We start from the raw sequence: 56,520 nt of genomic DNA on the forward strand, positions 1-56,520 counted from the left end.
AATCTGATATCTTTCTGTCTCGGTCAGTTGTGTATAGGCCATAGCGCATTCTCCTGTGGCGGGAAAGATGCCTACTATAGCAACTGACCGCCTTTCTGAAAAATTGCGCTTATTAGTCGAATCCGCCTTGAGTAATTATATTTAATGAAATAAAAATATAATAAATGTTTAAAATGATAATTTGTTTGATTTGTTTGATTTGTTTGATTTGTTTGATTTGTTTGATTTGTTTGATTTGTTTGTAATAAAAATAGATTGCGAATGAAATATTGAAAATTATAATTCTTTGTCTGGTAATTTTATTATTATACGCTTTTAATTAAATGATAAATATTCAAGGTAAAGTATTTCCATAAGTTAGACAAATAATCTTCGGCTCTATCTTGGCTTATGTTTGATAATTGTCAATTTGATGGTAAAAAATCATCCATTCCACAAAAAGCTTGATATAATTAAAAAATATAGGGTAAAGTAGTTTATTGGCTTTTAAATGTTTTACTAAAATTATGATTTAAATCAATCATATAAAAGATATTTTGTAAATATGGAGTAGAAAAATGTGGTTAATAGAGTTAATAAAATTTTATTAGATATATTCATAAAAACCATAAATTCTCTTAATGTAATAAGGGCATTTCTACTTAATATAAATAAAAGAGGGTGATTATGTATACTGGAATAGTGCAAGGAAAAGAAAGCGTATTATCTGTTGATAAAAAAGACGGATTTAGTACATTAACCGTCAGTAATAATAACCATTTCTTTGATGATGTTTCTGTGGGGGCCAGTGTAGCGATTAATGGTACATGCTTGACTGTCACCCAATTTAATAACGATATCGTCTGGTTTGATATATCAGATTTTACGGCTGATGTTACCACATTAAAGTTTTTAAATGTGGGGGATGAAGTTAATATTGAAAGATCACATCAAATGAATAAAGAGAATGGTGGTCATAGCTTATATGGACATATTGAAGGTGTAGCAGAAGTCGTTAATTTTATTAAAACGGGTGAAACTTATCGATTAGTGATTAATATTCCTGGCGATAATATCAAATATTTTTTCCATAAAGGTTTTATTGGGTTGCATGGTTGTAGCTTGACAATAAATGGTATAAATGAAGAAGATAAAACCATAGAATTGAATTTAATTCCAGAGACTTTAAGGATGACTAATCTTGGTAATATTAAAGTTGGCGATTTACTTAATTATGAAATAGATCAAACAACCAGAACGATTGTAGATACGATATCCAGATCGATGAATGCTAATAGATCAATATGATAATTGAAGCAATATTAAATAAGCTAGGATGAGTTGAAATGTGAAGCGGTAAGTCACTTTACTTCCGCTTCCACAATTAATCTAAGGTTATTAAATGACAAACGTCTGACTATTTTGATGGACGATTGTCATCTATTATTTTGTCCCAAAATTCATCTATGGTATCTACACTTGTACTGCCACCACTTTCCAGCTCATGGATCGCTGCCTGTGTTGTAGCATTAGGAACATGGTGTTCTTTTGTCGCTCTAGTTAATACCAGACGGATAAAGCTAAACATATTCAAACTATTATCTTGGGCGGCTTGTGCTACCGCATTTTTCAGTTTTTCAGAAACACAAACTTTCATCATAACCGTATTCATATGTGCCTCTCTGTCTCTTAATTTACATCCTTACTGTGGGACTATTGTGGACACAAATCAAGATAACAAGATCAATTAAATAGACAACGTTAGTGTTAGACTTAACTTCAGCTTTGCTCAAGAAGGGGCTAAAGTATGAGCAGAGTTCACCTATGTACCTTTGGGCTGATGATTCTTAAACAGAACTGAGGTTTAGTTAAATTAATTTTTCCTGCGCCCATTCAAGGCCACTCTGATATTCAGGAGGCAGCATAGGAACAAGTTTCTGCAATGTATCTTTTAATTCATTTTTATCAAAGTGAGAAAGATTAAGATGACCAACTTTACGTGCAGGGCGAACTTCTTTTTCATACCAATGTAAATGTACTAATGGCAAGCTTAACCATTGGGTATTGATATCGGTGCCAATCAAATTGATCATAACTGACGGCGCAGTGACTTCTGGTCGAGGCATGGGCAAATCCAGAATAGCGCGAAGATGTAATTCAAACTGGCTGATAGACGCGCCGTTCTGAGTCCAATGACCGCTGTTGTGAACGCGTGGCGCGAGTTCGTTAATTAATAAATTATCACCGACAATAAAACATTCCATCGCCATCACGCCGATATATTTCAACTCGTGCATAATCGCTGACAGCATACTCTCAGCCTGCTGTTGTAAATGGTAATGCTGTAAATGGTTATTTTCCTGAGGAGAAACAATACTGGCGCGGAGAATGCCATCTTGATGCAAATTATGCGCTAAGGGATAGAACACACAATCGCCATTTTTATTGCGGGCGCCGACCAGTGAAACTTCGCCAGAGAAAGGAATGGCTTGCTCAGCAATACATTCACCATAAATATCAGCGGGTAATGCTGTTTCATCTCCGGGACGAATACGCCATTGCCCTCGGCCATCATAACCACCAGTACGGCGCTTAACGATAATGAAATTACCGAGTTCAGAGAATAATTGCGGCCATTGGTTGGCATCAGAGAGTAATTGCCACGGAGCCGTTGCCAGCCCAAGGCTATCCATTAACTGTTTTTGCGGCAGACGATCGGCCAGACGGGGAAAGATATCTCGATTAGCGAAAGCCTTATGACGGGCAAGTTCCTGAGTAAGAGCCGTTTCCGGCCAGCGCTCAATTTCAGCGGTAATTACGCTATTCTGATAAGGAACCGCTTCGGGTTCTGCATCCAGGCCAACAGGATAAACCGTGATACCTAAAGGCTCACCAGCTTGACGTAACATGCGACCGAGCTGACCATTGCCTAATACACAAACTGGCTTCATGCTTCCTCCCGCGGATCGGGATTATCGAGTACATCCTGAGTTTGTGTTTCACGCCAGTGGCTGAGGCGTTGCAGTAAATCTTTATCATGACGAGCCAGAATCTGTGCGGCCAATAGGGCTGCGTTTGCCGCTCCGGCTTTCCCAATCGCAAGTGTGCCGACAGGAATCCCTTTTGGCATCTGTACGATAGAGTAAAGACTATCTACTCCATTCAGTGTAGCGCTTTGTACGGGGACGCCAAGAACCGGCACTAGCGTTTTAGCTGCTAGCATGCCGGGTAAATGAGCGGCGCCGCCGGCACCGGCGATAATGACATCAAAACCATTTTGTTCAGCTTGCTCGGCAAAACTGAATAGTTTATCGGGTGTACGATGAGCAGAAACAATTTCAACATGAAAAGGTACATTAAGAGAAGTGAGAATATCAGCCGCGTGCTGCATAGTCGTCCAATCGCTTTTAGAACCCATGACAATGGCGATTTTGGCATTGTGTTGAGTTGTTCCTGCTAAATCAGGCTGGGCAGTCATAAATCAAATGCTCCTGTGTTTTAACGTCCACCAGAATGAAAATAACGCTTTGAGGCTGCGGATCATATCATGCTCACAAGCTAAGGAAAACGATTGCGTTACTTTATACTTCCATTGTGATACCTGAATGTGTGGGTGTTTCTGATTAATTCAGAATGGGAAAGAGATAAGATCGATTGATTTATCCGTTACTTTGAACATTGATCCCTGATGATGCCATGCGCCAAGTACACCGCGGTAAACGGTTTTATCATGCAGAGGAACTTCATGTACAAAAGGGCGGTGGGTATGTCCGTGAATCATCCAGTCAGCTTGATACCGCTCAAAAGTGTCAATAACAGCTTGCTGGTTTACATCCATAATGGCTTCGGATTTTCTGCTGTTGACCGATTGGCTGTTGGCTCGCATTTTTACGGCAATTTTTTGACGGATAGACAGAGGTAGTAGTAGAAACAGACGTTGGACCCACGGGGTATGAACCCGTTTACGATATCGTTGATAACCTTCGTCATCAGTACACAAGGTATCGCCGTGCAGAATAAGTATTCGCTTACCGTACAGTTCCAGTACTTTTTCCTGTGGAAGCAATATGATGCCACTCTCTTTAGCAAAGCGTGAACCGAGCAGAAAATCACGGTTGCCATGAATAAAGTAACAGCTAACACCTTGTTGTTGCACAGTTTTTAATGCGCTAGCGATTTCACGGTGGAGAGGGTTGTTATCATCATCACCAATCCAGTAATCGAACAGATCGCCGAGAATATAGAGGCTATCTGCCTGAATGGCATCTTCACGCAAGAAACGAAGAAAACCGGCAGTGATTGCCGGTTCATGTTCGCTGAGATGTAAATCCGCGATAAAAAGTGTACACATAAGCAGAGAATTATTCGCTGACAGTCACTTTTTCGATGATAACATCTTCGAGTGGTACATCTTGGTGCATACCGCTGCGACCGGTAGAAACGCCTTTGATTTTATCAACAACATCCATACCTTCGATCACTTCGGCAAAGACGCAGTAACCCCAGCCATCAGGGCGCTCAGAGCGGAAGTTCAGGAAATCATTATCAACAACGTTAATAAAGAACTGCGCAGTTGCTGAATGTGGATCGTTGGTGCGGGCCATTGCCAAAGTACCACGGTTGTTTTTCAGACCGTTATTGGCTTCGTTTTTGATAGCAGAATCAGTCGGCTTTTGTTTCATACCAGGTTCAAATCCACCACCCTGAATCATGAAACCGTTAATAACACGGTGGAAAATAGTATTATCGTAGAAGCTATTGCGGCAGTAGTTCAAGAAATTCTCAACAGTTACAGGAGCTTTGTCGGCGAAAGTATTAATTACGATATCGCCAAAATTGGTATGGAAAGTCACCATAATTGAAATCCTAATAATAGTTTTGACTAACCCAGTTAGGGCATTCGGACCAGGCGGCTTTTATATCACATATACCATATTGAGTCAGTACCTATTAGTTTAGTAGGCTATATTGATCGCTAACCTTGCAAAGCGCTTAATATCGGGTTTCAATATCCTATTGGACTATGCCATATCAAGCCGTTATTGATGAGATAGGGCCATAAATCCAGAATTATCAATTCGTTATTTTTAACACACGTACAGTGAATTTACGGAAAATCCCGATGCTAAAAATTTTCAATACCCTCAGCCGTCAGAAAGAAGAATTTAAGCCAATCCATCCAGGGAAAGTAGGGATGTACGTGTGTGGTATCACGGTTTATGACCTGTGCCATATTGGTCATGGCAGAACCTTTGTTTCTTTTGATGTGGTTGCTCGTTATCTGCGTTATCTGGGGTATGATTTAACTTATGTACGCAATGTAACCGATGTTGATGACAAAATCATCAAACGGGCGACAGAAAACAGCGAAAGTTGTGATGATTTGACCGGTCGTATGTTGGCGGAAATGTATCAAGATTTTGATGCGCTGAATATCTTACGCCCTGATCTGGAACCACGTGCGACTCGGCATATCCCGGAGATTATTGCGCTGACCGAATCGTTGATAAAACGTGGTCATGCTTATGTTGCAGATAATGGCGATGTCATGTTTTCCGTTGAAAGTGATCAGGATTACGGATTGCTTTCCCGCCAAGATCTCAGCCAGTTACAAGCAGGGGCGCGAGTGGAAGTGGCTGATGTTAAGCGTAACCCGATGGATTTCGTGTTGTGGAAAATGTCCAAGCCTGGGGAACCAAGTTGGGAATCGCCGTGGGGAGCGGGCCGTCCCGGTTGGCATATTGAATGTTCTGCCATGAACAGTAAACAGCTAGGTAATCATTTTGATATTCATGGTGGTGGCGCTGATCTGATGTTTCCCCATCATGAAAACGAAATTGCACAATCTACTTGCGCCCATGATGGCCCGTATGTGAATTACTGGATGCATTCAGGGATGGTGATGGTAGATAAAGAGAAGATGTCCAAATCGCTGAACAACTTCTTTACTATCCGTGACGTATTGGCATATTACGATGCAGAAACAGTGCGTTATTTCTTGTTGTCAGGCCATTACCGCAGTCAACTTAACTATACAGAAGATAACCTAAAGCAGGCCCGTACCGCACTTGAACGATTTTATACTGCTCTGCGAGGTACAGATGCTTCTGTACAGCCGACCGGCGGTGAAGTATTTGAGGAGCGTTTTATTGAAGCGATGAATGATGACTTCAATACGCCAGAGGCTTATTCGGTACTGTTTGATATGGCACGTGAAATCAACCGCCTGAAATCAGAAGATATGGATGCAGCGAATGGCTTAGCGGCTGAATTACGCAAGTTGGCGGGTATTTTAGGTTTATTGCAACAAGAACCGCAGCAATTCCTGCACCGAGGTGTTCAGGCTGACGATGAAGAGACTGCGAAAATTGAAGCGCTGATTAAGCAGCGTAATGATGCCCGTAAAAATAAAGATTGGCCGCTGGCAGATTCTGCTCGTAATCAATTAAATGAGATGGGTATTGAACTGGAAGATGGGCCGCAAGGAACAAGCTGGCGTCGTAAGTAAGTTCGATGTGTTTTTGATGTTAATTTATCATTTAGGCTCCCTGCTGAGGGAGTCTAATATTGAGGGTTAATCTCTATTGTTCCATTTGTTGCTTGGTGAGATCTTTTGATTAACAGATAAGGCAAGTCTGAAAAAATGTTTATAATTTTTTGAATAAATTCAAAAAAACTCTCTGGCTTATAAAGTTTCTATTTAAACAGATTGGAATCTTTTAATTTCTCCGGGCTGGATATCTATAAAAATATATTGATTGTAATTTCTGCATGGATACACCCAATAATTTATAGTCATAATATTCCAAGCGACTATTTTCTTTAATAATAATCTTGGTAATACCCGTTTGGGTAATGAATTGATAATAATGAGGTTATTGATAAAGCCTTTTCACTTTTATTGATTAACCTATAATTTGCAAAATTATAATAATGTACCATCTAATTAATAAATGATAAGGTAGTGGATATAATTCTTATTGTTTTTGCGCCAGACTGTGATTATTATGAATTGCAATGAGTTATTGACACAATAATTTAATATATTAATTGTAAGGTGATATTATTTAATCTAAGGAAAATATATGAGCCAAGAAAATGATTTTAAAGCTTTTTCTATTAGTAATAATGCAAATGTAGTAAGCCAAGAAGGATATGAAGAAAGCCGGAGTTTGAATACTGGATTTCCACCTGAGAATATTACCACTCACTTATTAAATAAGGTATTACGTCAATCGTCAACAATAGCATCCGTGGTTGCTAATTTTATCGCGACACAATCTGGCGATAATGTTTTAGATGATGGTAATATCGCCAAGCTCTCTGCTCAATTAAATAGAGCGTTGGAGCAAAAAATCACAACAGCAGTATCGGATGCTTCGTTAACACAAAAAGGCGTTGTTCAGCTTACCGATGTAATTGGTAATAGTGATTCATTGGCCGTAACGCAAAAGCTTGCTCAGGAAATAATAAATTCATTGCGTGAAAATATTAATAGTAGAGTACTTAATACCCGAAAAGTGAATGGGAAGGCGTTGTCGAGTGACATCAATCTGAATGCCGGGGATGTAGGAAGTTACGATAAATCTGAGTCTGACTCTCGTTATGGTAATAAAAATACATCCTTAAAAGCGGTAAATGGTTGGTGGAAATGTGGCAATACTGGGATGATATTTCAATGGGGAATTTCAGATGTTACCACGCATGATAATCCTGATAGACATGTTAATTTCCCAATTCCGTTCCCAGAAAGGGTTATTGTAGTTGGTGAACACGATAACGGAGGTAGTGTTAATAAAGCAGTTTGGCAAATAAATAATATTCAATTGTCAGGTTTCACTGCGTCGAATCTTGGCATGTTAAGCCGAGGTGTTAAAGAATTTGGGCCGATACCTCAATCAAGATGTGTTTGGTTTGCTTGGGGGTTCTAATCTGGAAATGAGTGATAATAGTTCTTTGCGTTAATAATCGTTAGTCATTAAAATTGGATTGATTTATTTAAGTCATTTGTTATTAAATGTATTTAATCGGTTATCTTTCCTATATCAGAATGTTTTATAGATGAAAAAAACAAACCTCGCTATTTTAAACGAGGTTTGTTAGCTGATTTTCTGTGTTTCAATGAATTGTAATAATGCAGGAGAGCTAAATAGCTCTGATTACATTATTATGATTTATCAATTAGTTGCACACGAATATTAATTACTCTTCCGTCTGGAATATCGCATGGTTCAGCATCATGGTAATAGACGACTTCTCCTGTTGCAGTTACGCTTTTGACACGCTTATTTTGAGCAAATTCTGGAGCGTCTTTATTTTGACGATGGTAACATTCGATGGTTATATCGCCATTGGTTGTGTCTACCGATTCACGCACCCAAATGAGATTTAACCCGTTGCTGTCTGCCGGAATGATAGTACCGCCGTGAATTCCCCACGCGCCATCTTTGGCAAAACCGTTGCAGCCGCTGATACGATATTTCCCTGTATCTATACGCTTAACCGTCACTCCCTCAGCTTCGCTGGTTAACTCGTAAGTTCCGTCTGGATGAATATCTACAACTGGGCTGGATGCTCTGAGAATGCCGTTAGTGTCGAAGTGTGTGTTTTTATCCGTCCGAAGTCGGCTAACTCTTGTATTTCCACCCCCATCATATCCGTGAATAAAGCTAATACCGGCATGGTCATAATGCGCGACAAATCCTGCCCATATGTCATGCATTCTTGTTATATAGCCGCCTGACCACGGATATCCAATACCACTATCATTCCCTGAAAATCTAAATGCATGACCACCCTGCGGCAATGATTTTATCCATGCGGTAAGATCACTTATATTTGCTTGATTAATATACTTTGGCTGGATAAATTCAGAACCCTCGGATTTTGCATATGCCCCGATATCCGCCGGAGTCGGTTTATTTTTCGTTGTATAAATATCAGTCCAATCTTCCTCAAAACCATAATTATCACGGGCAGAGCGATAAGCAATTCCCCGGTTTTTGTACAGTACTTTCAATTGAAAAGCTGGGCAGCTTCCAGCGCCGTTATTGAAATGAGCAATATGCGAAGAATCTATTCCAGGGTTCAGTAAATCATATAACCCGGTGTCTGCGTTCCAGGGGACTTGATTATTAACAGAGTATCCGCCTGCTAATCCGAGCTTAAATGCCCCAACATCCGCTGCTGTTGGTTTATTTTTTGTTGTATAAATATCAGTCCAATCTTCCTCAAAACCATAGTTATCACGGGCGGAGCGATAAGCAATCCCGCTGTTTCTGTACTGCACTTTCAATTGAAAAGCTGGGCAGCTTCCTGTGCCATTATTGAAATGAGCGATATGCTGAGAATCTATTCCAGGTCTCAGCAAATCATATAACCCGGTATTTGCATTCCAGGGGACTTGATTACTAACAGTGTTGTTTCCTGTTAATCCGAGCTTAAATGCCCCCACATCCCCAGCGTTCAGACTGATATCCCCGGTTAACGCTTTCCCATTAATTTTTCTACTATTCGGCACTGCGTTTTTAGCTAAATTGCCGGTTTCGGCTAAGCCGAGATTTTTCACAAACGCATTTTTATCAGGAATGTCTGCGCCGTTTTGGTTTTTTGCTAATCTGTTGTTAGCATTATCATTTACATCAGAAACAAGTTTTTGAGTTACCGCAAGTGAATTGCTGTTGCCTGTTTTATCTGTGAGTTGAACAACTCCTTTTTGAGTTAATGAAGCAGTTAGAACTTCTGTTGCGATTTTTTGTTTTAAGGCTTTATTTAATTGGGTGGTGAGTTTTGCTATGTCCCCATCATCCAGAATGTCATCGCCAGATTGTGTAGCGATAAAATTAGCTATTACAGATGATATTACTGAAGATTGACGTAATACTTTGTTGAGTAAATGAGTGGTAATATTTTCTGGTGGAAATCCAGTCTTTAAAGCCGGACTTGTTTCATACCCTTCTTGGCTGACTACGTTAGCATTATTACTAATAGAAAAAGCTTTAAAATCATTCTTCGGACTCATATACTTTCCTCAAATTAAATAATACTATTTTATAATTAACATATTGAATTATTGTAAAAACAATCCCCGCCAACTCCCGCTGATCATAGTCTAGTTAGGAATGAGAATAATGGAATGTTCTTATATCTTATAAGGTTAATTATTTTTGTATGGTTGGTGGCAGTAAATAACTATAAATTTTGCAATCAGAAATATATCAAAGCTATTTGTATTTAATATATTAAATTCCCACTTATATTTCTTCCTGTTGTGGCTGTCAGATGTACGGTATATTTTTTGTTTTTAGCGATTGACCAGATTGTTCAAAACGGATTGAGTTATATTAAATGGTCTACTATTTGACGGGGTTATTTAGTAATAGAAAACATATTACATTTGTTCTGAATAATATGTTTTCTATATCATGACGCTCTGTTTTATGCCTGTTTCTATAACTTCATATTACCAAGAATTAAAGTCACAGTAATAATGGATAATAACGTTGTCCATGTAATAATAGATGCCATTGCCTCATGATCACCACCCATTTGTTTAGCTAATATATAAGCATTGCCTGCACAAGGCACTGCGGAATATAGAATAGCAATGTTTGCGGGAACGCCTGATACACCTAAATATTTTATTATCAATATGGTGATAAGTGGCATTAAAACCAACTTAAGTATAGTCGCATAGGAAATCGAAAGTATCTTTTTTATATGCATGCTGATTATCAACCCAGCTCCTACGGACATTAAGCTTAATGGTGTAGCTGCGTTCGATAAGTAAATAAAAAATTGCCTGATTGGGCCGGTAATATGAATGTTAAAGTAGTTTAGCAATACTCCAATAATTGCACCAATGATTAGCGGGTTTTTAGCTAAAGCAAGGATAGCGCCACCGAGACTTTTCTTACTTCCGTGACCATAATGATTCATTACGAGTACGCTCATAATATTGGTAATAATTATCATATAGGCCACAAAAAATCCGGATAATGCGACTCCTTCACTACCGAATAGTGATTGTGAAAGTGCTATAAAAACATATGAATTATATCTAACTCCTCCTTGGAAAATGGATGTAAATAGATCTGGTGTAGTGTTAAATAAAAATCTACCGATGAAAATAATAATAGCGATTATTATTGTTGAACTTATGGTTGATACGATTGGATAGAAGTTGTCAGAACCAGAGAAATTAGCCTCACTAATATCTAATACTAATAAGCAAGGAAAGAAAAGATAGTAAACAAACTTATCTGAAAAATTCCAGAAACTAGAAACGTCCTTTATATATATTTTAGATAGGAAGCCAAGAGTAATTAGCAAGAATATAGGTAAAATTGAAAAGAAAACATTTAACATCTGATAGCCCTTTTAGATAGAGAACACTCTATGTTCTATTTGGTTTAACGCTCCCGGGGATTCTCTCCCTTGCCGTCGCGAGGCATCTTGAAATCCGTAGGGTATATATTGATGTTTTATGATTTTTCTAAGAGGGTATATTTCCTTGGGGTTTATAGATGTTCGTTGTTTATTTAGGGCTGATATTACTCTGATAAGTAGAAAAGACATCATGGCGGATTTAACTAAATGAATATATAAATCACTACCGGTATGATCGTAATCAATTTTATTTAATGCTAAAAAGAGATCCTGTTTTTCTTGCATGGTTAATTGAAATATATTTTGGTAATCCATTTATATTCTCTTTGAAAAATAATAATGTTAGTTAACCCCAAAAGTAGGAGTATATTACATATATTATTTTTATTTAAAACCAAAATTAACAGATAGTGTGATTTTAATCACCAAAAATAAAATGATTATATTTGATTTTTTTAAATCTTAAGGTGTGATAAAAATCATTTTTTTAATAGGTAATGATCACTGTAGCTAGATAGTCTAAAGATTAAGTGCAATGTATTAATGGAAAAATAAATTAATTTATCTCTAGCTCTATAATTGACAAAAAACTATAAGAATTATGTGGTTGCATGAATACGCCTATATTAAATTGGCTGACATGACTACAATTATATGTTAACTGCTTCGTTAAATAATAATGCTAAGATTCTTCTTATAAAAACACTTATATAATTTTATGAGAATTTAATGAGTATTTATCATAATTATTCTATATTTCATCTAAAATAAAAATACAGCTCTTGAAGGATTATTATTTCATTTTGTTAATACTTTATTGGTTATTTATTTTAATTACAGTAATTCCAATATCTTAAAATTTCTTTATGTGATTATTGATAATGATGATGAGTTATCGGGATTATGAGCAGTGATAATAATGATCAGACTCCAGCCGCCATTGTCTCACATCTGAACTGTCTAGATTGGTGGGACGGTAGGATAGTACTGATAAAACCAGCTAATGATACTGCTAATTATGCTTATTTCGCCTGTATCGGAATAGGCATGATTTTGAAATCATGTGCGATACTAAATTCTGCTTCCGTTTTTTCTCGCAGAGTCTCTAATGTGACATTTGGGGAATGTTCTTTCAGGATTAACTGGCCCTGTTCAAAGCAGAAGACCGCTAATTCAGTGATAATCATGCTGACTTTATTGATGGCGGTGAGTGGCAGAGTACACTGCTTGAGGATTTTTGCTGAACCGTCTTTGGTGCAATGTTCCATTGCAATGATGACTTTACGTGCGCCAGTGACAAGATCCATTGCTCCTCCCATACCAAGGACCATTTTCCCCGGTATCATCCAACTGGCTAGATTGGCGTGCTGATCAACTTGCAGACCTCCCAGAATGCAGGTATCTATGTGACCACCGCGGATTAAGGCAAAGGAGAGGGCGCTGTCAAATATAGCAGCACCGGGCAAGATGCCACAGGGTTTTCCGCCAGCGTTGACCAAATTGGGATGTACTTCTGTAATAGGTCCAAGGCCCAGTATGCCGTTTTCTGATTGGAGAGTAATATGAATGTGATCAGGCAGATAGTTCGGGACTTGTGTAGGAATGCCGATGCCAAGATTAACAACGTCGCCGTCTTGTAGTTCGAGAGCTGCACGGTGGGCAATAACTTGTTGAGCATTCATGATTAATTTTCTCCAGGATAAACGATGTAGTCGATCAATGCGCCGGGTGTTATCACGGAGTCCGGTGCGATTTCACCGACTTCAACCAGCTTATCCGGCTCGGCAAGTGTAATATCTGCCGCTAAGGCGATTACTGGGTTAAAATTTCGGGCACTGAGTTGGTAGGTGAGGTTGCCATGATGATCGGCAAGATGAGCCTGAATTAGCGCCAGATCAGCACGTAGAGGGAGTTCTAACAAATAGTCTGTTCCATTGACGGTGATTTTTTGTTTCCCCTCTTCTACAACAGTACCTACCCCGGTTGGGGTCAGGAATCCGCCCAGACCGGCTCCGCCGCAGCGAATACGTTCGATCAACGTTCCCAAAGGAACCAGTTCCACTTCTATTTCTCCAGCAAGCATTTTGCGTCCGGTTTCCGGATTAGTGCCAATATGTGAGGTGATGACTTTTTTCACTCGGTTATTAACTACGAGGGGACCGATACCAACGTCAATCCCGGCGGTATCGTTAGCAATGATTGTCAAATCTTTGACGCCGGAGTTCAGCAATGCAGTGATTAAGTGAGGAGGTGTGCCTACGCCCATAAAACCGCCAGCCATAATGGTCATGCCGTCATAAAAATGCTCCATAGCTTGTTGTATGCTAATGAGTTTATTTTTCATATTGATTCCCTATATAGGATTTTATAGATATAGGTGTGTATCAGTATAGCAATGGGTATGCCAGCGACGGGATTTAAATGGGAATATTTTATAATTAACTGAAATTTAATTAATTCTAATTTATCTGGTTGAGAAAAGTGTGTGCGGATTTATACCAATAATAAATATGAGGTGTGCAAAATCTTGCACAAGTGTGCACGTTTTGTTTCGCTATTTTTTGCATAATGAGCAAGTTATTGCCCGAGAATAAAGTCTTGCCAGTTATTAGTGCATAGAAATTGAATTTTGTATTATACCCGTCATCTTTCAAGTTGCCTCTTTGTTGGCTGCGCTCGTTCACCCCGGTAACAGAGTTATCTATGCTTCCGGGGATTCGCTCCCTTGCCGCCGCGATGTATCTTGAAATCTATAAGGTATATCACTCATGAGATTATCTTTCACTTTATTGGTAAATGAATAAGTTATGATTTTTACAATTATAATGGCAATTGAAAATTAAAAACTAGCCAGAAATATTCAATCGTGTATTAATAGATTAGTAAATATTAGAGAAAAAAGTGTAAGTTAAAAACATGTAAGTTAGAAATGTAGTTTTTGGATGATCTTTTTTATAGAAAGCAGATAACCCTGCATCAATACTCTGTTTTGCCGATGTAGGGTTGTCTATTCCGCCAAATTTAGTGGATTAATACGATATTCTTGAAGTTTATACATCAGCGCCCGGCGACTAATTCCCAGAGTTCGAGCGGTTTGTGACCGATTACCTTGATTATTTTCTAAAGCCGCGCTAATCAATTTACGTTCATAGGCTTTAATGCTTTCTTTCAGACTGTGGCCGTGTTCCAGTGTATGTTGAGGTTCAGAAATTGCCGGTGAAGGTGGTTTGAATAACAGATGTGCTGGCAAGTCATGGGGGAAAATAACCCGCCCCGTACTCATGATAACTGCACGCTCAAGGGCATTAGAGAGTTCGCGAACATTACCCGGCCAGTGATATTCCGCCAGAATTGACAATGTACTGGCATCCAATTCGATGATCTCTTTATTATTTTCTGCGCTGAATTTTTGCAAGAAATGATAGGCCAGCAAAATAATATCTTCAGGGCGTTCCCGGAGCGGAGGAGGAGAAAGATGAATAACGTTAAGGCGGTAAAAGAGGTCCCGACGAAACTCCCCTTGTTCCACCATAATAGCCAGATCACGGTTGGTTGCTGCGATTAAACGAATATCGGTTTTAATGGTTTGGCTGCCGCCAAGACGTTCGAACTCTTTTTCTTGCAAAATTCGCAACAGTTTGGCTTGTAGGTTAAGGGGCATTTCGCCAACTTCATCAAGTAACAAGGTGCCTTGATTTGCACGTTCAAATAGCCCCTGACGTTGTATCTGCGCGCCAGTAAAAGCCCCTTTTTCATGGCCGAATAATTCGCTTTCGAGCAAAGACTCTGGTAAAGCGCTACAGTTAATTTTAATGAACGGCCCTTTAGCCCGCGGACTATTATAATGAATGGCTTTAGCGATTAGCTCTTTACCGGTACCACTTTCACCAGTAATTAATACTCTGGCGTGGCTACGGGCAATTTTCGCGGTATCACAGCACAATGCCATCATTTTGGGGCTGTTAGTCAAGATCCGATCCCAACCGTAGTTGTCGGATGAGGCACGGTGTCGTTGATTGACTTCCTGCTTCATCAATTAGCCTCCGAAAAACCCCGCCGTTTAGGATAAGGGAAAAGGCGGTGATTGGGAGTATAGAAAGCGTTGCTGAATGGGAGCAAGGGGGAAAATGGGTAAGTGTGAGGGGCTTCTAATGGGTTTGGTTCACTTTAGCCTTATAGGTGTATGGCGTAGGGATGAGCTGTTAATACCGAGAGGCACGGCATTGTATCCAATGCTATGCCTTGAATCTATTTGTTAAGACAATTTTAGGTGAGGGTTTCTAAGAGAAATAGTTATTGTTCCGACCTGATTACCATTACGGGTATCTTTTCCATAACTGAAATCAAAATATTTCATTTGGTCTCCGGTTTCTACTACCGTTCCATTAATCGCTGTGAAATTTTTGCGGAGCATTGTGTTAAGTCCATAGGCATTAGCATCTTTTGGTGCAACATCAATGACGACTTTTCCTGTGTTCTCTTTTCCTTCGGCCATGAAGTTGAATACACCTTTAGGATAATTTTCTCTGTGAATATCTAATGGAAAGTCGGTGCCATTTGGAGAGTTAAGATTTAATAAAGTCGCTCCGGTTTTTAGAGTGAATTTTGTGTCGAATAAAGGTTGACCTTGTTCATCTAAATCAGTTCTTATGTTTAATATTTGAGAACTAATTAACATCTGTGCATTATCTTGTAAGATAATATTGCTATTATATATATCGACCGAATGACTTTTAAGCATGGCTTTAGAGAATTCAGTGATGGAAAAATCACATTCAAGTGAAATATTACCTTTTATCACTTGGTTTTTTTGCTGTATTTCTACCAAAGCCTCTACAATAAGGTGGCTTGACCCTGATATAGCGACTGCTGATTCTTCTGGTTTTAGTGTTTTATTTTTGGGACCGCTAATTCTGACCGTATTTGTCTTTGTTATTGCAAGGGTACTTGAGTTTTGTAATTTTATTTTATATCTATCTTGATCTTGAGAATTAAGATAAAAATTAACAGGTTTTTCTTGACTTCCTGATATTATAAGATTGCCTGAGGATATGTTTATTGTTTCTCCTAAAGTCTTATCTGTATTTTCTGCCTTATGTACTACCTCGTATCCCTCTTTAAGTTCAACAGGAATTGATGGCCTGGGCCAATGAATATCGTGTGCTTTAATGCTATTTGTGTTATCAGTATCCAGTGTTAACGTATTTTCTCCAGCGTCCATTTTGAAGGTGAAACCCATATTTTTATCAAAAGAGTTTGATGGAGTAATAGTTTGACTGCCGTGTTGATGACCGTATAATTGATCTTCATCAGGGACCCAGATAAATTTTTCGCTCATTAATTTTACCCTTTTTTGAGTTAATATTATTTCATTATTAAATGTAGGTTAATATAAATATAGTTCAAAATAAGTAAGTTTCAAGATACTTTAGCCTATTTCATTGTGATTTTGTTGCTGATCAATGGAGCTTGATATCAGCACTTTTTCCTGTTTTTGATAGAGCTTTTTCAACGGTTTATTTATGTAAGGAATGATATTATGGGAGAATAGTTTATCATTACTTTCTAACCGAATAATGTGGTTTAAATGCAGATTTGATTGAGGATAATTGGTGAAGAGAGTTGTTTAAGTTGATAAATAATTATTTGTGATTGAAAAAATAACGATAGGTGAAAATTCTGTGTCAGGATATTTATGTTTGGTGGGGCACTGATGTAATCAATAAATATTATGTATAATCCGAAGACGATATTATTTTCAAGCTGAGAACTTTACTCTCTCTAAGTAACGTTTTGTCACTATAAGGGATAGAGGACTTATATTTTTTTGTTATCTTCTGCCAGATATCTTTGTTGTAAATTTAATCTATTTGTTGTGTCTGTTTTGTTGGGTAAGTTGATGTTAGGTAAGCTTATCAACGCATTTTAATAGGTTGTTATTACCTTATTTCTTGTCGTATAGAAAATTAAGGCACCGGATTGAACTAATCGGTTTGCCTATATGTGATTTAAATCTCAAAAAGGAAAATTTCTAATTTCCGTACACTTTATTATCGATTGTCAAATGAAGTAATCCTCTGACGAGAATCTTGTTTGGGAAATATATGTAGAATGCTATAATGCATTGTAAATACTGCAATAATCATAAAATTAATTGCGAATACACCTAAGTGTGATGATTTTTAGGATGACTAATTTTATTGTGAAATAATAATAAGCATGAGCATGATATTATTCTGTTTAATCTTGTTTGTCGGTATTCAGATAGGAATAATTAGCTGATTTTATTTTTTTAGATAAATGATTTTGTGGTTTTAAATGTCTCAATATGAAGATGGATAAAATATTATGAAATAATTTTGGGATTTAGTGGCAAAGAGTAGATCTTTGGCTATATTATAATTAATAACGTAACATGATAAATAAAAATAGTAATGCCTTCTTGGAATAGAAGATAAAGTTTACAACCAACAATAAATTTTAAACTTAATGGGGGGGCAGAGATTAGTTCATCAATTTAATTAATTTAGAGTTTATATTGTATTTTTGAATGAAAATATTAATGTTATTCAAAGTCTTATTATGATTTTTTAATTTAATAATATAGGTGAATGAAATGAAAGAAGAAAAAGAATATATCGTAGAATTAGAGAAACTCCTTGACTATCAAATCACTACGGTTCTTTGGAGTATTAGTGATGATTTAGGTAGCGATATATATTTATCTGGAGGGAGTTTGACGCAATCGTATCTGATCAGGTCAGGTCAGACATTATCGGATCAATATATATATGTTCCAGTGATAGGACCAAATACTGATTATAACATTATTAAGCCACTTCGTTTCAGTGTTATGACGGAATATTGGGAACATATTGGAAATATTTGGTTGTTCCAAGATGCAAGGACTCCTGATGGAACTATTAAGTATTTTATTGGTGATAACCCTAATTATAGAGCATCAAGGGAGGCTCAAGGTAATAATATTAGAGGTGGGGGATATAAGAATTTGAAAGTTGTGTCTGGGACTCCAGGAGATCTGAATTCTGTTAGAATGATAATGTACTAACGCAAGATAAACCGGTTTTGAAATTGTAATTTTTACAAATTAATTGTGTTATTGATATATTATAAACTGATTGTAAACTTGAATAAGATTTTGCAAGGTTAATAAATGAAAAGAGATATGATTGTTTAACGAGTTCGCTGGTTTTTAATTCTAGGTTTAAGGCTACACTTCGATGTAGCCTTACTTTTTTATTTTAATATAAGATATTGTATATTCTGTTTGATATTAGGGAAATAATGTGTAGTCTGTTAAATATGTATAATATTACTGTATTTGTGTTTTTATGAGCATATAATTTTCTCATAAATATTTTTACCATTTTAAGAAATTACTGAATATAACAACATAGAATATCTTTGATGACTGTTTTGTGAAGTGATAACTCGATTTTTTCGGTTTTATTAATTCATGTTAAATATATTGTTGAAGTATAAAATTGTTTAATTCTGAGTTTTTTGAAAAAAATTTCACATTAGGTATTGTTTATAAAGTATGTGTTCTATAGTTTACCATAATTAAATAATAGCTGATTTATATCGACGTTGAGTGGTACATTACCTTATTCGATATCGTACCACAAAGAGTAAAGTTAATTTTGAACTGCTAAATATTTATTTTCTGATATGATTGGTATTGATTTTTAAGTGATATTGTTATGGTCATAAATTTATGATCATTTTTGAATTGATCTGGTTTATAACCAATATTAAAATAATTTTCGTGTTTTTCTTTTGGAATTATTTTATTATTGATAGCTATTAGTTTTCTATCAAATATCTTATTGATATTGTCCTTTATGTTATTAGGGTTTTGTTGTGAGAATTCAATCATAATTTTCCCTTCATTCTTCCCTTCTGTAGTAATGAAATTAAATAGACCTTCTGGATATTCTACGTTGTCAAGGTAGAGTGGGAAATGGATACCATCGAAAGATTCTAGGTTTAGTAAAGGAGAACCTGCTTTAAGCTTGAACCATGTCTTATTTTTTTCTATATCATTTTTTTGCATTATGCCATTGTTAATCAAGGTTACTGTCGATTTATCTTGTATGCTTATATTACAGTAATTAAATTTTCCATCTCCAAGGTAGAGATTACTACTTTCAAAAGTGAGATCAGATGATTCACTTAGAGAAATTTCACTAGCTAGAAATATAAAAGCGGGAACATCGTCTTCTATTTTTGTTGTTTGTCTTATTTCAAATTTACTTTGTCCTGACATGATGAGTTTTGGCGGTTTATTGGAAACGACATAATCTATAAACATAAATACAGTTCCTGGATTTTTGATGCTCAAGGAGCCTGAATTTTTGAGAATAAAATTAGCGCTTTCAGAGCACCCTAAATACGCAACTGTATGGCTTCTATCAACTGGATGGTTTTGATCATTTAGCCGATAGTCTACTAATAATGTTCCAGCGGATACATTTATATCTAATCCTTTGCCGCTATCAGTCATTGTTCCGTCATTGTGGCGATTAAATTCCGGCCAATAAATAGGTATATTATCGGAATCATTTTGTAGTGTTAATGTTTCACTTTCAGCGTTCATTGTGAAATTAGCGCCACCTAATTTATCGAATGAATCTGACTGAGTAGATAAAAGATTAATAGATCCAGTTCCATAATCTTTGGTATATACCTGAGAATTCTTTGGGTCCCATTTAAAAGTTGTGCTCATTTTTAACCCCTTATAAGGATGAATAATTTTCTCATAATTAAACATGGTTAATATAAATATAGTTCAAAGTGAGAGGGTTTCAAGGTGTTGAATGAGATTATTGTGTATTTCCCCAAATTTTCTTGCTAGAAATAAATTCAATTACAGTGCATAGAACAATTCCCTTTACGTAAATAAGTTTACCTGAAAATATATTTTATTGTAATTCGGTTACTGTTTAACGCTGGAATCAATCATTAACATTATTCCATCTTTCTCTTATAGAATCTCTTTAATTATTACTTTGTTATTAGGATGATTTCATTATAGATGAATAACCTGAAATTGCCTAATGCTTGTGGAGATATTGAAATATTTTTCCATTTTTAAAGTAATGTCATAGATGTGATTTACAATATATTATCATAATATTTATTTTTGTCCGTATTATTCCATCACGATTTGCATTGTTTAAAGCATATAAATATTATAGTGAATTGATTTTGTTCAAGTTTAATTTAAATTCTGCTTATCCAGAGTTTATCTATATTGTTCTGTCTAGTTAATGTTTGATGAATAAAAATTTATACTTAACTCACCAGAATTTTGTAGGGTAAATAATATCATTATAATGATAACTATTTGAAATCAACATGCGATTTTTCATATTATATTTCAATTGACTTGTAATAATGTGGAAGATGGACTACTTTTTGAATATGGATATATGAAATTCACCGATTCGCTAAAGAATATTGGTTATATTATTTTGTTCAGAGATTAAATGTTATTTAAGAAATATATTTGCATACCTAAGATAGCTATGAAAATTAATTTCAATTAGTTAATGCCATTATTACGATAATTGAATGATTCTTAAAGGATATATAAATATGAAGAAATTTATGTTGGGAGCATTGCTTCTTGGGATTGTTTCTGCCGCAAACGCAGGCAGTGGAGCCGATAAGTCTATTGAACTCACTAATCAAGGGTGTATCGTGCAGTGGAATCTGTCTCGTGCTTCCCAGTCTTGTGATGCAATCGTTTGGAACATCGGAGAGAGTAATTGCGGTATTGCAGCGCAATGTATTGCTGATAATGGAGGATTTATCGATAACGGTACTGGATATTACCCGTATTCTCAGGTACCACAAATCGTGAACTGCAATGGTCGTTTAAGGACTGAAAGATGTTAACTTTATTTTCACTAATTTCAGGCTACGGATTGTAGCCTGATTAGGGCGTTAGGGAAAAATTGTAAATTCAAACAGTGCCGTTATCTCGGCAAATAGGGATTGTGGATAAAAACTTTTTATAATTAGTTAGTTATGGCTATGATAAAGCTATGTAATATTGGTAAAGCCGAAATTTAGGATAAAGGAGAACAACAAATAGGAAAAAATAAATGAAATTAAAATTTGCTAATAACCAATCAATGTGATTTAATGGCGTCACTGGTTTGGAAGTACAGACCTATTTATGAAAAGTTTTTATGAAAAGTATTAAAGTTAAAGCAGTTCACCATTTAGCGTTATCCCCGATACCACTTCATTGCGAATTCCTTCTAATTAGTACCCGTAATAGTACCCATAAGTAAAACTGAAAAACAGACCTTATAACGCCTTATGGCAACTTAATAAAATTAAAGGAAAATTCTATGTCTAATGCAATGACTGGCTCAGTAAAATGGTTTAATAACGATAAAGGTTTTGGCTTTATTTCTCCAAAAGATGGTAGTAAAGATGTATTTGTTCATTATTCTGCAATTCAGAGTAATAGTTTCAAAACCTTGGAAGAGGGGCAGGAAGTTTCGTTCTCTATTGAGAATGGCGCTAAAGGTCCATCCGCAGTAAATGTTGTCGTATTATCTTAATTTAACTGCTTAAATCTATTAGCAACTTTATGATAGCGATGAAGGTAATATCCTGAGTAATTAAAGTTGTTAATAAGTAAAAACCCGCCGTAAGTGCGGGTTTTTTGTATGGTGATAGTCGTATTTTGCTTTGATTATTTTGTCTTGGTAGTTTAAAGGGAACCAAATATTGAAGTTTCCATTGAATCTATAGTTCGGCAGTGGTTCTTATTGAGTCATCAAACCCGCATCAAAGAAGGCGGCAGATCTTTAGGTTGTTGAGCTGGCGTTAAGTGCTGCTCAATGTCATCAATAAATCGTTCTAACCAAGCTTGTAGCTCGGCTACATCTACTTCGACCAAGGGACGTTGCGACCATAGAATCGCTTGTCCATCCAGATTTCCCTGGATATGAGCAGGCCAATGTTGTCCAAAAAGGTTGTCGGCATGACTGACTTCGGTCCCTAATTCGCAAAACAACTGTAGCCAGTTGTCGTGATAACAGCCAATCAATACCTGAAAACGCCCGTCAACTTCCAAAGTGTAGATATCATCGTCAGTAGGAGATGCAGGTACGCCAAGTTTAGAGAACAGCGCTTCTATAAGCTGGTGATAGTCGTGTGTCATCGTGTTTTAGGCTCGAAGTTGGAAACGTAGAAATTTTGTCCCAGACCGATTTCCTTGTTGTACATGGATTTGGACCAGAAATCTTGAGAGAACCAGTTGGAGAATGAGGTTTTATCCGGGAAGTTGAACTCGCCGAAGTTAGGATCGAAGAAGGTAACACCCTTCTGGTCATCGACATAGGCGGCTACGGTGTGTCCGGCCATCTGTCCTTCAAAACTGATCTTTTTGTAGCCTGATCCCTTATTACCTGTATCCAGGATAGCGTTTAATAGATCTTTTGTGCCTTTGCTGCCAGTTTCCCCGTTTGTATCAAGCTGGCTTCGTGGTTGGACGCCGTTCTCACTGAGCCAGGATTCCGTTATTTGACTTTGCTCGGCATATGGGTCCATGCCATCCATCTGTAACTGCTTAATGGAAACCAGAGAATCAATATGAAACTGCCCTTTTTGCCCGCCCACATAGAGTTGGTCAAAGACACTTTCCCCTTTGGCATGAGCGCTTATCCAATGAGCTGATATGGATTCACAAACCCCGCCGGAGGTGTCGCTATGTTTCATGATTTGGTCCAGAAAGGTGCCTTTGGTCTGGGCGAACTTGAAAGTAACTTCGCCGCCGTGCTTACTAGCAGAATCTCGAACACTCCCTAACTTGGTGCTTACCGCAAAGTGAACGATTCTGTCTTTTATCATGCTGAACGAGAAGCGGCTCTCTTGATTCTTCTTACCATCGGTGGTTAGTTGGCGATCGAGCATGGAGTGGCCCGGTAGATTGCGTTGAATCGTCGCTGAAAGACGCTCTAACAACCCTGGTTTTGGTGAAGAGACTTTCAGGGATTTACCCGACAGTTCCCCCTGTGGTTGATTAACGGCTGTGGTATCGAGCTGTTGGGTAGGAAATATTCTTTGGTGATTAATACTTGAGATGGGAGACAATGGTCACTCCTTTAGTGGTTTTATTTGTGATTATTCCAAGGGGTACGCATATGTGCTTGGATATCAGATAGAGTGAATCATAATGTTTTGTCGAAATAGAGAATATTAATAACGGCAGAAGAAATTTTCATTTTCCGTCGAAAACCGATTATCTCTTTGAAGCGTGATGGCGTCTTCAATTTTGCCATTGGTTATTGATGGCAGACATCAGCGCTTCTAATTGGCTATCTAAACTGGCATCAATGATCCCGACTTCTGTTTCTAAAATACAGCCCCCTTGATCGAGACGTTCATCAGCGGTGATCTCTAAGTAGCCGATCTCAGGGAAATCTTTGTGTACCCGGGATATCTGTTCGCGAACTGTTGCGGCTTGTTCAGGATTAACGCGTAAAATAACTTGCTTTTGGTTGCTGACTAATGACAGGGCTTCACGAACTACCTGTAAGGTGAGGGAAACTTGGTCATAATTCTTTAGGATTTTACGTACAGCCTGCAAGACTACATTGCTCATCTGTTGCTCCACCTGCCGGTAATATTGCTGGCATTGCAACTGGGTTTGATGAATCAAGTTAGCTTGTTCTGCGCGGGCAGCATCAATACCTGCTTGCCAACCCAACTCTTTTTGTTGCTCATAAACCGCCTGTGCGTCACGTTCAATTTCTTGTGCTTGGAGCCGGGCAGCCTCAAGCAGAGATTTGGCGCTGAGGCAGGTCTGATAGTCCGCTTTACGCAGTATCTGGAGTTCAGGGGACAGTTGAAGATGCTCTGTTGTTATTTTAATAAATGGTAACATTCTGTGTTCACTTGCTTAGCCAATTTGAGACACAATGCTTGTGCCAACGGTCGTTCTGCCTGGCTGACAGGCCAGGCCGGGAGGTTTTCATGAGGGGGAAGCCGCAGGTTCAGGCGTTTAGCGAAATCGATAGGAAGAGGCTCCATCGCTGTTAGCCAGAACTGTAAGGCACTGGTAAGAAAATAGTTTGCATTGATTACTGGTGGTAACGAGCGTTGCCAGCCAGTCGGCCAGTTGCCAATAATGATATCGAGATACTTTAAACAGAAGCGGTGTCCCTCTTTTCCTAGTGAGTCGTGTAAGTGGCGAAGTTCTGTCGCCAGCAGGCAATGGCGGATAGCTTGCCCGTGCAGTAAGGCTCCTAGCCAGGTAAGCAGTTGTTCTAAGCACGATTGTTCTAACAGGGCGAGATTTCCCAACCCGGTTGGTAATTCATAATCCACATTCAGATCAAATTGGGTTAGCAATAGCCCATTAAGCCTGGGGGAGTTTCGCCACTCAGGCAGGGAAGATAAGACTGTAAGCCATTCTGGTGATAGATGATCAGAATGAATATAGCTGGCAGGGCAAAACCGAAACTGATAGGGCGTTAATGCTGTTGCCATTTATTGCATCCTGCTTCGATGCCACAGGAATTGCGCCAGATTACTGACAAATAGTAAGGCTAATAATAGTACCAACAGCCCAATCAGACGCCCCTGTGACTCTTCAGTCACTTGGATAGAGAACAGAGTGGAGTAGCGTGGCGCCAGCGGTACCTGACGTACGCCCGCTGCGGGCACTAATACGACGCTGATCCGATCATAACTTAACCCTTCAATGCTGTTATTAACCAGTTGCTTGATCTGAGGAATGTAAGTGTCAAGTTGCACGTCCGCAGCGTGTTTGATAAACACCGAGGAAGAGGCTGGAGATAGCTTTTTACCCAGTTTGTCTTGCTCTTCGGGTAGAACAACATGTACCCGAGCCACCAGCACACCATCGATCTCAGAAAGTGTTCGGGCGATCTCCTGCGCTTTGGCGAAGTTAAGCCGCGCCCGCTCTTCTATTGGCGAGGAGATAAGGCCGTCTTTGGGGAAGACATCTTGTAACGAAGAGAAGTTCTCCCGTGGATATCCTTTACGTTTGAGCACTTCAACCGCTTGTGCCACATCAGACTCTTCGACTAACAGCTTGATATTGCCATCTTTGTCTGGCTGCTTATCAGAGGAAATGCCCGCTTCCCTGAGCAAGGCTAACATTTCGTTGCCTTCTTTTTGGCTGACACCGGTGTAGAGTTCGATTTTACAGCCAGTTAGCATCAGGACAGCGAGCATAACGCAGATTATATAGTGTTTCTTCACAGCTCCTCACTGGGCTTTCATTAAGGTTTCAATGTTTTGATTGAGCCGTCCTACCGTTTTGGCAATCAGCTCTTCTTGCAGGGTGATTCGCATCAGAGACCACTGCATTTGCATCAGGCTGTTAGGATCACTGCCAGGGACTGCTAGCTGCGCTTCCAGTTCCTGTTTAGCCTGAGTAAATTGTTGTCTGAACTGGCCCAATTCACTGATCAGATTGTTTCCAATCCCCTGATCTTGATTGGACATAGCGTGTTCAAAACTCGCAATATTTTCGGCACTGGCCTGAGGTGTATTAAGTTCATCCAGGCTGGTGATTAGTGTCTCACTTATCTGTGGTAGATCCATTGTTCCTCCAAATTTGAGGTAGGTTGAGTTTATCTAGGTTGTCTATCCCTGTTTCACTGAGTTGTGGTTGGTCCATTATTCTTCCAAATCGAGTTTGTGTGAATTTCGTATCAGGTTATCCACCATACCGTTACGGGGGATCAGTGTTTTCAATTCTTGCCGGATAAGGTCGCTCAGGTACTCATTGCCAGGCATAGGTTCAATCTTGCCAAGTATCTTGAGAAGCACCGTCTCCTGTTGTCGACCTGTGGGGGCAAATTCACGAACAATCTTTCTAAGTTCTGGCATATCCAGCGATGGATTAACAGGTAATGTCAAACCGCCAAACTGCGACCATAGCTGCTCTTGTACCGGAGCGATCAGCTTGTCTTCTAACTGAGCACGCTGGACGGGCTGTTTATCAGACGATAAAGCCTGATACCACTGCCATGTCACTTTGCGCTGTATCGCTGGATCAAAATCGCCTAAAACATTTTCCAACGATTCTCCCTGTAGCCAGCGTTGTTGGCGCTCTTTCAGCATTTGCTGATCCGGCGTGGTTTCCAGTGCTTGCTCAAAGCTGTGCTGGTGCCTGGAACTAACCGAAGGTTGTACCTTTGATGGCGACACGATGTTATGGGATGGTCCTTCAATCCTATCCATGAGCCAGTTGTTCCCGCATGCCGTCAACGAAGGAGAGCAATTGTGGATCATCACTGCTAGCCATTCGCGTCAGTCTCTGCTCCAGGGCTGATGCCAGTCCCAGACGCCACTCACACAACGCTAACCAAGGTTCCAGATTAGGCCAGGGAAGATTCCGGCCAAAATCCAGAGCCTGTTGATATTGGCCTTGGTTCGTTAAAGAAGAGAGCCGAATCAGGTTTGCGGCTTCTTGCCCTTCCTCGCTTGACATCAGCCAGTCGGCAATAATATTAGCTTCGTCATGGCAGTGATGGCCGCTTCCAACCAGAGCAATATCGGCCAGTAGTCCTTTGAGTGAACGTGTCATGATTAGATCTTCTGTAATATACCCTGCATCAGGTCTTTCATGGACCGGGTGACAGTAGAGTTGATGTTGTAGATTACCGACCATTTGTTGATTTTGTGTTGTAAATCAGCTAGCAAAGCGGGGTTATCAGGCCCGTCTTTGAGGGCGGTAATGGCGGCACTGACGTCTGTTTCGGCTTCATTGGCTTTTCCACTCAATTGAGCTGCAACCCTATCGAGGGTATTAGCGTCCTTTGCGGAAGTAAAAATTTGGGCCATGATGGTCTCCTTCTGTTGTGTTAAGTATTGTGATTGCGGCTTGGATGGCATCAGCCTCCAGTTGCCATTGTTGGTATTCTTGTACCGAACCGCCACGTCTCAGGCGTTGTTTGATATCGTTCAGCGCCTGAGAGAGGCGGAGTTGCATTTCGTTGACATAAGTGGGATCAGCACCAAACAGTCGTGCTTCCAGGGATGTCATCATAAAGCCGGGCTCCTGTTAAGTTTGATAATAAATTGCTGCTCGCCCTTGGTAATAACAATCGCATCTTGACGGATGGCCTCGATTCTCAAACCATTTTCTGTGGTTGCTCCGACGGGGTAACGCAGGTTGTTTTTGAGTACTACATAGGGTACACGCCCGAGGGAAACTGCCCGGACGTCGAAATTGAGTTCATCATTGCGGGTGAGCCGCTTATTGTTCAGTAATACCAGTGCCGGCCGGTTGCCGAACTCTTGCTTAAATACTTGCTGTAAGCGGTAGAAGTTATGAGTTTGGTGATCGTCCAGTTGACCTGTGAACTCAATACGATCGTTTTTATCCTTGTAAGTCAGCGTGTCGGGTAAATCATGTTTAGCCAATAACATGTCTAGTCGCTTGAGATGGCTACCTGTGAACTTCGTCTTGTTTTCTATGCCCAGTAAGCCTGGAACATCACGTTTGAGTAGTGATTCAATATCGTTCCATTGCTGGCTGGTATCAGTGACTTCTCCCATAAGGCGGACCCAACCGGGTTGTTTACTATTACTGCTCTGAACTTGGGTATAACCCAGTTTTTGTAAAATGAAATCCACTCCCTGACGTAGCTCTTCCATAGTGCGTAACTCCAGCCGATAACTAAGAGAGTGGGCATCAAGATACTGTTGCAGCGCTAGCCGTTGTTGATTGAGGTTCACATAACCTTTGAGCAACAGCGGCCCGTGATCGGGCATCATTTGTACACTCACTTGGCGATAAGCTGAATCGTCATTGAGAAAACGGCGTAGTTCTTGCTCGGCAATGCTATTGGACATGTTGCTCCTTTGCCATCCTTCATGTCCAAGCAGAACGAGAAGACCAAGTGCCAGCACCAGACAAAGTATCAACATCCCGCCCGCTACCCAGCTACGATTTTGGCGGGCAGGGCGCGGGTGTGGCGTGACCGCCGGTTCAGCGAGTTGGTTTGGGAATGCATGTTGCTGGTAACAAAAGGCCCACAATAACGGACCTGCCTCCTGACGGGCCAGTGCTTGCAATGTGGCGCCCGATGATAGCGGTTCGCCATTCTGACTTGGTGCGACTTCACCGGCCCATTCCAACAGGCGGATTGAGTCTGGTTCGACTTCTAAGATCAGGTGCACAGGAGCAACACCTTCATCCACCAGAACGATGTCTGCCTGTAGGGGGTCTGAGCCGATGACTAAACGTCCTTCAGCTAAATTAACCTCAATACTTTTATTCAGTCCGCGGTAAAAGCGAATTTTCCAACTCATCTGTTCGCCTTATTTTGCACACGAACACACCAGGTCTCCTTAAGTGAACATTGCTGTTCAATGACTCGCCATCCATAAGTGTTACCCATTCGGCAGGAGGTTAGAAATGAGCTTTTTCCCGCTTGCCGTAATGTTTCTTGTACTTGACGGGCCGAGGATAGCGGTTGGCATTGTGCGCTACTCAGTACTTTACCCAGAGCAATACTCTGATTAGAGATATCGTGTGTCGCCAGTAACCCTGAGCGTAGATCTTGTCCGTTACCAAGGGCCAGATAATGGGCTATCCCACTGTCGATCAGGCGTGGTTCAATAATGAATAGCCGTACTGAGCGACGAACTTGCTCACTGGTATTGCGGAACAAGACACCCAAGTAGGGAATGTCGCCTAAAAATGGTACCTTGCGTGTTATTTGACTCATTTCGTCGCGGTAGATACCGCCGATCAGCAGACTTTGCCCATGCCCAACTCTGGCAACGGTATCAACAACGGTTCGGCTGATAGTTGGGATGCCATCCCGGCCTGAGCTATTAGGTTTCTGATTACCATCTTCAATGTGCAGGTCTAAACTGATCTCGGAGGTGTTTCCTAATTGGATGACTCTAGGGGTCATGCGTAGCATAGTGCCATAGGTAAGGCTTTTTAGCTCGGCAACACGTTCACCATTAACTTTCACGTAATAGGTTTCATTGTTGTCAATGACCGCTTGAGTATTCTCTTGCGTTAAAAGTGTAGGGCGGGAAACCACCTGAGCGCTGCCTTTACTCTCAAGCAAAGTTATTTTGGCTAGCAGGTAATCCAGGCCACGGCGATCGACTAAGCTACCTAATGCTGCTGAGCCGAGGCTTTCTCCTTTTCCTTTGCCCTCATTTTTTTCCCCGGCGGAAGTTGTAATATCGATAATGTGACGAGGCCCGGTGTTGATACCGACTTGCCAGTCGACGCCCAGTTCTGAAAGGTTATCTGCGTTGATGTCGACGATAGAAAGTGCGACTTCAATACGGGCAGAGGGTTTGTCCAGTATGTTGATCAAATGGGCGTACATGGGCATCCTTTCTGGATTGTCCCGTACAATGATGGCATTTAGGGAGGGTTCTGCCTGTACGACAGCACGGGTTGAGTGGTTTCCTCCCGTAGATGATGACATCTCACCTGTGACTGCGGTTATATTGGCATCACTGAGCAATCGGGAGAGAATAGTGGCTATGCCTGGTGCCTCAATACTGGTATCACGATATTGGATCTTGCGATCGACCACTGAGGCGTATTTGAGTGGAAAAATTTCCACTGTTAAGGCGCCGGTTTTTTCGCTACGCAGCAAAGATTGTTGTTCCAGTGCAGATGCAGTTTGATCAACCAGTTCGAGATAACGGGGAGGACCAGATACGTAAACCAGTTGGTTGCTTGGATCTGGACGCCAGCCAAAGCGTGGTTCCCAAATGCCTGAACGTTTTAGGGCTTGCTGTAGCTCGGTTGCGTTGGTTTGTTCAAGCTTAAGCAGGCGCGATTGTATTTCGCTGTTTTTGAATACATACAGCACACTCCCGTCGTAGTACCAGACCAGATTATAGAGAGAGGATAAATGTTGCAGGAATTCCTGAGGAGTGTCCTGCTCAAAATGGCCGTTAACTTGATCGGTCACTTTGTCACTGACAACCACTGAGGCTTCATAGTTAGCGCCGAAATTAACCAGTACGTCCCGCAAGCTTTCTCCTTTTGCCAAATAACTATAAGGCGTAGGAAACCAATCTAGATCTTGGCTATAAGCAGAAGGGATCGTCACACCGCTGATGCTCAACGACAACAGTAGGGAACGGCATAGCCGTTGGAACTGTTTCATGGTTGCCATATTACCTGTTTCCATTGGGGGGAGGATTGGGTTTCTGACAATAAAGCCATAACTTGTTCCAGTAGATCGACGTGCATGGTTAGCATCTGTTCCAGTATTTGGGCATCCAAACTATTAAAGTTAAGACGTGCCTCCAGAATAAGATTCTCTGATTCATCCAAGGTCAGTGCGTGGGGTGCATGGCGTCCCCAACGCGTAACCTGTTGTAATAGTGTTTTCAGTAACTCTGCGCCTGACGGATCTTTTGGGTTATGGCGCCAGCTGAGCGGGCTGGATAACACAAGTTCAGTTCCCTGTTGGCGAAGAAACAGGTTGTAGTTATCAATGTGCAAATGGTAATGCCCTTGTCTGTCGGAAACGAAAGGCTTCTGGCCCAAGCGACTGGCCAAATGATTGAGTAGAGTTTGCATGTTTCCTCTAATAATTAGGTCGTCGTCAATTGCCAATAAAAACTGTCTTGTGGCAGACACAGAACACGGGCACAAAGCCATTTTTGTAAGTGAATGGCCGACTCGTTGTCATGCTCTAAAGCGGTTAACCACGTCCAACAGGATGACAATGCTTCGGGAACCGGTGTAAAAGCGGTTAGATCGCCGCCAGCTTGGAGTGCGTCCAACCCGGTAAACCAGTTGGGCCATGCTTCGCGAGCTTGGGTTTCCGTTGTCAACAGCAGCTTTTCTAATAGTTGCTTGCGTTGGTTAAGCGCTGTTTGCAAAGATATAACCTCTTGATGTTGTTGTTCCCGGCATTGAGATGAGACGCTTTCTGCTTGCTGCCAAAAATGCGCTTTAGCACACAGTTGCCGTTCTTGAATCTGTAACTGTTCAAATTCAGTGAACCAGAAATTTATCTCTGGTTCTAACAAACGGAGCCACCAGTCAAATAGCGGCTGCAATACCCAGTGCTGTAAAAGATGCTTGTCAGCCAGGTTTATGCGGTCCCCCAATACCTTATTCCAATCACATTCCGGTTTTGCCGCCGCTCTAATGAGCTGTTGTAGGTCATCACGCCGTAAAGCTTGCCCGCAATTTAACCGTCTACGAAACCAGGCGGATTTCATCAGGCTTTCCAGCAGATGCCTGGGTAGCAAGCGTTGTAATAAAATAAACTGTTGGCTATTAATAATGTCTCTATTCTGATACTGAATAGCCGATGATTTTCCGAGTAACTGATCCCGGCGTGGAATTCCCGACTGCATGACAGAGATCTTGCGGCCGAGAAACATGCTGGTTCGAGTCTGAATATGGTCTTGCTGGCTCATGCTATGCTCATCTCTTGCTGCTAGTCACTCTTGTCGATTAAATTAGGAGTGGCCTTATTTTATCTGTCAGGCCAATGGTTAACTTGTAAAAAACGTCAGATTATTTTAGCCCATCGTTACTCTTTGCCATACCTGGCTCGACTGGGTGTGCAATTAAAGCGTCTTCGATAGCTTTGAGTGAAGTAAGATTGGCTGGAGAATCCAGCTTCCATTGAAATATCAACAATACTCATCTCGCTATTGAGTAGGAGTTGGTGTGCATAAAGAATGCGACGTTCACTGATCCAGGCGCGGGGTGATATTCCGTATACCGAACGGAACAACTCCTTGAAGGTGGTTAATCCCATACCAAATTCTTTAGCAAATTCACTGAGTTTCCACTCCTTAAGGTAGTGGTTTTCCATAAAACTTTGCAAACGTTCCACTTGGCGGTTGCTCAATTGTCGTAATACTGACATGAGTAAAGAACCTTGTTCTCCAAATGCCATCAACAACAGCAATTCTTCTGTTCTGAGTTGACCTAACGCTGCGGGGTAATCATGTGCCAGTAGATCGACCAGGCCATTTATACTTTGAGATAACAGAGGCGATGAGGTAAATGCAATTAATTCGGGTGTTGGCATATTGTGCCGCTCGACCTCACTGAGCAGAGTACCAAAACGTTGCAGAAAACCGTGGAGAAAAGTGGTGCTCAGAGGCAACCAGAGTAGCTTACAGGTATCACTGCGTGTTTTTGCTGCATAACTGCCACGACGAACAAAAAGCAGTTCGTTGTGGGAGATATCGTAGGTATTGGTACTATCCTGCCATGTCATTTCACCTTCGAGCAGGATATATATCCCTTCTTGAGGATGTTCTATAACGTTAAAGGCAGGCATGCTACGCTGGAATAATGAGATATCCATTCCCTTCCCTGATGTTGTGATGCCGTTCATTCTATTGTCCTGGATCTGTTGGTGTATGTCTTAAAAATACAAATCACATTATTATTATTAATAGATATTTTCTTTAGTTTCGCTGTCTGAAATAGACAGAAAGAATAATTCACGTATTTAACCTGATGGTTAACTATAGCACCTTTTAATTAAAATGATTTTTGCTAGTGGGCCTATTTATGTTCCTTGGCTCAAATACTGTATTATTCTCACGGTTTATAAACACTTTCTAAACGAAGAGTGAAAAGTGATCATTTTTTCACACGATAACGATTGCTTATAAATTTTGCACTCTTGGTTATAAACCGGACCTTTTGTCTTGACTGATATTGATAGTTATCTCCTTATTATTTAGGAAATCTATTGATTATTCATAATACGTTAGTAATTGTAATGAGTAATAGCTAGAGCAATATTAACGAATTAACAGGTATAGAAGCCAAGGCAAAGTGAAATCTAAATGGCTACGTGTAATATAAATCACTTAATAATAAATTCAATCTGGTTTCAACGATTTGATCAATCGATAAAAAGGGAGAATCAACCTAACTGAATTGGATTGTTTATTATAATATTGTTTAAGGAATGTTGGGTTATTAGCAGTAATTTTTATTTATATTAAATTTGTTGTTATTATGTAATTGAATGGTAATAATTAAGAAGCGAATCTGAATTATATTTCGTTTATATTGAGCATTGGCGAAATGCTTTAAATGCCAATGCTCAATTCATATATGCAGTTTGACTGTCAAAAAACGCTGTTTGAGGACAGGCTTGTCAACGCAAAGCAGAAGTGGCATCAGAGCGGATCATCCAGAATGATTGCTCAGAACAGCCTCTGCCCGTTCAGATCACTTTGAAAACCACTGTATTAACTGGCTGTAAACGCTCCGCCAGCAGATAGATCTGGAAGATACAGAAGATTTGAGCACTGATTTACGTCAGGGGCTTGATCGATTGCATTCGTTGGCATAACCGGCATTTCAGGATTGCATATCGTCATAATTTGCTCCCTCATCCATAAATGCCCTGGAGAGTTGCATAACGCAGGGCTGTAGTAGGCCTTTAGTATGTACTGCGGCGTGGGGAATGGGGGAGCAAAAACAATCAGATCTTTCATATCAAAGACGGAAGATATTCCCCTTTTGGGCAGGGTAATAACCAGATCGGTGTGAGAGACAATGAATGGGGCGATCATCAGGCTGGGCAGCTCCACCATGATGCGGCGTCTGACTTGCTGACTTTCCAGATAGCAATCGATAACACCTCGTGACTCAAGCCACGGGCGCACCACAACGTGCCCGGCGTTAAGATACATCTCTTGTGTGAGCGTTTCTTTGATATCAGGGTGCCCTCGACGGGCGGCGACTACGTAATCGTCTGTAAAGCAGGTAATCGCTTCTATGCCCCGGCGGGGCATCTTTTGTTCCTCCTCAAACCCCAGTGCAAAATCCACTTTGCCGGATATAAGATCCTCGTCGGCATTAAAATCCCGTGAATAAATCAGCTTGATGGTGATGCCTGGGGACAGATGATTAACGCGTGATATCAGCGCCGGCAGGATGATGCCTGCGGTGTAATCTGTAGCCGCAAATGTAAATGTTTCCGTGCTTTTTTCTGGTTCAAAAACGTCTTGTTTGTGGAGGCAGGAAGAAAGACTACCCAGAGCGCCTGAAATCCTTGCGGCAATACTTTCTGCTTTTGCAGTCGGTACCATTCGTCCCCTGGCACGAACAAACAGGGGGTCTTCAAGAGAAACTCTAAGGCGATTCAGAGCATGGCTCAACGCCGAAGGGCTAAGGGCAACTTCACTGGCTGCGTCAGTTACGCTGCCGTGCCGGTACAAAGAATCGAAGACCAGCAGCAGATTAAGATCAAGCTTACGTAAAAGTGAGTGCATGGTTTTCAGTGTCTCCAGGAAAAGAGCGTAGCGTAAGTATCCAAGCATGAAATATTGAATGCAGAGTATGCATTTTAACATTGCAGAAAATGCAGCGTAAACATGCTATGAAAAAGGTACTATTCTGATTGAGATGATTTATGAAGAGGCAAAAGCATGTTTAACCCAGTTTTCCGTCAGGCTACTCCCGCCGACGTTGATCGTTGCTATGAGATTGAAATTACTGCTTATGAAGGTGATGAAGCCGCTACACGAGAAAAAATTGCTACCCGCATTGACCTTTACCCGGAAGGCTTCCTGTGCATGGAAAATGACGGTGAGGTCATCGGCTTTATCAATGCAGGTTGTGCCTGGGAAGTTGTTATGTCTGACGAAGAGTTCAAACAACTCGTGGGACACGATGCGGCTGCGCCAAACGCAGTAATTATGTCTGTTGTGGTTCACCCTGACTTCCAGGGTAAAGGCTATTCATCCTTGTTGATGCGCGAATTCGTGTCACATATGAAGTCTATGAATAAAGAGACGATTCATCTAATGTGCAAGGATCGCCATGTCGATCTGTATTCTCACTTTGGCTATCAGTACATCAAGCCGTCCACATCCGATCATGGTGGGATGGCCTGGCATGAAATGATGATGACCCTTTGATTTTTCCCAGGCAGGGGTTATATAGCCCCTGTAACTCTCTATTTTCGTTAATTTCAGGTCCGCATTACCGCAACATCTGACTAGACGAACTGGCCGCATTTATGCCCGTTTCTGGCGCACTTGCACTTTAAACTGGTTTTCCGTAATGCCGGGTTGCTTTCTGCGGCAGCCGTGATGAATGCCGTCATTCTCACATCAGTTGTGTCTGCGGGTAATTCCGGGCTGTATGCCTCGACGCGCATGCTATTTAATCTGGCACATGAGGGGAAAGCGCCAGCCTTCTTTAATGCTCTTAATGCGTAACGGCGTTCCGCTGTTCGCTCTCCTGGCGACGGCGGTGGTTTAGCGTTATGCTTTTTGTCCTCTATGTTTGATAACGCCTCCGTATATATGTGGTTGCTTAACATGTTTGAGGGCGGGTTACGGCTCAGGAGCACGATCTTGCCACTGTTCTAGCCAGCGCAAAACTTCTGCGGTAGCTTGGATAAGATCAGCAGGAATATATTGGTCTATCAGGCCATCCTGATAAAGCGCTCGCGCCAGAGGAATGCGTTGTAATACCGGAATACCTTCCTCTTCGGCAATACGTCGAACTTGTAGGGCCTGAGCATCGGTGAACTTGAGCGTGATAAGGGGTAACGGTGTCTCCCCTTTCTTGTAACGGATACCCACTGCAATGTGAGTTGGGTTGGCGACAATCACTGATGAGTTCTTGACGCTAGCACGCATATTGCTTGATTGTAATTCTTGGTGAAATTGACGTCGCTTACTTTTGATCTCTGGGCTGCCTTCACTCTCTTTATATTCCCGTTTGATCTCGTCTTTGCTCATTCTAAGCTGTTTAATATGTTGGTAGTGTTCAAAGGCATAATCGGCAATAGAGATCACGATAAGCCCCATACCACATACCGTCATGAGTTGGGTTAACATTGTTCCGAGTACAGGGATAATGCATTGTTCCCCACATTCCGGTAGGTTCAGTAGCGCTTGTAGATTGCCTGCCAAAGTCACCCAAACCAAGGTACAGAGCAGCCCCACTTTAAGTATCGATTTGATGAATTCCACCAGACTCTTGATAGAGAAGATTCTCTTAGCGCCTTCAACTGGGTTGATTTTTTTAATATCAGGTTTGATGGAATGTCCACTAAGTAGAAAACCATATTGGGCGAAGTGTGAAGCCAGCGATAGCAAAGCGGAAACGCTTAGAATTGGCAGGCAGAGGTAGACCAGCTCCTGCATCAGGTTTTCAACCACATGGTTTAAGGCTTGGGGAAAGGGTTTATCTAGCAAATTAGCCGGGATCAGCATCAGTTTACTCAGATGCTCCAAATAGTATTCAGACATGACCATCATCATGCCGATTAACCCCAAGATTAAGGAGGTTGAGACGACTTCGTTACTTTTGGTTACTTGGCCTTTTTTCCGGGCATCTCTGAGTTTCTTAGGGGTAGGTTTTTCAGTCTTTTCTCCACTCATGGCGCCTCCAGGATAGGGATTAACATGTGTACTGGGGAGAGAATTAACAGCACCTTATCATAGGCATGGTGCATCAATAACTGGATATAGATAACCAATAACAGGCTGGCAATTGCGCTTTTGATCGGCATTGCTAACACGAAAACGTTAAGAGAAGGAGCGAAGCGGCTAATCAGCGCCAGCCCGAACTCGGCCAGAAACATGGCAACTAATAAAGGGGCGGCCATCAGGGCGCAGAGTTGCAGCAGATAACTGAACTGGCCGTAGAAAAAATGGAGCCACTGGTTGGTAATTTGGGGGAAAAATTGCGTTACCGGCCAACTGTTATAGCTCTGAAATAGGGCTCCAAGCAGACTAAGAAAAGCGCCGCCGGAGAAAAAAAGTGTGATCAGTGTTTGAGTCAATAACAGACCTGTGGGTGAAGTTTGACTGCCCAAGGATGGGTTGAGCACTGACGCCATTGTTGCTCCCCGTTGGTTATCTATAATAAAACCGGTGGCTTCCATCGCCCAAAATGGGATAGAAGCGATAAAGCCAATGAGCAAACCAAGCAGGACCTCTTTACCGAGCAACAGCGTCAATTCCAGGCTACCCAATGTGGGCAGTGGGTTGCCAGCTACGGTTGGGTAAGCATAGAGAGCCAGTGAACAAGCCACGCCGTTGCGGATTAACCCACCACCTAGCATCTGTTTGCTGAGCACAGGGAATATCACAAAGCAGCTCATGATGCGCGGTAATAGCAGGGTATAAGCCAACATTTGCTGCTGGAGCTCTGGTAAGGTCATTTGATCAGCGGCACCTTAAGAAAAGTCATGTTGGCAAAGCTATAGAGTTCGTTGCCAAGCCAGGTAGCTGTAGCGAACAGGGTGATGATGACCGCAACTAATTTAATAACAAAACCTAGCGTTTGTTCTTGTATTTGGGTGAGCGCTTGGATTAGCGAAACCAATGTTCCCACGGCCGCAGCCATGAGTACCGGTGGCAGGGAAAGGATTAACACTAGCCAGAGCGATTGGCTGGTGAAATGCAAAATATCAGCATTACTCATATTTAATCTCCGTAACTGATAACAAGGCCGTGGGTCAGGCGCGTCCAGCCATCAAGCAGAACAAATAACAGTAACTTGAAAGGAAGAGAGATAGTCATTGGAGAGACCATCATCATTCCCATTGCGAGCAGAATGTTAGAAATAATGAGATCGATTGCAATAAACGGCAGATAAAGCAGAAACCCAATTTCAAAAGCTCGGGTTAATTCACTGACTGTAAAGGCAGGCAACAGTATCAACAGGCTGTCTGGTTCTAGCCGATCCGCATACTGGCTCGGCCAGATTTGTCGGGTACTGTCGATAAAGAAAGTGCGCTCACTGGGCTTAATATGTTGTTTGAGAAAATTCCGGTAAGGTGTCAGGCCCTCTTCCACAAATTTCTCTACTGATTGTGCATTGCTGAATGAAACTTCATTTTGACGCAGGTAATCTTGTGTGGCGAAACCCACCGGAGCCATCACATAAATAGTGAGGATAATCGCCAATCCGTACATAGCCATGTTAGGTGGGATCTGCTGTACGCCCAACGCGTTACGCAGTAAGGAAAATACCACGGATAGTTTGAGAAAAGAGGTTGCCATCACCGCAATAAAGGGCAGCAGTGCCAGCAAAGCCAGACCGATGATGAGATCCAATTCATTCGGTAACTGGATCATGATTGTTTCTCCACGGAGAGATGTTCGACTCTTACTCCCAGACGCCCCTCAATATCGACCAACCGTCCTGAACCCAGGCATTTCTGATTGACAAGAATACGTACTACACCGTCTGAGGGAACGCCAAGATCGAGTAATGAACCAGATTGCAGACTGGTGAGTGTCTGTAGATCCAGTGTCTGACGGCCTACTTCGAAACTGACATGAACTTCCAGGTCGTTTAAGTCTGTTACCGGCAGAGTGTTGTCAGAATTGTCAGGAGAGAGGGGGTGCATAGTGATTAACTCCAGTTTATGGTCATGGGATTTAAAGTAGGCCCAAGGGCGTCCTTCCAGATATGCTAACAAAGGGGCATCTGGTTGTTGCTGTGGGGGTAGTAGTAGCACATCTCCTGATTCCAGGGTGCGAAATGCGTCTAAAGTTAGGGTTATTGCCCCCCATTGCAGAGAAAGCCGTAATGGAATAGACAGGCGCTCGTCAGGTTGACGTTCTGGCAATATAGCAATTAAGGGGGATGGCTCTGATAACCAGAGCGGCAATGTGGCTCCCGGCCGTTCAAGGAGTAGTCGCAAGCAAGCTGACAAGGGGCGTTCTGATGTGGTACGCAGTGCTGACCACGATAGAGTGGGAAGCACGCTGCTCTGATATTCCAGCAATGCTAACAGCAGATCTTGAGGGAGCGAGTTGAGATCCGCTTGTTGTAGATCAGGAGCGAGCCACAACGCTAGCTCGGCTGCATGGCAGTAAAAGGAAAAAGTTTGCCCTTGCCAATGGGCGATCAGTATCCTGTCCAACGTTTGGGGAGGGGGAGCCACATCCAGGGAGAGATGGCTATTATCCCAACTAAATTGTTGCTGGTGGCGACTTAGGGTCTGATGCAGCGTTAATTCTTCCGATGAAACTTTGGATAAGGTCAGGCTATTCATGCATCTTTTTTCCATTCTTCGTATACGCTGCGACGTTGACGCGAGCCGTGTTCACTATCCGTTTGAGACGGAAGGGAGAGTTCGACAGTTTGTGTTGGATAGAGAAGTTGTAAACGCTCAATCAGTTCAAAGCGTGCTTGTTTCAGCAGTTGTTGAGCTGCGGGATTCGCTAAAATCTCTATTTGAAGTGTGCCATGCTCATTGGTGAGTTGGATCTCAAGCGCCCCCAGACTAGGGAGCGTTAGGTGTAATGTTGCCGGACGCGGCTGTTGGGTTAGCTCAATACTGATCTCTACACTCAGTTTGTCGATCAACGCCTCCAAGAGGGGAGATATGGTTGAAGTTGCTTGCATCGTGGCAAGAATACGCTCCCCTGGCAGGAGTTGTGCTTGTGGGAAAAAAGGTACTTTCCCGTCTGATCCGCCAGAGTAAGAGGATTGCGAGTCAGACTCTTTTGGCTTTGATATCAACAAATGGTCATTCTCGGTTTCAGCGAGTGTTTTTCTTTCCGCTATGTTGATTTCGTCGGCATGGCGGGCAGGTATAGGTAAAGTCGAGTCTGTCTGTTGGTGAGGAGGAGTACCGCGTTGTGTGTCTGGCTGAGATGGGGATCGGCCAGGTGTTGTTTGCATCACTGCCTGATATGTCAGTTCATCGTTTGCATCTTGCTGAACAGGCGTCATTGTTGTGTCAGGATTAGTTGTGCCAGGATGAGAAGTCACAGTGATATCAACCGGTTTTAGGCCAGAATCAGACAAGGTATTTGGGTTTGGCTGAGGTATTGGGGCTTCGAGGGTTGGCAGAGACTCCTTCATCTCGCGAGCGATCTCACTAAGGTGATGACCAGAGGCCGATAAGCTTTTTTTCTGATTTTGAGGCAGCGCAGGCATGTCATGACCTGACAATAGTAAGGCTTGCTTGCGCGGATCATCAATGGCCGGTTGGAGAGAGTCAAATAGTGGATGCTCCTCATCTGAGTCATGTGTAGCATGCGGATCTGCGGTTTTACTATTTGTCGTCGTGTTAGTTAACGGTTGTTCCGTCCGCCGTGTGGTTAACTGGCGCGTGTTAGCGGCATGAGAGGTGATAGCTTGCTCGAAACGGCGTTGCAAATCTGCGTCTGCCTCTGCGGGAGACGACGTTGGGAGGGAGGAGACACCTTTGCCGATAGCTGTCAGTGGGTTCATACTCTTCTGTTTTACACTCTTTCCTGGCGATGGAACTCTTCTTGTTCCAGCTCTTCCTGGTATTCACCTTGGGCACGGATCGCCTCTTGTTGCTGACGACCCAATTCATTAAATTTTTCTTGCTGTTGGCGTGCGTGGTGCAGTACACGTTGACACTCTTGTAATTGACGCAGTTCCTGCTCCACTTTTTCTTTCATTTCAGCCAGTTGCTTTTCCAGTTGCGCTTCATTTTCGCGTAACAGGGCAACTTGTTGTTGCCAACGTTCAAGACCTTTACGGTCAATAGGTTGGCCCTGACACAGTGCAAAAAGCCGTTGTTCTTCTTCTATTCGCCATTGACAGTAATCTTGCAAGGTTTGCAAAGCCTGTTGATGGTTTTGACGGGCCGTTTGCAGTTTCGCTTGTTGCTGGGAAAAGTGTTTTTCAGCGCGTTCGACTCGTAAGGCTTTTATGCGTTGTAAACGGCTAATCATTATTTTGTTATCTGTTGTAATAGCGCTAAAGTTTGGGATAAATCGCTTGGCTCATGGGTGCCTTGGCGTAACCAATTACGTATTGCTTCAATGCGAGCAATGGCATTGTCAGCAACGGGATCTTGCCCCTTTTGGTACTCTCCAATCTGCAACAAAAGCTCAACCTCTTCATATTTAGCTAACCAATTGCGCAACAGACCAGCTTGAGCCTGATGTTCAGGGGTGATGATTTGATTCATCACCCTGCTAGCGGAACGTAACACATCGATAGCTGGATAATGATTAGCTGCGGCCAGCTTGCGTGACAAAATAATGTGACCATCAAGGATAGAGCGGGTCTCATCTGCCACGGGTTCTGTCATGTCATCGCCTTCCACCAATACGGTATAAAGGGCGGTAATCGAACCTTTGTCCGATTGACCGGCACGTTCCATTAATCGTGGCAAAGCAGCGAACACTGACGGGGGATAACCTCGTCGGGTTGGCGGTTCGCCAGCCGCTAAACCTATTTCTCGTTGTGCACGGGCGAAACGGGTGACAGAATCCATCAATAGAAGTACACGTTTGCCTTGGTCGCGAAAATATTCAGCGATTGATGTGGCGACAAACCCTGCTTTAGCTCGCTCCATTGCCGGACGATCTGAGGTCGCGACCACCAGCACTGAGCGTTTTAGTCCCTCTTCACCGAGATCTGATTCAATAAATTCCCGCACTTCACGGCCACGTTCACCGATGAGCGCCAGCACGGTAACATCAACTTCGGCGCTACGAATCAACGTAGATAGCAGTGTACTTTTTCCGCCGCCAGCCGCGGCAAAAATCCCCATACGTTGGCCTTCACCGCAAGTGAGTAGGCCGTCAATAGCACGCACGCCGAGTGAAAGCGGGTGTTCAATCCGTTTACGACTCATGGGAGCCGGGGCATCCCGGTAAACTGGATACCAGGCTTGCGGTTCTGGCAATTGGCCGCCGGAAAACGGATTACCTAGCCCATCAAGGACTTGTCCTAACAGGTAATCGCCTACGCCAACTTGGTGCATGGCTCCGGTTGGACTCACTTCGGTATTTGAAGAGATACCAAACATCTCACCAAGTGGAGTCAACAAGGCTTGGTGTTGTTGGAATCCAATCACCTCCGCTAAAAGCGACAGCGTGTTGTCAGGATTGCGTAAGTGACAAAGTTCACCTATCCGTACACCAGGAATAACGGCTTTAAGTAGTGTACCTGTGACCTGTGTAACCCTGCCGCGAATCTGAATTAGCCGGCATTCATTAATGGCGTGGCGCATTTGGCCGGGAATATGGTCAAGGGAAAGCTTCATGATCGTTTATATAACCTCTGCTGCAAATACTATAAAGAAGGGAGAGGGGGGAGGGATTGCAACCTGAGTCGGGAGTTTTTAGAAAATAGTTGGAGTTTGTCTGGATGTTCTCTGCTTTATCGGTGAGGTTTCCTATTCTTTGTTCACGGCGTATTGATCATGTTTGATGCGCCTTACACCAGATCAATGGGGCTGTGCCTTGGGTTACGACGGATTTTGCTAAAAATTCACGACTGATTTTGGCATAGGCTCTGGGACGGTATCTTTATAATTTGTTCATTATTAACTCTGATATGACAAGGTAGACTATGGATATTATCCAGAATCATCTTCATTCGATAACTTTATCAGAACCGGGTACCGGGGGGACCGCACAACAGGAGCAGGCCAAGGTTGGTCAATTTCAGGGAGAGAAAGTGGTGCTGGTATCGGCATCCCAATCTTTTGCTGATGCGGCTGAAGAGCTGACCTTCGCATTTTCGGAGCGCAAAGATATGCCGCTCTCCAAGCGTAAAGTTAGCGATGGGCATGCCAGGGTGCGAGAAATTGAGGCGCTGGTGGGTGAATATTTGCAGAAGGTGCCGGATTTGGAGCGTCAACAAAAGGTCAAGGCATTAATCTCTCACTTAAATAGCGCTCAACTGACGAATATTGCTCAGTTGCAGGCTTATCTGGAAAGTTTCTCTGGCGAAGTGAGTGAGCAATTTTATGCGCTGAGTCAGGCCCGTGATGCGCTGGCTGGCAGGCCAGAGGCACATGCCATATTGACATTGATTGACCAGGAGTTGTCACGTTTAGCGCAAGAGCAAGGGATTGCTATCGAGTTGGGAGCCCGCATTACACCTGATGCCACGACAGCCGCGAGAAATGGGGTCGGCAACTTGCAAGCATTGCGCAACATCTATCGTGATGCCGTGATGGATTATCAAGGGTTGTCGGCTGCCTGGCGGGATATTCAATCCAATTTCAAGAGTAGTTCCCTGATGGAAGTCACCGGATTCATCATGAAAGCCTTGAGCGCTGATCTGGACAGCCAACAGCGGCAACTTGATCCGATTAAGTTGGAACGTGTAATGAGCGACATGCATAAACTCCGTTTGCTTAACAGTTTGTCAGTTCAGGTTGAGCAGTTATGGAAAAGCGTGATAGAGGGGGAAAGTCATGGCATACGGGCCTTCTGACCTTATGGGGGATGTCGTTTCTCTGGTTGAGAAACGTTGGGCCAATGTGCGGGATATTGAAATGCTCGGTCATGCTTTGGGATTGCAGGATAGCCAAACTCAAATTCATTTCTACCGCGAATTGAAGCGATTGATTCGCTTGATTCCGGTGGAAGTGTTCAGTGATGAAGAACAGCGCCAAAATTTGCTTAATGCTTGTCAACTGGCGCTGGATACAGCAATTGAGAAAGAAGAAGACGAATTGTGGTCGGGAGAGGGAACATCATGAACTGGATAGAGCCACAGTTACTCCAGTTTTGTCAGGATTTGGGTATGGAGATGTCTGATGTTTCTAGCCCCTTGATCCAAATCGATTTTGAGTATTCTGGTACGTTACAAATTGAGCGCTATGGCGGCGCATTAACACTTTGGCTGGCCCGCGAAATTCCTTGGCATCAGGGAAAAGAGGTCATGGTTAAGGCGATGTTGCTCACTTTCAGTGGTCAGGGGCCTGAATTGCCTTTGCGTTGTGGCTGGTTGGGGGAAGATCGCCTGTTATTGTTTGTGACACTGGATGAACGAGAGATAACCTTGCCCTTGCTGCATCAGGCATTTCGCTCTTTGTTAAGAGTACAGCGAGAGGTGCTCGCTTCGTGAGCAAAATCGCTGCCGCCCATATAGGAATTGAACAACTAACGGCGATCAGTCGGGAAGAGATAGGGGTTAGTTTACCTGATCGCTACGCATTATTGCCCGATGGTCAATCCGTTGAGACTCACTCTGCACGTCTTTATCCCGCTAACAAGGCTGATCAGGCTTTGTTGGCTTTCGCTTGCCCGCAAGATGGGTTTCACTCTCTGTTGCGTCCACATGATTTTCGTCAGGCGGTTAGTAGTCTGCGTACAATTTTGCAACAAGATAATGACGTCAGGGTACAGCATGCTGTCTCCCTGTTGGAAAAAATGAATCAAGATGAACAGTTGTTGCAGATGGCTCTGCACCTGTTGCACAAGGTATGACCATGACTCTCAGTGTTAAACAGCAGAGCGCCCTGTTGCTGCTCGGCTGGCTCCAACTTCAATACGGTCATCCTGACCGAGCGCGTATTTTATTAGATGCATTACTGGCTTTGCATCCTGAACATCAGGAAGGGCGCCGCGCCTTGGTGGTTTCATTACTTAAACTGCAAGAGGGGAGCATGGCAAAAGAGCATTGCGCCCTCTTACAAGAGCAGGGTGAACAAAGCGCTGCCCTCTGGCTTTGTGTGAGCCGCGCTTGTCAACAGGAAGGGAATCTGGAAGAAGCACGCAGTGCTTATCAGCGTTATCTTGCTCAAGGGGCCCTATTATGAGCCGTGGGTTGGAATTATTGCGTCTGATTGGCGAGCGTAAAGACATCATGTTAGCAATCTTGTTGCTGGCCGTGGTCTTCATGATGGTGTTGCCGCTTCCGCCTATCCTGCTTGACATTTTGATCGCCATTAATATGACCATCTCTGTGGTGCTCATGATGATGGCCGTCTATATCAATTCCCCTTTACAGTTTTCTGCTTTTCCGGCGGTCTTGTTGGTGACAACGCTATTTCGTTTGGCGCTTTCCGTCAGTACCACCCGGATGATCCTCCTGCAAGCCGATGCCGGTAAGATAGTCTATACCTTTGGTAATTTCGTTGTCGGCGGCAATCTGATTGTCGGGATAGTGATCTTTCTGATCATCACTATTGTACAATTTATCGTCATAACTAAAGGTTCGGAGCGTGTAGCTGAGGTGAGCGCCCGTTTTTCCCTTGATGCCATGCCCGGTAAGCAGATGAGTATCGACGGAGATATGCGTGCCGGCGTTATTGACGTCAATGAAGCCAGAGAGAGGCGCAGCATTATCGAAAAAGAGAGCCAGATGTTTGGTTCGATGGATGGTGCGATGAAATTTGTTAAGGGTGATGCGATTGCGAGCCTCCTTATCATCTTTGTCAACATTTTGGGCGGGATAACCATAGGCGTCACCCAGAAAGGGATGTCGGCGGCTGATGCGTTGCAGCTCTACGCCATTTTGACCGTTGGTGACGGTATGGTCTCTCAGGTTCCGGCACTGTTGATCGCTATCACCGCAGGTATCATTGTTACGCGCGTTTCGTCGGAAGATGCTTCGGATTTGGGTAATGAGATCGGCGAGCAGGTCGTTGCCCAACCAAAGGCATTGCTGATTGGCGGTGTTTTATTGGTGCTATTTGGTCTGATTCCCGGATTCCCCACATTAACCTTCCTAATGCTTGCACTGGTGGTAGCGGGTGGCGGTTATTTGCTGTTTCAACGCCAGCGACAAGCCAGCGCCAGCCAGCAGGCGGATCTTCCTAGCCTGTTAGCCCAAGGAGCAGGCGCCCCGGCAGCCAAACCTAAATCCAAGAGCGGCAGTAAGGCCAAAGCTGGAAAGCTTGGTGAGAAAGAGGAATTTGCGATGACGGTTCCTTTACTTATTGATGTGGATGCGGGATTACAGGCTGAACTGGAAGCTATTTCACTGAATGATGAATTAATACGGGTACGACGCGCCCTCTATTTAGATTTAGGCGTACCATTTCCGGGTATCCACCTACGCTTTAATGAAGGGATGAAGGAAGGGGAATACTTAATCCAGCTCCAAGAGGTGCCTGTTGCCCGTGGTCGGTTGCGTTCAGCGCATTTGCTGGTGCAGGAACCGGTCAGTCAGTTAGAACTATTGGCTATCCCTTATGAAGAGGGGGAACCTCTATTACCTAATCAACCTACCTTGTGGGTAGCGGAAGCACATCAAGAGCGTTTGGTGAAGTCCGGGCTGGCGTTTTTATCCATGTCTCAGGTGATCACTTGGCATTTGTCACATGTGCTGCGGGAGTATGCCGAAGATTTTATCGGCGTACAGGAAACCCGTTATCTTCTGGAGCAGATGGAGGGTAGTTATGGTGAATTGGTCAAGGAGGCCATGCGCATCATTCCATTGCAGCGGATGACCGAGATATTGCAACGGTTGGTTGGAGAGGACATCTCTATTCGAAATACACGTACGATTCTTGAAGCTATGGTGGTGTGGGGGCAGAAGGAAAAAGATGTGGTGCAATTAACGGAATATATTCGCAGTAGTCTCAAGCGTTACATCTGTTACAAGTATGCTAATGGTAACAATATCCTGCCCGCCTATTTGTTGGATCAACAGGTAGAGGAGCAGATCCGCAGTGGTATTCGCCAAACGAGCGCGGGTAGTTATCTGGCGTTGGACCCGGCGGTGACGCAAAGTTTCCTTGAACAGATGAAGAAAACAGTGGGCGATTTAACACAGATGCAGAATAAGCCAGTGTTGATCGTATCAATGGATATTCGTCGCTATGTCCGTAAGTTAATTGAAGGTGATCACCACGGCTTGCCAGTGCTTTCGTATCAAGAGTTGACTCAACAGATCAACATCCAACCGCTTGGTAGAGTGTGTCTATGAATAGTGATCCGCTAACCCCTTGGCTTAAGGAGCGGGGTTATTCAGTACACCCTCATTATATGGGGAGTAGCTCGATCCCTCTTGGCTGGCGTGTGTGGTATGAAGGCTGTGAAATTGCCTGGCGTTATGATGCGCCGCGAGTTTGGATCGTGATGTTACGTCGTACCCGGCAGCGCCGAGGGCTTGCTAATCCATTTGCGCCTCTTTATCTGTTGGCGACAGCAACGATGGCAGTACTTGGGCCGGGTGGCCGGCTTTATGGTCAAGTTAATACTTTGGTTGATTCTCCCCTTAATGATGAACGTTTGGCCCGGTTTTACCATCGCTGGACTGGCGCGAGTGAGGTGGCGCCTGGCTGGTTCGAGTTAGAAGCCAGTTGCGTTATATCGCTACATCAAATGAGAAAACAACAAAAAAAAGTCCAACTTTGACAGGAAGAATCGATATCTCTCTTTATTATAGGAATCACTGATGCAAGAGGAACCCAACGCCAAAGTACTGCAAGCTGCTGAGGCAGCCATTAAGGACAGTGATCACAGACTGCAACTATTGCAGGAGATGTGGCAGTCTCTTGGCATCAACCCAAGTGTGGGTACAGAATTGTTTGGTCATACTGACGTTACTTTGGTTCGGAATGCTGAGCAAGAGTTGCTGACAGAAGTTAATCGCTTACGAAGCAACCAACCTCCCTCTTTGGAAGAGGGAAAGCGTCTCCGTCGCCCACCTCGTATGCGTGGCATTATTGTATAAGGAGTTTGAAGGTGGAAATTAGGCCATATCAAAATGACCCACAGCTTTTCTTGACAGATCTGAAGGGGGTTTCGCTAGAGCAATTACGAGGTTCTGGATCTTCGGAGCTTGATGGATTGGTTAATCTTATTCTTGAGAAGAAGATCAAGATTGAAGCAAAGTATGATCCGAATAGGGATAAGATGATATTTAGCGATCAGGTTATTACTGAAGGTGGTAAGGATGAAAAAGGACTCCTGAAAAAACTGATTGCCTATTTTCTGCCAGCGGACGCTATTGTCAAAGATGGTCATTTCGATAGCCAAATAAAGAATGGAATTAATAATCTTAAATCCTTCTTGAATAGCCCGACATTAGGAACTGACTGGACATTAAGAGATTTTCTGGCTGCGGTTCATTTTAATTTAACACCGGATCGTCTTGATGATGATGTAATCGATATATTTGTTTCTGTTATGTCAGGTCATGATAAAAAACGACTTGAGTTGCGTGATGAACTGGCTGCATTGACCGCAGAGTTAAAAATTTACAGTGTTATTCAGTCGGAGATTAATGCGAAGTTATCCGCAGGGAAAGATAAACAGAAACTTAATATTGATGATAACTCTTTCAATTTGCTGGACCATACGAAGTATGGTTTTAGTGATAAGGATGCTTTTGAGAAGAGTGCTGAATATAAGCTGCTAAATAAGATATCCAAGGGATCATCAGACCTCTCTATTAAGACATTCTTAGAAAGTTCCGACAAGCAAAGTGGGGCTATGACAGGTCTGGAGAATTCTTACGAATATGACAAGGAAAATAATAAGTTAGCCAACTTTTCCACTTCGGTTAACGATCGTGTAAATCCACTAAACAATACTGTCCAGGAAAAAACAACACGCTTAAATGAGGCTAGTTCCCGTTATAACGCGGCTATCGAGGCGTTAAACCGTTTTATTCAAAAGTATGACAGCATTATGCGCAATATTCTCGGCGCAATTTAAGGAATGATTATGGAGCATCAAGAAACATCAACGACTTCTGACCAATATGCACAAGAACTGGAATCTTTTCTTCATGATGGCGGCACTCTTGCCATGTTGAAGGATATTTCTAGTGATACGTTGGAGCAACTTTACTCATTAGCGTTCAACCAATATCAGTCAGGTAAATGGCAGGATGCACATAAGATATTCCAGGCTTTGTGTATGTTGGATCACTATGATTCCCGGTTTTTCCTTGGATTGGGCGCATGTCGTCAGGCTATGGGGCAATTGGAGCAGGCAATTCAAAGCTATAGCTACGGAGCGATGCTTGATATTAATGAGCCCCGTTTTCCATTTCATGCTGCCGAATGTCTCCTGCAATTAGGAGAACTTGATGGGGCTGAGAGTGGCTTCTACTCGGCCCAACAACTTGCGGCAGCTTTGCCGGAACAGGCCGCTTTGGCTGCCAGTTCCAGTGCAATGTTAGAAGCTATCACAATAAAAAGGACTCAGGAAAATGGTTCAAGTCAGTGAATCTAAAGTTCTTCAACCGAGGGTCGACAGTTTTCAAGTTGATGAAATCCTCGCAACTATACCTCCTAAAGGCGAGGAGCACGTTACGCCTAGCCAGGCCGGTAACTGGCTCTCTTCTAATGCCGCTAAGTCACGAGGAGTATCATTGCCAGCGCCATTGGCTGTGAGTAATACCCACCTTGGGCGAGAAGAAATGGCTAAGCTCGAATCGATTATGCAAGAGGCTAAGCAGGCAACAGGGCTGATAAAGGAACTGACAGCAAAGCTGACAGAAACAACTTCGCGGTTGTCCTCTCTAGTGTTTGCTTCATCTGAGGCGATAGAGATTGAATTGGGCAAATTGACCAGCGAGCTTGATCGTAATCAGACGAATCTCAAAATCCAAGATATCCAGCGAGCATGTCAGCAAAGCTTGCAGAAAATGGATGAGAACCAACAGAAGATTAAAGAAGCTGAAAATTCTGCCAAAGAGGCGCAGAAATCTGGATTGTTTTCTAAGATCTTTGGCTGGATTAGTGCGATTGCTTCAATTGTGGTTGGCGCAATTATGGTTGCTACTGGTGTTGGGGCGGTAGCCGGCGCTTTGCTGATTGCCGGAGGGGTAATGGGCGTGGTCTCTCAGAGTCTACAACAAGCGGCTCAAGATGGTTTAATCAGCAAGGAAACCATGAAATGGCTAGGGCCAGTCATAACAGCGATTGAGATTACGATGGCGGTGGCCGCGGCGGCGGTCAGTTTCGGTGGTTCAGCAGTCGGAATGATAGCCAAGATGGGCGCTAAGATGGGCAAAGCAGTTGCTGACGTGGCATCTAAGCTTGGTAGTAAAGTTGTAGAGGTAGGGGCTAAGGTAGCAGCTGAAGTAGCATCCAAAGTCGCAGTAAAGGCGGCGGAGTTTTCTGCAAAAGTTGCTGGTACGGCGGCAAATACTATGGCTCGTAGCTTGAAAGTGGGTATGCAGGTGAGTGATTTGGTGGTTGATGTTGCTAATGGCGCTGCTCAAACTACCAATGCTGCCTTCCAGAGTAAAGCGGCTAACCGACAAGCTGATGTACAGCTTTCACGTAGCGAATTGACCGCATTTCAGGCTGTTATGGACAGGCTCAAAGAGGAGTTGTCCCAACTGGTAGAGTCTTTCCAACATGTGATGGAAATGATTTTCCAGATGCTTAATGCCAGGGGAGACATGATAAATAACCTTGCCAGCCGACCACAGGAAATTTAGGGAGTAAGAAGATGGAAATTGTTAGTAATGTCAGCAGTTCTCAGGTAAGCAATGTCAATAATAGTGTTGATATTGTGGCTGACAAAATCTCCACGCCGACACCGACAGCACATGAAGCTGCTATTCAACAGTCGGAAAAAACCAGGCTCACGGATAAGGTTGTATTGATTACGCCGAAACAGGGCTTTGATCCTAGTCGCTTAGGAAGCGTCGGACAGGAATTAAATAACACGCTGGATATGATGTCGCTACTTTTTGAGATTGCAAAGAGGATGCGTGAACTGGGTATTTTGCAGCGTGACACTGAGAATAAAGCATCCATTGATGCTCAGAAGTCACAAGTGGATGAGATGCGGCATGGCGCTAAGTTGATGATTGCTATGGCGGTGGTTTCAGGCTTAATGACTATTGGCTCGGGGCTGATAGGTGGTTTTTCTTCTGTTAAAAACAGCCAGGCAATTAAGCAGCAGAAAACGTTGGAAGGTAATATTGCTGGTCGTAACGAATTAATCGATATTAAGTTGCAACAGTTGGGCAAGAATAGCGATGCGGATCGGGCAGCAATTGGTAAGGTATGGAATATAGCACAAGATGCAGACAAGAGTGCTCTGAAATCTCTTACCTTGGTTTTCGAAAATCGTAACAGCAAGCAGCAGTTCTTAAGTTCAGTGATGAAATCTTTAGAGAGTATGTCCAATAATTCGGTGCAGGTAGAACAGGGACTTTCTCAAGCTAAAACCAAGGAACATGAAGTGGATTCATCTATTGCTCAACATGAAAAACAGAAGAGTGAAGATCAGATCTCATTGAATAACAACTTCATGAGAGAGGTTTTGCAATTGATACAGCAGCTTTATCAGAGCCATGTCCAGGCATGGCGCGCGGCAACTGGCGTGGTGTAATACTGGCAGATTCCGTGTTGGATAATAAGTCTGAGCGCATCGAAGGGTGCGCTCTTATCGGTGGATGCTGCTCTTTGGTCTCGTTTTTAAAATCCATTAATACCATCGAAGGCAAAAGTATAGAAAAGCGAAAATATCAAATTAAGATTTCAATCTTTAACAGGCAGAATGTGTTAAGGAAAAAAAGCACGTTCCTATGTTCCGGTGTTTGGTTTTTGATAATCACCGGAGTGACCTTTTTATTAAAAGAATTGCCTTTGAGTGACAGAGGCACAAAAGATGATGGTAGTAAACTGGCCCCCTTTTCTGCGGGAGTAACCCGTTTGTTTGACCATTCGGTAATTCAAGTTGGTCTGATTGCCTTCTCTAGCAGGAGTAACCCATGGATGTGATAGCCATCGTCAACCAAGTTTTGTCTGAATTTGCTGCTAAATTCGGCTTGCCGCACCTGGCTTTAAATCATGAAGGTGTGGCTGCTCTCTGTTTTGATGAGCATCTTCACCTCTCTTTGATCTTAATTCCTGAACGTGACCAGCTCGTTTTACAGATAGATGTAGCTGATATCACTGCGGTTGGAGAAGGGATTTTCCGTCAATTGGCTAGTTTTAATCGTCATTGGTATCAATTTGATCTTCATTTTGGTTTTGATGAGTCAACGCTAATGGTACAGCTTTATCGGCGAATGTCAGCTAGTCGGCTAAATCTGGCTCTCTTTGAAGAAAGTCTTTCAAGTATGTTGGATCATGCTGAATTTTGGCAGGAGTTGTTGCAAGCTCAACTTCCGACTGACTCTCAACAGAGCGAATCTTTGGGAATGCGAGTATGAAAATTGAAAATTCGTTACCCATTCATTTAACAAACGTGCCCCATGAAAATAGTAGCCTTTGCTGTGGCCGTCGGGTTACGTCAGGACACATACCACAAAATGTTCATGAGCCACTTTCTGCGGTGTTAAGTCGAGGTCTTGTCGTGGGGCTTGAACATGAAACAACATTACAGCGTTTGTTGGATGGGCAGCACACTCCGTTGTCACAACGTAGGATCAGCCTGCTGTGACCAAAATAGGGTTGGTCTTGTTATGCTTGCTGATTACCGGTTGTGTCAGTGAAGTAGTCAAGCATGATGCATCACGGTTGATTGAGGGAGATGTGACTATGCCGGTTTCTCTGCCCAAAACGGCAGACGTTGAGGTGTCGTTGCTTACTGTGGTTGAAGGCAAGGTATTGACAGTGGGGGAAATGTATTATCGTTTGGACATGTTACCCCTCACTTTTTCCATGCGTTTAAGCCCACAATTTTCTCATAGTGAGCTATTCTTAAGGGCTCGTTTACGTTGGGATGGGAAACGGGCGGTACAGGCGAAAAGCCAACAACGAATTGTTGCAGGAAAAAGAATTATAGTGCAATTGTCTCCTTTACCGTGTTATCCAGAATGTTTATGAGTTTTAAATATTTCTTCGTTAATAAATAAGGCAATAATATTGCCTTTTAAATTTTTAAATGCCATTTGATTATATGGATTTATATCTGATAATTTTATTGTTCGCTATGATTTAATATATTTTGATATTAAATGTCTATTAAGATAATAGATTGATTTATAATTTTACGATTGTAATTAAATATTATTATGTGTTAATTAAATAAAAGCCATTTAATTACAGATGGAATAAGATTGGTATTTGCAGGAATACTTAATTTAATATTTTATATCAATTATCGCATGATGATTTTTACCTCTCCATTATTGACTTCCATTTATTTCGCTTGATTATATTTGGTTTTTTCACCTTAAAATGTTTAACGGCATTTATATATGGAAAATTAAAATAATCTTTGAAAATCCAAAACATCCTGTTAATTTTATCAATTCGTATAGCAATAACTTTAAAATATTTTATCACTATTGCTATCCTTAAAATGGACAGTGATAGCTAAATTTCAGGTATATCCCTTTTATCATTGTCACACTTAATTTTATGCTTTTTTGATAAAATTTTTTACCCCACCTATAACTGATGCTAAAAATATTGTATGGTTTGTAAATAGCAATGGGGAAAAGGCACTTTTTTACTATGAAAAATAATGTTTTTATCAAGAAAGCTAATTTATTAAAAGGACTATAGATGTTTCAGTTTGATATTACTATCATTATCCCTGTATTTAATAGTGAAAACTATATAGCCTATTTGTTGGATTCAATATCTGCGCAAGAGAATATTAATTTTGAGGTTATCATTATTAATGATGGCTCAACGGATAATAGTTTAGAAGTCATTAATGAATATAAAAAAAGAGATAATAGAATACGGATCTTTAATCAAGAAAACCGTGGTGTTTCAGTAGCTAGAAATCATGGCATAAAATATGCGAGAGGAGAGTGGGTTTTATTTATTGATAGTGACGATTGGCTGAAACCGAAAATATTAAGAAAGTGGCTTGATCAAGCTATTGCACAGAAATTAGATATGTTAATTGGCAATGGAGTTAGCTTTACAGAAGATCCATTCTCACAAGAGAATAGAAGAATAACACGTAGACAACCTTATGGCAGGGTATTAACGGGTAAAGAGTGGATAGAATATTGTGTTGGATGTAGAGAATGGCCACATTTTGTTTGGTTACAACTGATTAAAAAAGAGCTGATTATAAATAGCCAGCTAAGTTTTAGAGAAAATACCCTTCATGAAGATATCTTATGGACCATTAATTTGTCACTTGTCGCGAATCGAATTGGCTTTTGTGAGGAGTTATTGTATTGTTATCGACATAATTTGGAATCAATAACTCGCTCAAGAGAAACTAAAAAATTATATCATCGGGCTGATAGCTATATTACTGTAGTTGATTCAATTATTAACATCTCAAAAGGGATTAAAGGTGACAAGTCGTTAAGAAGATCACTTAGTCGTCATGCAATACGAGAAGTTGGCAGTTTTTTTATTTTGTATAGAAAAAGGATACAAGATCCTGCCTTAAAAAAATTACTTGCGAAACGTTTTATTGAAAAAATTGCTTTGAGAGATTTATTACCAGGTGTACATAATTATCATGAATTATGGTTTATTATACGTTGTAATCTAATCTTAGTATTAAGGAGATTTATGAGCTAATGGCTATTATACGCTAGATGCTCTATTTCTTAATTATTTTCACCTGATTACTTTGTCCTTTGACAATCTATTGGACAAGTAATCCAACATTTAAGTTGGCGGTGAAGATTAAAATATTTTCGAGATAATTTTTTTTGAGTAACAAAAATATCCCTGCGAACATTCATTTTTCCGGATTAAATGATCGAGAATTTCAGTATAAATCATAAGGATATTTGAGCAACTTGATAGGAGCAACGTTATTTATATTAGAAGGGGGAGGAGTGATTTGGCCTTGATTTAGCATTTATTTTGTTTTTAAATGAATCAATAGTAATAAAGTCACTATAACAAGACAACAATACATTTCAGAGTTTAAGTGCATGGTGATCATGTTTGATACTTGAAAGCAGCAAGCTCAAGACGAAGTAATAACATCTTGCTTTTAGTTGAGGGATGGATTATTAGGAAATTAAAAAATAAATAGAATATGGTTTCTTGTAGAATAATAGCTAACAGGAAGAGTGTTATTTAATTGGAATAGTTAATGCCTTAATAAATTATATATCTATTAATTATTATTACTCCCTCGAACATAATGATATACAGCCAGAGTTTGTTGATGAGTTCGGTATTATACTAAATGTAAGTAATCACCTTATAAAATTTAAGGCTGCGCTATGTGTAGCCTTTTCTTATTCTACTGATTTCGCAGTATTCCTATTAACTCAAATTTAAGGCTACACGGCAGCCTATGGATTCCCATTATATGAATGGGAGTAAAGGATGAAATACATGGATAAACAGCCTGACATCTGGATGCAGCTATGGGTATGGCTGCTGTCAGTCAAAGAACAAGGTATAGGAGCGGCACTGGCTGCCGCAATGGCTTATCTCAGAGGTCGATATAACGGCGGTAAATTTTGGACGTCAATTATGGATTCTATTATGTGTGCCATGATTGCCTGGTTTATCCGTGATGTGTTGAATTTTTTTGGTATGAGCACGGATTTGGCTTACATCGGCAGTGTCATTATTGGTTATCTGGGAACTGACTATTTTGGTCAGATCTTAAGAAAAGTTGTTAATAACAAAACAGGTAATAAACAGTAGGAGTGAATTATGAGTAGAGGCATTCGAAACAATAACCCTGGCAACATTCGTTGGGGTGATGATTGGCAAGGTTTAGTGCCGGAATCACAACGTACTGACAAATCTTTCTGTCAGTTTGTCAGCCCTGAATATGGTATTCGGGCAATGATTAAAATTTTACATAATTACAATCGGAAATATGGCCTTAAGACCATAAAAGGTATCATTTCACGATGGGCCCCCCATAATGAAAATAATACTGGTGCTTATATTAACCACGTATGCAAAGACACGGAAGTGACGGGTGATCAGGTTGTTGATGTATTTAATAAAGAATTTATGACAAAGCTTATTAAGTCCGTTATTACCATGGAAAATGGTAGTCAGCCTTATAGCAATGCGGTCATTGATAAAGCTTTTTCACTTTTGTAGAGCGCTATTATGAAGTTTAACTCTCATGGTTATACTGTTATTGCACTAGCGCTTGTCTCGCTGGTGGCTTACCACTATTACGGTAAGTATACCAAACAGCTTGATACGACAGTTAAGCTACAGAGTGAGTTGCTGGAGCAGCAGAATGAAATCGTTAATCAGCAGGAGAGGATAAGGCTCCTGTCTGAACTGGATAATCAGCATACAAAGGAACTTGCTCATGCGAAATCTGAAATTGATGTGCTTCGCAACGATGTTGCCGCTGGTCATCGCCGGTTGCGCATCGCGGCCACCTGTAATCAAAGCGAAACCGGCTCCTCCGGCAGCGTGGGCCATGCAGCCCCCCCACGACTTAACCCAGCAGCTGAACAAGATTATTTCGATCTCCGAAGAATGATTGTTGAGAACGAACAGCAAACAAAATACTTGCAAGAATATATCAAAACTCAGTGTCAATAGCTGAGTTTTGATAATGTTATTGCGTAATATAAAACAACGTAGGTATGGGTTGGTTATTAGG

At 41.9% G+C, this 56,520-nt stretch carries 63 protein-coding genes and 2 pseudogenes; 28 read left to right on the plus strand and 37 right to left on the minus strand.

Annotated features, from left to right (window positions below; genetic code table 11):
• Positions 1–666: 666 nt before the first annotated feature.
• The gene (locus EAE90_RS00005; protein ID WP_214051719.1) at positions 667–1,287 is read left to right on the plus strand and encodes a riboflavin synthase subunit alpha; all 621 of its coding nucleotides are present in this window, start codon (positions 667–669) and stop codon (positions 1,285–1,287) included.
• Between the two features lie 109 nt (positions 1,288–1,396).
• On the opposite strand, the gene EAE90_RS00010 is transcribed toward EAE90_RS00005, so the two are convergent.
• The 5 genes from EAE90_RS00010 to ppiB all read right to left on the minus strand — a co-directional run bounded on the left by EAE90_RS00010 (position 1,397) and on the right by ppiB (position 4,835).
• A complete protein-coding gene (locus EAE90_RS00010) occupies positions 1,397–1,651 on the minus strand; it encodes a hypothetical protein (RefSeq protein ID WP_214051720.1) in 255 nt (84 codons plus the stop codon).
• Between the two features lie 196 nt (positions 1,652–1,847).
• The gene (purK, locus tag EAE90_RS00015; protein ID WP_214051721.1) at positions 1,848–2,930 is read right to left on the minus strand and encodes a 5-(carboxyamino)imidazole ribonucleotide synthase; all 1,083 of its coding nucleotides are present in this window, start codon (positions 2,928–2,930) and stop codon (positions 1,848–1,850) included.
• The gene (gene purE / locus EAE90_RS00020) at positions 2,927–3,457 is read right to left on the minus strand and encodes a 5-(carboxyamino)imidazole ribonucleotide mutase (protein ID WP_036775223.1); all 531 of its coding nucleotides are present in this window, start codon (positions 3,455–3,457) and stop codon (positions 2,927–2,929) included. The genes purK and purE overlap by 4 nt, the downstream gene beginning before the upstream one ends.
• Positions 3,458–3,607: 150 nt before the next feature.
• Complete coding sequence (gene lpxH, locus EAE90_RS00025) at positions 3,608–4,330, minus strand: UDP-2,3-diacylglucosamine diphosphatase (protein ID WP_214051722.1); 723 nt, start codon at positions 4,328–4,330, stop codon at positions 3,608–3,610.
• Positions 4,331–4,340: 10 nt separating this feature from the next.
• Complete coding sequence (gene ppiB, locus EAE90_RS00030; protein WP_214051723.1) at positions 4,341–4,835, minus strand: peptidylprolyl isomerase B; 495 nt, start codon at positions 4,833–4,835, stop codon at positions 4,341–4,343.
• A 266-nt stretch (positions 4,836–5,101) separates the two neighbouring features.
• On the opposite strand from ppiB, the gene cysS reads away from it, so the two are divergent.
• Positions 5,102–6,487 (plus strand): cysteine--tRNA ligase, encoded by a 1,386-nt coding sequence (gene cysS / locus EAE90_RS00035; protein ID WP_214051724.1) that lies wholly within the window; start codon positions 5,102–5,104, stop codon positions 6,485–6,487.
• Between the two features lie 577 nt (positions 6,488–7,064).
• Complete coding sequence (locus tag EAE90_RS00040) at positions 7,065–7,910, plus strand: gp53-like domain-containing protein (RefSeq protein ID WP_214051725.1); 846 nt, start codon at positions 7,065–7,067, stop codon at positions 7,908–7,910.
• 236 nt (positions 7,911–8,146) lie between these two features.
• On the opposite strand, the gene EAE90_RS00045 is transcribed toward EAE90_RS00040, so the two are convergent.
• From EAE90_RS00045 to EAE90_RS00075, 7 genes and pseudogenes are all read right to left on the minus strand, one after another.
• Positions 8,147–10,000, minus strand: coding sequence for a phage tail protein (locus tag EAE90_RS00045; protein ID WP_214051726.1), 1,854 nt, complete (start codon positions 9,998–10,000; stop codon positions 8,147–8,149).
• 428 nt (positions 10,001–10,428) lie between these two features.
• Positions 10,429–11,346, minus strand: coding sequence for an AEC family transporter (locus EAE90_RS00050; protein ID WP_214051727.1), 918 nt, complete (start codon positions 11,344–11,346; stop codon positions 10,429–10,431).
• Between the two features lie 12 nt (positions 11,347–11,358).
• Positions 11,359–11,682, minus strand: a complete 324-nt coding sequence (locus EAE90_RS00055; RefSeq protein ID WP_036775234.1) for a hypothetical protein — start codon at positions 11,680–11,682, stop codon at positions 11,359–11,361.
• Positions 11,683–12,389: 707 nt separating this feature from the next.
• On the minus strand, positions 12,390–13,049 hold the full coding sequence (locus EAE90_RS00060; RefSeq protein ID WP_036775236.1) for a CoA transferase subunit B: 660 nt from the start codon (positions 13,047–13,049) through the stop codon (positions 12,390–12,392).
• A 2-nt stretch (positions 13,050–13,051) separates the two neighbouring features.
• Positions 13,052–13,711 (minus strand): acetate CoA-transferase subunit alpha, encoded by a 660-nt coding sequence (atoD, locus tag EAE90_RS00065; protein ID WP_214051728.1) that lies wholly within the window; start codon positions 13,709–13,711, stop codon positions 13,052–13,054.
• Positions 13,712–14,374: 663 nt separating this feature from the next.
• Positions 14,375–15,400: pseudogene (locus EAE90_RS00070) on the minus strand (sigma 54-interacting transcriptional regulator); the annotation flags it as partial.
• A gap of 222 nt (positions 15,401–15,622) precedes the next feature.
• Positions 15,623–16,705, minus strand: a complete 1,083-nt coding sequence (locus EAE90_RS00075; RefSeq protein WP_214051729.1) for a hypothetical protein — start codon at positions 16,703–16,705, stop codon at positions 15,623–15,625.
• A 1,278-nt stretch (positions 16,706–17,983) separates the two neighbouring features.
• On the opposite strand from EAE90_RS00075, the gene EAE90_RS00080 reads away from it, so the two are divergent.
• On the plus strand, positions 17,984–18,436 hold the full coding sequence (locus EAE90_RS00080; protein ID WP_214051730.1) for a hypothetical protein: 453 nt from the start codon (positions 17,984–17,986) through the stop codon (positions 18,434–18,436).
• Between the two features lie 603 nt (positions 18,437–19,039).
• On the opposite strand, the gene EAE90_RS00085 is transcribed toward EAE90_RS00080, so the two are convergent.
• A complete protein-coding gene (locus EAE90_RS00085) occupies positions 19,040–20,116 on the minus strand; it encodes a hypothetical protein (protein ID WP_214051731.1) in 1,077 nt (358 codons plus the stop codon).
• Between the two features lie 872 nt (positions 20,117–20,988).
• Here EAE90_RS00085 and EAE90_RS00090 point away from each other — a divergent pair.
• Positions 20,989–21,291 carry a hypothetical protein gene (locus EAE90_RS00090; protein ID WP_214051732.1) on the plus strand — a complete coding sequence of 101 codons (303 nt, stop codon included), beginning with the start codon at positions 20,989–20,991 and terminating at the stop codon, positions 21,289–21,291.
• A 461-nt stretch (positions 21,292–21,752) separates the two neighbouring features.
• Complete coding sequence (gene cspE, locus EAE90_RS00095) at positions 21,753–21,968, plus strand: transcription antiterminator/RNA stability regulator CspE (RefSeq protein ID WP_214051733.1); 216 nt, start codon at positions 21,753–21,755, stop codon at positions 21,966–21,968.
• Positions 21,969–22,186: 218 nt separating this feature from the next.
• Here the strand turns inward: cspE and EAE90_RS00100 are convergent, their stop codons facing one another.
• The 16 genes from EAE90_RS00100 to EAE90_RS00175 form a co-directional block, all read right to left on the minus strand.
• Positions 22,187–22,573, minus strand: a complete 387-nt coding sequence (locus EAE90_RS00100) for a CesT family type III secretion system chaperone (protein ID WP_214051734.1) — start codon at positions 22,571–22,573, stop codon at positions 22,187–22,189.
• A complete protein-coding gene (locus tag EAE90_RS00105) occupies positions 22,570–23,505 on the minus strand; it encodes a YopT-type cysteine protease domain-containing protein (RefSeq protein ID WP_214051735.1) in 936 nt (311 codons plus the stop codon). The genes EAE90_RS00100 and EAE90_RS00105 overlap by 4 nt, the downstream gene beginning before the upstream one ends.
• A 175-nt stretch (positions 23,506–23,680) precedes the next feature.
• Positions 23,681–24,298, minus strand: coding sequence for an HrpE/YscL family type III secretion apparatus protein (locus EAE90_RS00110; protein ID WP_214051736.1), 618 nt, complete (start codon positions 24,296–24,298; stop codon positions 23,681–23,683).
• Positions 24,277–24,903, minus strand: coding sequence for a Yop proteins translocation protein K (locus tag EAE90_RS00115; protein ID WP_214051737.1), 627 nt, complete (start codon positions 24,901–24,903; stop codon positions 24,277–24,279). The genes EAE90_RS00110 and EAE90_RS00115 overlap by 22 nt, the downstream gene beginning before the upstream one ends.
• A complete protein-coding gene (sctJ, locus tag EAE90_RS00120) occupies positions 24,904–25,641 on the minus strand; it encodes a type III secretion system inner membrane ring lipoprotein SctJ (protein WP_275669905.1) in 738 nt (245 codons plus the stop codon).
• Between the two features lie 6 nt (positions 25,642–25,647).
• The gene (sctI, locus tag EAE90_RS00125; protein WP_214051738.1) at positions 25,648–25,986 is read right to left on the minus strand and encodes a type III secretion system inner rod subunit SctI; all 339 of its coding nucleotides are present in this window, start codon (positions 25,984–25,986) and stop codon (positions 25,648–25,650) included.
• A gap of 75 nt (positions 25,987–26,061) precedes the next feature.
• Positions 26,062–26,628 (minus strand): YopR family T3SS polymerization control protein, encoded by a 567-nt coding sequence (locus EAE90_RS00130; RefSeq protein ID WP_214051739.1) that lies wholly within the window; start codon positions 26,626–26,628, stop codon positions 26,062–26,064.
• Positions 26,621–26,974 carry a YscG family type III secretion system chaperone gene (locus EAE90_RS00135; protein WP_214051740.1) on the minus strand — a complete coding sequence of 118 codons (354 nt, stop codon included), beginning with the start codon at positions 26,972–26,974 and terminating at the stop codon, positions 26,621–26,623. The genes EAE90_RS00130 and EAE90_RS00135 overlap by 8 nt, the downstream gene beginning before the upstream one ends.
• Before the next feature lie 2 nt (positions 26,975–26,976).
• Positions 26,977–27,231 carry a type III secretion system needle filament subunit SctF gene (sctF, locus tag EAE90_RS00140; protein WP_214051741.1) on the minus strand — a complete coding sequence of 85 codons (255 nt, stop codon included), beginning with the start codon at positions 27,229–27,231 and terminating at the stop codon, positions 26,977–26,979.
• A complete protein-coding gene (locus tag EAE90_RS00145; RefSeq protein WP_214051742.1) occupies positions 27,197–27,436 on the minus strand; it encodes an EscE/YscE/SsaE family type III secretion system needle protein co-chaperone in 240 nt (79 codons plus the stop codon). Before EAE90_RS00145 ends, sctF begins: the two co-directional genes overlap by 35 nt.
• A complete protein-coding gene (sctD, locus tag EAE90_RS00150; protein ID WP_214051743.1) occupies positions 27,433–28,704 on the minus strand; it encodes a type III secretion system inner membrane ring subunit SctD in 1,272 nt (423 codons plus the stop codon). Before sctD ends, EAE90_RS00145 begins: the two co-directional genes overlap by 4 nt.
• Positions 28,701–30,551 (minus strand): type III secretion system outer membrane ring subunit SctC, encoded by a 1,851-nt coding sequence (gene sctC / locus EAE90_RS00155; RefSeq protein ID WP_281422283.1) that lies wholly within the window; start codon positions 30,549–30,551, stop codon positions 28,701–28,703. The genes sctD and sctC overlap by 4 nt, the downstream gene beginning before the upstream one ends.
• Positions 30,539–30,961, minus strand: coding sequence for a YscB family type III secretion system chaperone (locus EAE90_RS00160; RefSeq protein ID WP_214051745.1), 423 nt, complete (start codon positions 30,959–30,961; stop codon positions 30,539–30,541). The genes sctC and EAE90_RS00160 overlap by 13 nt, the downstream gene beginning before the upstream one ends.
• Positions 30,962–30,975: 14 nt before the next feature.
• Positions 30,976–31,812 (minus strand): T3SS regulon anti-activator ExsD domain-containing protein, encoded by an 837-nt coding sequence (locus tag EAE90_RS00165; RefSeq protein ID WP_214051746.1) that lies wholly within the window; start codon positions 31,810–31,812, stop codon positions 30,976–30,978.
• Positions 31,813–31,928: 116 nt separating this feature from the next.
• Positions 31,929–32,747 carry a helix-turn-helix transcriptional regulator gene (locus EAE90_RS00170; RefSeq protein WP_214051747.1) on the minus strand — a complete coding sequence of 273 codons (819 nt, stop codon included), beginning with the start codon at positions 32,745–32,747 and terminating at the stop codon, positions 31,929–31,931.
• A gap of 871 nt (positions 32,748–33,618) precedes the next feature.
• Entirely contained in the window at positions 33,619–34,647 is a 1,029-nt protein-coding gene (locus EAE90_RS00175; RefSeq protein ID WP_214051748.1) for a LysR family transcriptional regulator, read from the minus strand.
• 156 nt (positions 34,648–34,803) lie between these two features.
• Here EAE90_RS00175 and EAE90_RS00180 point away from each other — a divergent pair, with 156 nt between their 5' ends.
• Both EAE90_RS00180 and EAE90_RS00185 read left to right on the plus strand, forming a co-directional pair.
• Positions 34,804–35,295 (plus strand): GNAT family N-acetyltransferase, encoded by a 492-nt coding sequence (locus EAE90_RS00180; protein WP_214051749.1) that lies wholly within the window; start codon positions 34,804–34,806, stop codon positions 35,293–35,295.
• A 126-nt stretch (positions 35,296–35,421) separates the two neighbouring features.
• Positions 35,422–35,700, plus strand: a pseudogene (locus EAE90_RS00185) (amino acid permease); the annotation flags it as partial.
• Between the two features lie 15 nt (positions 35,701–35,715).
• Here EAE90_RS00185 and sctU read toward each other — a convergent pair.
• Genes sctU through sctN form a run of 8 tightly spaced genes read right to left on the minus strand, consistent with a single transcriptional unit; the run spans position 35,716 to position 42,383 of the window.
• Entirely contained in the window at positions 35,716–36,771 is a 1,056-nt protein-coding gene (gene sctU, locus EAE90_RS00190) for a type III secretion system export apparatus subunit SctU (protein ID WP_214051750.1), read from the minus strand.
• Positions 36,768–37,556 carry a type III secretion system export apparatus subunit SctT gene (sctT, locus tag EAE90_RS00195; protein ID WP_214051751.1) on the minus strand — a complete coding sequence of 263 codons (789 nt, stop codon included), beginning with the start codon at positions 37,554–37,556 and terminating at the stop codon, positions 36,768–36,770. The genes sctU and sctT overlap by 4 nt, the downstream gene beginning before the upstream one ends.
• Positions 37,553–37,819: a type III secretion system export apparatus subunit SctS gene (sctS, locus tag EAE90_RS00200; RefSeq protein ID WP_049582485.1), complete on the minus strand. Its 267-nt coding sequence runs from the start codon at positions 37,817–37,819 to the stop codon at positions 37,553–37,555. The genes sctT and sctS overlap by 4 nt, the downstream gene beginning before the upstream one ends.
• Before the next feature lie 2 nt (positions 37,820–37,821).
• Positions 37,822–38,475, minus strand: a complete 654-nt coding sequence (gene sctR / locus EAE90_RS00205; RefSeq protein ID WP_214051752.1) for a type III secretion system export apparatus subunit SctR — start codon at positions 38,473–38,475, stop codon at positions 37,822–37,824.
• Entirely contained in the window at positions 38,472–39,401 is a 930-nt protein-coding gene (gene sctQ, locus EAE90_RS00210) for a type III secretion system cytoplasmic ring protein SctQ (RefSeq protein WP_214051753.1), read from the minus strand. The genes sctR and sctQ overlap by 4 nt, the downstream gene beginning before the upstream one ends.
• On the minus strand, positions 39,398–40,588 hold the full coding sequence (locus EAE90_RS00215) for a type III secretion system needle length determinant (protein WP_214051754.1): 1,191 nt from the start codon (positions 40,586–40,588) through the stop codon (positions 39,398–39,400). Before EAE90_RS00215 ends, sctQ begins: the two co-directional genes overlap by 4 nt.
• A gap of 11 nt (positions 40,589–40,599) precedes the next feature.
• Positions 40,600–41,061: a type III secretion protein gene (locus tag EAE90_RS00220; protein WP_214051755.1), complete on the minus strand. Its 462-nt coding sequence runs from the start codon at positions 41,059–41,061 to the stop codon at positions 40,600–40,602.
• Positions 41,061–42,383 carry a type III secretion system ATPase SctN gene (sctN, locus tag EAE90_RS00225; protein WP_214051756.1) on the minus strand — a complete coding sequence of 441 codons (1,323 nt, stop codon included), beginning with the start codon at positions 42,381–42,383 and terminating at the stop codon, positions 41,061–41,063. Before sctN ends, EAE90_RS00220 begins: the two co-directional genes overlap by 1 nt.
• Positions 42,384–42,691: 308 nt before the next feature.
• On the opposite strand from sctN, the gene sctW reads away from it, so the two are divergent.
• The 20 genes from sctW (at position 42,692) to EAE90_RS00325 (ending at position 56,459) form a co-directional block, all read left to right on the plus strand.
• Complete coding sequence (gene sctW, locus EAE90_RS00230; protein WP_214051757.1) at positions 42,692–43,564, plus strand: type III secretion system gatekeeper subunit SctW; 873 nt, start codon at positions 42,692–42,694, stop codon at positions 43,562–43,564.
• Complete coding sequence (locus EAE90_RS00235; protein WP_214051758.1) at positions 43,545–43,832, plus strand: TyeA family type III secretion system gatekeeper subunit; 288 nt, start codon at positions 43,545–43,547, stop codon at positions 43,830–43,832. The genes sctW and EAE90_RS00235 overlap by 20 nt, the downstream gene beginning before the upstream one ends.
• Positions 43,829–44,200 (plus strand): type III secretion chaperone SycN, encoded by a 372-nt coding sequence (gene sycN / locus EAE90_RS00240; RefSeq protein WP_036775306.1) that lies wholly within the window; start codon positions 43,829–43,831, stop codon positions 44,198–44,200. Before EAE90_RS00235 ends, sycN begins: the two co-directional genes overlap by 4 nt.
• Entirely contained in the window at positions 44,197–44,562 is a 366-nt protein-coding gene (gene sctX, locus EAE90_RS00245; protein WP_088373375.1) for a YscX family type III secretion system protein SctX, read from the plus strand. Before sycN ends, sctX begins: the two co-directional genes overlap by 4 nt.
• Positions 44,563–44,564: 2 nt before the next feature.
• Positions 44,565–44,894: a type III secretion system chaperone SctY gene (sctY, locus tag EAE90_RS00250; RefSeq protein WP_036775309.1), complete on the plus strand. Its 330-nt coding sequence runs from the start codon at positions 44,565–44,567 to the stop codon at positions 44,892–44,894.
• Entirely contained in the window at positions 44,891–47,008 is a 2,118-nt protein-coding gene (sctV, locus tag EAE90_RS00255; protein ID WP_214051759.1) for a type III secretion system export apparatus subunit SctV, read from the plus strand. The genes sctY and sctV overlap by 4 nt, the downstream gene beginning before the upstream one ends.
• Positions 47,005–47,439, plus strand: coding sequence for an LcrR family type III secretion system chaperone (locus EAE90_RS00260; protein WP_214051760.1), 435 nt, complete (start codon positions 47,005–47,007; stop codon positions 47,437–47,439). The genes sctV and EAE90_RS00260 overlap by 4 nt, the downstream gene beginning before the upstream one ends.
• 40 nt (positions 47,440–47,479) lie before the next feature.
• The gene (locus EAE90_RS00265) at positions 47,480–47,758 is read left to right on the plus strand and encodes an LcrG family type III secretion system chaperone (RefSeq protein WP_036775316.1); all 279 of its coding nucleotides are present in this window, start codon (positions 47,480–47,482) and stop codon (positions 47,756–47,758) included.
• Positions 47,759–47,769: 11 nt separating this feature from the next.
• Positions 47,770–48,744, plus strand: coding sequence for a virulence-associated V antigen (locus EAE90_RS00270; protein ID WP_214051761.1), 975 nt, complete (start codon positions 47,770–47,772; stop codon positions 48,742–48,744).
• Positions 48,745–48,753: 9 nt separating this feature from the next.
• A complete protein-coding gene (locus EAE90_RS00275) occupies positions 48,754–49,260 on the plus strand; it encodes a SycD/LcrH family type III secretion system chaperone (protein ID WP_036809084.1) in 507 nt (168 codons plus the stop codon).
• Positions 49,244–50,482: a type III secretion system translocon subunit SseC family protein gene (gene sctE, locus EAE90_RS00280; protein WP_214051762.1), complete on the plus strand. Its 1,239-nt coding sequence runs from the start codon at positions 49,244–49,246 to the stop codon at positions 50,480–50,482. The genes EAE90_RS00275 and sctE overlap by 17 nt, the downstream gene beginning before the upstream one ends.
• An 11-nt stretch (positions 50,483–50,493) precedes the next feature.
• Positions 50,494–51,384 carry a YopD family type III secretion system translocon subunit gene (locus EAE90_RS00285; protein WP_214051763.1) on the plus strand — a complete coding sequence of 297 codons (891 nt, stop codon included), beginning with the start codon at positions 50,494–50,496 and terminating at the stop codon, positions 51,382–51,384.
• Positions 51,357–51,776: a hypothetical protein gene (locus tag EAE90_RS00290; protein ID WP_214051764.1), complete on the plus strand. Its 420-nt coding sequence runs from the start codon at positions 51,357–51,359 to the stop codon at positions 51,774–51,776. The genes EAE90_RS00285 and EAE90_RS00290 overlap by 28 nt, the downstream gene beginning before the upstream one ends.
• Entirely contained in the window at positions 51,767–52,210 is a 444-nt protein-coding gene (locus EAE90_RS00295; protein ID WP_214051765.1) for a type III secretion system chaperone, read from the plus strand. The genes EAE90_RS00290 and EAE90_RS00295 overlap by 10 nt, the downstream gene beginning before the upstream one ends.
• Positions 52,207–52,440, plus strand: a complete 234-nt coding sequence (locus tag EAE90_RS00300; protein ID WP_214051766.1) for a T3SS regulon translocated regulator ExsE family protein — start codon at positions 52,207–52,209, stop codon at positions 52,438–52,440. Before EAE90_RS00295 ends, EAE90_RS00300 begins: the two co-directional genes overlap by 4 nt.
• Positions 52,437–52,826 carry a YscW family type III secretion system pilotin gene (locus EAE90_RS00305; protein ID WP_214051767.1) on the plus strand — a complete coding sequence of 130 codons (390 nt, stop codon included), beginning with the start codon at positions 52,437–52,439 and terminating at the stop codon, positions 52,824–52,826. The genes EAE90_RS00300 and EAE90_RS00305 overlap by 4 nt, the downstream gene beginning before the upstream one ends.
• Positions 52,827–53,510: 684 nt before the next feature.
• Complete coding sequence (locus EAE90_RS00310; RefSeq protein WP_214051768.1) at positions 53,511–54,497, plus strand: glycosyltransferase; 987 nt, start codon at positions 53,511–53,513, stop codon at positions 54,495–54,497.
• 765 nt (positions 54,498–55,262) lie between these two features.
• On the plus strand, positions 55,263–55,589 hold the full coding sequence (locus EAE90_RS00315) for a phage holin, lambda family (protein ID WP_036775333.1): 327 nt from the start codon (positions 55,263–55,265) through the stop codon (positions 55,587–55,589).
• A 9-nt stretch (positions 55,590–55,598) separates the two neighbouring features.
• Entirely contained in the window at positions 55,599–56,000 is a 402-nt protein-coding gene (locus EAE90_RS00320) for a structural protein (RefSeq protein WP_214051769.1), read from the plus strand.
• 9 nt (positions 56,001–56,009) lie between these two features.
• Complete coding sequence (locus EAE90_RS00325) at positions 56,010–56,459, plus strand: lysis protein (RefSeq protein WP_214051770.1); 450 nt, start codon at positions 56,010–56,012, stop codon at positions 56,457–56,459.
• The last annotated feature ends 61 nt before the right edge of the window (positions 56,460–56,520 follow it).

This window comes from Photorhabdus caribbeanensis (genome assembly GCF_018448885.1).
Taxonomy (GTDB): domain Bacteria; phylum Pseudomonadota; class Gammaproteobacteria; order Enterobacterales; family Enterobacteriaceae; genus Photorhabdus; species Photorhabdus caribbeanensis.

Coding starts and splice junctions, on each gene's coding strand:
- EAE90_RS00010 (WP_214051720.1), bottom strand. CDS start 1,651: ATGAATACGGTTATGATGAAAGTTTGTGTTTCTGAAAAACTGAAAAAT.
- EAE90_RS00110 (WP_214051736.1), bottom strand. CDS start 24,298: ATGTTACCATTTATTAAAATAACAACAGAGCATCTTCAACTGTCCCCT.
- EAE90_RS00050 (WP_214051727.1), bottom strand. CDS start 11,346: ATGTTAAATGTTTTCTTTTCAATTTTACCTATATTCTTGCTAATTACT.
- EAE90_RS00175 (WP_214051748.1), bottom strand. CDS start 34,647: ATGCACTCACTTTTACGTAAGCTTGATCTTAATCTGCTGCTGGTCTTC.
- EAE90_RS00290 (WP_214051764.1), top strand. CDS start 51,357: ATGGCGCGCGGCAACTGGCGTGGTGTAATACTGGCAGATTCCGTGTTG.
- EAE90_RS00055 (WP_036775234.1), bottom strand. CDS start 11,682: ATGGATTACCAAAATATATTTCAATTAACCATGCAAGAAAAACAGGAT.
- EAE90_RS00310 (WP_214051768.1), top strand. CDS start 53,511: ATGTTTCAGTTTGATATTACTATCATTATCCCTGTATTTAATAGTGAA.
- sctV (WP_214051759.1), top strand. CDS start 44,891: ATGAGCCGTGGGTTGGAATTATTGCGTCTGATTGGCGAGCGTAAAGAC.
- sctQ (WP_214051753.1), bottom strand. CDS start 39,401: ATGAATAGCCTGACCTTATCCAAAGTTTCATCGGAAGAATTAACGCTG.
- EAE90_RS00085 (WP_214051731.1), bottom strand. CDS start 20,116: ATGAGCACAACTTTTAAATGGGACCCAAAGAATTCTCAGGTATATACC.
- sctI (WP_214051738.1), bottom strand. CDS start 25,986: ATGGATCTACCACAGATAAGTGAGACACTAATCACCAGCCTGGATGAA.
- EAE90_RS00100 (WP_214051734.1), bottom strand. CDS start 22,573: ATGACACACGACTATCACCAGCTTATAGAAGCGCTGTTCTCTAAACTT.
- EAE90_RS00315 (WP_036775333.1), top strand. CDS start 55,263: ATGAAATACATGGATAAACAGCCTGACATCTGGATGCAGCTATGGGTA.
- sctD (WP_214051743.1), bottom strand. CDS start 28,704: ATGAGTTGGAAAATTCGCTTTTACCGCGGACTGAATAAAAGTATTGAG.
- EAE90_RS00045 (WP_214051726.1), bottom strand. CDS start 10,000: ATGAGTCCGAAGAATGATTTTAAAGCTTTTTCTATTAGTAATAATGCT.
- EAE90_RS00060 (WP_036775236.1), bottom strand. CDS start 13,049: ATGAATGCTCAACAAGTTATTGCCCACCGTGCAGCTCTCGAACTACAA.
- EAE90_RS00235 (WP_214051758.1), top strand. CDS start 43,545: ATGGCATACGGGCCTTCTGACCTTATGGGGGATGTCGTTTCTCTGGTT.
- sctC (WP_281422283.1), bottom strand. CDS start 30,551: ATGGCAACCATGAAACAGTTCCAACGGCTATGCCGTTCCCTACTGTTG.
- EAE90_RS00075 (WP_214051729.1), bottom strand. CDS start 16,705: ATGAGCGAAAAATTTATCTGGGTCCCTGATGAAGATCAATTATACGGT.
- purE (WP_036775223.1), bottom strand. CDS start 3,457: ATGACTGCCCAGCCTGATTTAGCAGGAACAACTCAACACAATGCCAAA.
- EAE90_RS00180 (WP_214051749.1), top strand. CDS start 34,804: ATGTTTAACCCAGTTTTCCGTCAGGCTACTCCCGCCGACGTTGATCGT.
- purK (WP_214051721.1), bottom strand. CDS start 2,930: ATGAAGCCAGTTTGTGTATTAGGCAATGGTCAGCTCGGTCGCATGTTA.
- sycN (WP_036775306.1), top strand. CDS start 43,829: ATGAACTGGATAGAGCCACAGTTACTCCAGTTTTGTCAGGATTTGGGT.
- EAE90_RS00220 (WP_214051755.1), bottom strand. CDS start 41,061: ATGATTAGCCGTTTACAACGCATAAAAGCCTTACGAGTCGAACGCGCT.
- EAE90_RS00260 (WP_214051760.1), top strand. CDS start 47,005: ATGAATAGTGATCCGCTAACCCCTTGGCTTAAGGAGCGGGGTTATTCA.
- EAE90_RS00165 (WP_214051746.1), bottom strand. CDS start 31,812: ATGAGCCAGCAAGACCATATTCAGACTCGAACCAGCATGTTTCTCGGC.
- EAE90_RS00135 (WP_214051740.1), bottom strand. CDS start 26,974: ATGACACGTTCACTCAAAGGACTACTGGCCGATATTGCTCTGGTTGGA.
- sctW (WP_214051757.1), top strand. CDS start 42,692: ATGGATATTATCCAGAATCATCTTCATTCGATAACTTTATCAGAACCG.
- sctN (WP_214051756.1), bottom strand. CDS start 42,383: ATGAAGCTTTCCCTTGACCATATTCCCGGCCAAATGCGCCACGCCATT.
- EAE90_RS00275 (WP_036809084.1), top strand. CDS start 48,754: ATGGAGCATCAAGAAACATCAACGACTTCTGACCAATATGCACAAGAA.
- EAE90_RS00040 (WP_214051725.1), top strand. CDS start 7,065: ATGAGCCAAGAAAATGATTTTAAAGCTTTTTCTATTAGTAATAATGCA.
- sctU (WP_214051750.1), bottom strand. CDS start 36,771: ATGAGTGGAGAAAAGACTGAAAAACCTACCCCTAAGAAACTCAGAGAT.
- cspE (WP_214051733.1), top strand. CDS start 21,753: ATGTCTAATGCAATGACTGGCTCAGTAAAATGGTTTAATAACGATAAA.
- EAE90_RS00080 (WP_214051730.1), top strand. CDS start 17,984: ATGAAAGAAGAAAAAGAATATATCGTAGAATTAGAGAAACTCCTTGAC.
- EAE90_RS00300 (WP_214051766.1), top strand. CDS start 52,207: ATGAAAATTGAAAATTCGTTACCCATTCATTTAACAAACGTGCCCCAT.
- EAE90_RS00295 (WP_214051765.1), top strand. CDS start 51,767: ATGGATGTGATAGCCATCGTCAACCAAGTTTTGTCTGAATTTGCTGCT.
- sctF (WP_214051741.1), bottom strand. CDS start 27,231: ATGGCCCAAATTTTTACTTCCGCAAAGGACGCTAATACCCTCGATAGG.
- sctT (WP_214051751.1), bottom strand. CDS start 37,556: ATGACCTTACCAGAGCTCCAGCAGCAAATGTTGGCTTATACCCTGCTA.
- EAE90_RS00090 (WP_214051732.1), top strand. CDS start 20,989: ATGAAGAAATTTATGTTGGGAGCATTGCTTCTTGGGATTGTTTCTGCC.
- EAE90_RS00130 (WP_214051739.1), bottom strand. CDS start 26,628: ATGGATAGGATTGAAGGACCATCCCATAACATCGTGTCGCCATCAAAG.
- EAE90_RS00005 (WP_214051719.1), top strand. CDS start 667: ATGTATACTGGAATAGTGCAAGGAAAAGAAAGCGTATTATCTGTTGAT.
- ppiB (WP_214051723.1), bottom strand. CDS start 4,835: ATGGTGACTTTCCATACCAATTTTGGCGATATCGTAATTAATACTTTC.
- EAE90_RS00115 (WP_214051737.1), bottom strand. CDS start 24,903: ATGGCAACAGCATTAACGCCCTATCAGTTTCGGTTTTGCCCTGCCAGC.
- EAE90_RS00265 (WP_036775316.1), top strand. CDS start 47,480: ATGCAAGAGGAACCCAACGCCAAAGTACTGCAAGCTGCTGAGGCAGCC.
- cysS (WP_214051724.1), top strand. CDS start 5,102: ATGCTAAAAATTTTCAATACCCTCAGCCGTCAGAAAGAAGAATTTAAG.
- EAE90_RS00215 (WP_214051754.1), bottom strand. CDS start 40,588: ATGAACCCACTGACAGCTATCGGCAAAGGTGTCTCCTCCCTCCCAACG.
- atoD (WP_214051728.1), bottom strand. CDS start 13,711: ATGAAAAATAAACTCATTAGCATACAACAAGCTATGGAGCATTTTTAT.
- sctY (WP_036775309.1), top strand. CDS start 44,565: ATGACTCTCAGTGTTAAACAGCAGAGCGCCCTGTTGCTGCTCGGCTGG.
- EAE90_RS00170 (WP_214051747.1), bottom strand. CDS start 32,747: ATGAACGGCATCACAACATCAGGGAAGGGAATGGATATCTCATTATTC.
- EAE90_RS00145 (WP_214051742.1), bottom strand. CDS start 27,436: ATGATGACATCCCTGGAAGCACGACTGTTTGGTGCTGATCCCACTTAT.
- lpxH (WP_214051722.1), bottom strand. CDS start 4,330: ATGTGTACACTTTTTATCGCGGATTTACATCTCAGCGAACATGAACCG.
- EAE90_RS00320 (WP_214051769.1), top strand. CDS start 55,599: ATGAGTAGAGGCATTCGAAACAATAACCCTGGCAACATTCGTTGGGGT.
- EAE90_RS00325 (WP_214051770.1), top strand. CDS start 56,010: ATGAAGTTTAACTCTCATGGTTATACTGTTATTGCACTAGCGCTTGTC.
- EAE90_RS00160 (WP_214051745.1), bottom strand. CDS start 30,961: ATGCAAACTCTACTCAATCATTTGGCCAGTCGCTTGGGCCAGAAGCCT.
- sctS (WP_049582485.1), bottom strand. CDS start 37,819: ATGAGTAATGCTGATATTTTGCATTTCACCAGCCAATCGCTCTGGCTA.
- EAE90_RS00285 (WP_214051763.1), top strand. CDS start 50,494: ATGGAAATTGTTAGTAATGTCAGCAGTTCTCAGGTAAGCAATGTCAAT.
- sctR (WP_214051752.1), bottom strand. CDS start 38,475: ATGATCCAGTTACCGAATGAATTGGATCTCATCATCGGTCTGGCTTTG.
- sctE (WP_214051762.1), top strand. CDS start 49,244: ATGGTTCAAGTCAGTGAATCTAAAGTTCTTCAACCGAGGGTCGACAGT.